We start from the raw sequence: 57,671 nt of genomic DNA on the forward strand, positions 1-57,671 counted from the left end.
GCCGCGGTGGGGGGGTTTTCGGGCGTGGTGTTAAAAAACCCCACCCGCGCCGCTTCACGCGGGCCAATGCTCGGCTCCCACATTTGAATGGCGTAAGACTTCAGGCCATTACCCCTTCAGCATCGGATACAACGAAACCACCAGCAGTACTGCCATTACCCCGTTAAACAACCGCAACCAGAACGGATCACGCAGCGCGTTACGCAGCAGGCTGCCAAACCCTGCCCAGACACCGACGCTTGGCAGGTTGATCAGCGCAAATACCGCCGAGATGATCACAACATTGGTGAAGTACCCCTGCAACGGTGTGTAGGTACTGATCGCGCCCACAGCCATGACCCAAGCCTTGGGATTAACCCACTGAAACAGGGCAGCCTGCATGAAGGTCTGTGGTTTGCTCTCTGCGCCCGAAGCATCCGAGGCCGGACCTGAAGTGGCGATCTTCCACGCCAGATACAACAAATAGGCAGCGCCGACGTAACGCAGGATGGTGTACAGCAGCGGATAAGTCTGAAAAGCAGCGCCCAGTCCAAGACCGACCGCCAGTACCAGGCTGAAAAACCCGCAACTGATCCCCAACATATGCGGCACAGTCCGGCTGAATCCGAAATTCACCCCCGAGGCCAGCAGCATCATGTTGTTAGGACCGGGCGTGATGGACGTGACAAAGGCGAACAACGCAAAAGCGAGCAGCAGGTCAAGGGAGAACGGCATGGAGCGATCCAGACATCTAAAGGGCAGGCCTTCACCCTATCGAATCGGCAACCAGAAACACACGAACAGTCAGACGAAAATACAACCGGTACAGTTTTGAACGAAAACAGTTTCGTCCATCACTGTACTTAAACCATCAACCTTGGCGATCCTGACTAGCCTGTACGTTCTCAGCGCTGATCTCGCCGCGATTATCGAAGTCGCGCACGGCTTGCATTTGCGGCTCGGCCAACAGTTTTGCTTTGGCGACCTGATACTCATCAAAGGAAAGACCACGGCGATTCAAATCTTCCAGGGCCAACTGATGAGTTTCCTCGGCAGTGTAAGGACGCAGTTCAACGGCGTGGTGAGTGGAGCAACCGGAGACAACTGCAACGGTCAACAACAGGGCAAAAGCGTAAATGCGGTTCATGAGAGCCTCCGGGATCGGGTTCATTTCGGGAATGAACAAAGGTTACGCCCGGCGGCGTTTACGCAGAAATCACTGCTCTTGATAGTCGGTATTGGGTGGGGAGAATCGTTGGAAATCCATTGCCTGCTGAACCGATATCGCGAGCAAGCTCGGCTCCTACAGGTTTAGCGCGATCCTGTAGGAGCCGAGCTTGCTCGCGATGAAGGCTGTGCGGCTAGCCCATCAAGCCCGCCACTTACCCCAATACTCCAGCGACGTCCGCCACAGGCAGATGCCGATGAAGTAAGCCGACATCGTGAACCACACCCCCATCACCACAGGCCCGTTGTGCGGATGATTGATGATCAGCAAGGCGCTGGTGATCAGCCATACGGTGGTCACCAGGATATTCAACGGCATGAAACGACGCACCCGGAAAGGATGCAGGAACTTCATGCGCGTCACGGTCAGCAATGCCAGACCGATAATCGTCAGGAAGGTCACCCACGGGGTCGGCTGAATGATGTACAGGCACAATGCGACCACATTCCACGCTGCCGGGAAGCCCTGAAAGTAATTGTCCTTGCTCTTCATCTCCAGATTGCAGAAACAGAAAAGCGATGAAATCAGAATGATCGCCGTGCTCAGCAGCAGCGTATAAGGCGGCAGCGGGATATAGCTGTAAATGAACAGCGCCGGGATAAACACGTAAGTGAGGTAATCAATCACCAGGTCCAGCACCGAACCGTCAAAACCCGGTAGCACCGACTGCACATTGAATTTGCGCGCCAGCGAGCCATCCACGCCGTCCACTGCCAGCGCCAGCCCCAGCCACAACAGGCAGGCCTTGGCCTGATTATCGAACAGGGCAATGGTCGCAAGGAATGCGATGACCACGCCGGTGGCGGTAAAACCGTGGGCACCCCAGGCTTTCAGCCAGGCCACTCGTTGAGTCGATATCACAGGAAAATGTCTCCAGAAGATGTAGCGGACCAGTGTAGGCGTGGCCAAGGGCTGTTTCTGTCTTTTATTACCAGCCGTGACAAACCGGGAACAGCGTATAGATTGCACTATCGACCGGCCATCAGGCGAGAAGGTTCACCCGTGCGCGGTGATTACTCCCGACCCGTTGCCGTTTGCATCATGCGCTGCCCCGCCCAAACGTACGATAAAAAAATATCCGAGGGCGACCGGCGCAGTAAAAATCCCCACTCTTTTGAGCATATCCATTACCATGCCGCCCGTCGGTTTCCAAACGGGATTAATAGGGAATCCGTGATGCCCCCGAGGCATCAACCGGAACTGCCCCCGCAACTGTAGGTGCTGAGCCCTGCTCCATCAATGCCACTGGGTCATCACCCGGGAAGGCCGGAGCGCGGCGATGAAGCGCCAGTCAGGAGACCTGCCGACATCAGGGCGTCACTGCATCGAATGCATGTGGCTCCTGGCAACTGACCCACCGGCGGGGTGTCCGGGGAGTACATCCGTCAGAACGGTGGCAGCGCCGTGACTGATCAACCCCTGCCGAACCATCAACAGCAGCGGTCGTGATGTGTATCCAGCCAGAACACCATCGTGCGGATAACCGTTCGAATGGAGATCGTTTTTCATGTCTTTACCTCGTTTTGCTGTAGTGCTCGCTGGCCTGGGTTTCTCTGCGCTGAGCCTGGCTGCCAGCCCCGCCCTCAGTACCCACTACCCGCTTACCCTCGACAACTGCGGCGTGCCGCTGACCTTCGCCAAGGCTCCCGGCAAAGCCGTGACCATTGGCCAGTCTGCGACCGAGATCCTCTACTCCCTTGGACTGGCCGACAAAGTGGTCGGGACCTCGCTGTGGTTCAACAATGTGCTGCCACAGTTCGAACAACAGAACGCAAAAATCCCGCGTCTGGCCGATAACGATCCAAGCTTCGAAGCCGTGATCAACAAGCGCCCTGAACTGGTTGCCGTCCAGTTTGAATGGATGGTCGGTCCACAGGGCGTGGTCGGTACTCGCCAGCAGTTCAGCGAAATGAAAATCCCGACCTACCTCATGCCATCAGACTGCGAAGGCAAGGACAACCTGGTCGGTGCCGATGGCACGCGTCTGCGCCCATTCTCGATCGACAGCCTGTACAAGACCGTCGACCAACTGGCACAGATCTTTGATGTCCAGGCTCGTGGCAACGAATTGAACACCGAACTGCAAGCACGTCTTGCCAAGGCTCAGGCCAGCGTCAAAGGCAAACACCTGAAAGACGCCTCGGCCGTCTTCTGGTTCTCCAGCGCAGACCTGAACGTCGATCCTTATGTCGCCGGACGCAAAGGCATCCCGGCATTCATGATGGACACCCTGGGCCTACGCAACATCGTGCAGTCCGATGAAGAATGGCCAACTGTAGGATGGGAAACCATCGCCAAGGCCAACCCGACCATTCTGGTTCTGGCACGGATGGACCGTCGCCGCTTCCCGGCTGATGACTTCCAGAAAAAACTGGAATTCCTCAAGTCCGACCCGGTCACTCGAAACATGGACGCCGTGAAGCACAACCGCATCGTGATTCTTGATGCCCAGGCCATGGAAGCGACCATTCGCACCTTCAACGGTATCGATGAACTGGCAGGCGCCATCGACAAGTTTGACCTGCACCCATGACAGCGCAGTTCGCCAGTCGCCTGTTACGCAAGATCTGCCTGCACGGCGCCTGGGTGCTCGTGGTGTTGATAGCGGCGATCATTGCCGGTATTGCCATTGGTGAAACACCGATCAGCCTGTCGCTGGTGTTTCAGGTACTGGCCAACAAACTGTGGGGCGCCGGTTTCGTACTGGACCCGATCGACGAAGGCATCGTCTGGAATTACCGGCTGACCCGCGCCCTGGTTGCCGCAGCGTGCGGTGCCGGGCTGGCGATCTCGGGTGTGGTCCTGCAGTCACTGTTGCGCAACCCGCTGGCCGATCCTTACCTGTTGGGCATTTCCGCAGGGGCCTCGACCGGCGCGGTGCTGGTGGCAATCATCGGTATCGGCGCAGGTGCCATTTCCTTGTCGGCGGGCGCATTTGTAGGCGCCATGGCGGCTTTTGCGCTGGTCGCCCTGCTCGCTCGCAGCACCGGCGCAGTCAGTGGCAGCGGGCAGATCATCCTGGCAGGCATCGCCGGTTCACAACTGTTCAACGCCCTGACCTCTTTTCTGATTACCAAGTCGGCCAACTCCGAGCAGGCGCGGGGCATCATGTTCTGGCTGCTGGGCAACCTCAGCGGTGTGCGCTGGCAATCGGTCACTCTGGCAGTGCCGGTGGTGTTGATCGGCCTGGCGGTCTGCCTGTGGCACCGTCGCTCGCTGGACGCCTTCATGTTCGGCAGTGACTCTGCGGCTGCGTTGGGCATCCCGGTGCGTCGGGTCCAGGTGATATTGATTGCCACCGTGGCACTGGTGACAGCAGTGATGGTGTCGCTGGTCGGTTCTATCGGTTTCGTCGGCTTAGTGGTGCCTCATGCAGCGCGCCTGCTGGTCGGTGTGCGCCACGGACGACTGATCCCGATCAGTGCGCTGGCCGGAGCGGTATTCCTGATTGCCGCCGACGTTCTGTCTCGCACGGCAATCAAGGGCCAGGTATTACCGGTCGGAGTGATTACTGCCCTGATCGGCGCGCCGGTCTTCGCCGTGATCCTGATAAAAGCCAAGGGGGGCCGATGAGCAATCCGAAGCAGCCGATCGCCGACATCGACCGCAACGTACTGTCCTGCAGCGGCCTCAACTGGTCGATCAAAGGGGTACCCATTGTCCGCGATGTCGCGTTGCAGCTACGACGTGGTGAAACCCTTGGATTGATCGGCCCCAACGGTTCAGGGAAGTCCAGCCTGTTGAAGCTGCTTTCAGGGATCCAGATCCCCGCCAGTGGCGAGATTCACCTTAACGGTGTTGCCCTTGCCGACATGAAGCGTCGCGATGTCGCGCAGATGATTGCGGTTGTCGAACAGCAAGCTGAAACGTCCGATGCGATCACCGTGCTGGATGCTGTAGAGCTGGGTCGTACGCCATGGCTTTCCGCGCTGGAGCCATGGTCAGCCACAGACAATGACATCGTTCAGCAGGCGCTGCGCGACGTGGACATGGCCGACAAGCCCAAGCGTGCCTGGCATAGCTTGTCGGGGGGCGAACGGCAACGCGTGCACATCGCCCGCGCGCTGGCCCAGCGTCCACAAATCCTGTTGCTGGATGAACCCACCAACCACCTGGATATTCAGCATCAACTGAGCATCCTGGGTCTGGTGAGGTCACTGCCGGTTACCACCCTGATTGCCTTGCACGACCTCAATCAAGCCCTGGCGTGTGATCGTCTGGCGGTCATGGACAAAGGCGAGCTGATCGCCATTGGCGTACCGTCCGAAGTGCTGACCTGCGAACTGTTGCGCGAGACCTTCGGCGTGGAGGCGCACTACCTCACAGACCCGTACGACGGCACGCAGATATTGCGCTTCAGGTCATAACCCTTGTGGGAGCAGAGCTTGCTCGCGATAAAGCCGGGCACAACTCACTTTAGATCGCGGTGCCCGTCCTGGCACCGTAAGGGATCTCGCACCGGCCTTGAACCTGGACCAACCCGAATTCCATATGCGTCGTCTGCCAGACCGGATCGCTTTCCACATCCACAACCCTGAAACCCTGCCGCTCCCAGAAGCCAATCGCACCCGGTAGAAACGGATGGGTGTGCAGGTAAAGCACGTCGATGCCCTGCTGTCGGGCGCACGCTTCAAGCGCCAGATAGATCGTGGTCGCCAACCCTGAACGGCGAAACTCCGGGATCACGAACAACCGGACGATTTCCACTACTGTGCGTTGCCCGTAATCCAGTTGAGGGAATCGACCGTCGTATGGCAAATAACCGATTGCCGCGACGATTTCCCCATCGCGGCGCGCGACCAGAAAACGGCCACCACCCTCCTCGCTGTACACTTCGGCAAACTGTGCAAGGTCCGCGGGGATTACTGTCGGGTCAAGCATCGGGAAGATCTGCGCGCGGGCACGCAGGACGAATTCCACCGCAGAGGGGATGTCTTCAGGTTGTACAGAAACAATGTCTACAGCGGACATGTTCAGCGCTCGGTCACCGAATGGACGACCATCCTAATACAGCCCGCAAACACAACGCCAAGGGCCTGTTCCAGACACAGCGCTGTCGCACAGCAAACATTGGATCTGTAGGAGTTCACCGAGGTTACGAGGCCAGCGATGGCGGTTTTTCTGACACTCCGCTATCTCTGGCCTCGTAACCTCGGTGAGCTCCTACAGGACAGGGTTCAATCTGGAAGACTGCGGCACGAGGCCTGTGCTACGGGCATTCGCTTATTACATCAGGAAGTACAGCAACAGGATGTTGACCAGCAGCAACGGCAGTGCAGTAGGAATCTGCGCCTTGATCACCGCGTACTTGTCCGGCAATTCAAGCAGCGCCGCCGGGACGATATTGAAGTTTGCCGCCATGGGCGTCATCAAGGTCCCGCAATAACCGGAGAACATGCCAATCGCGGCAATCACCGCCGGGTTACCGCCGTACATGCCGATCAGCACCGGAACACCAATGCCGCCGGTCATGACCGGGAACGCCGCGAAGCCGTTACCCATGACGATGGTGAACAAAGCCATACCCAACACATAAACCGACACAGCCACCAGCTTGAAGTCGAGGTTGATGTAGTTGGTTGCCAGGTGCGCCACCGCTTTGCCGACACCCGCGTCGTTGAACAGCAGCCCCAGCATCGCCAGCATTTGCGGCAAGACCAGCGCCCAGCCCAAGGCCTCGGTCAAACGACGGGACTCACGCATCGCTTGCACCGGCGTGTCACGTGTCAGCCAGCAAGCCAGCGCCAGAGCAATCAGACAGCCCAGCCCCAGTGAAACAAAGGTGCTGTTGGCCGGATCAAGCAGGGGTACGCCGCCAATCTTGATGTTCTTCAGGAACACCGCACCGATCACCGTCACCAGAGGAATCGCCAACGCGGGGATGAACAGCTTGCTGCCCAGACGCCCTGCACTGGCACGACGCTCTTTGTCCGGCAACTCGCCATGCTTGCCGAAACCGACGCCGCCAAAACCGGCGATGGCCGCCATGACCAGAACACCGATACCCACCAGCACCGGCGGCAGCCGCTCACCGACCAGAAACGCGATGGCGAACAACCCCCAGAACAGCCCGGTACTCCAGCGCTTGGGGTTGGTGCGATCGGTGAAGGTCAGCACCGAGGTAATCGCCAGAATGACACCGGCCAGCCAATACAGGTATTGAATGGAAATGATCATGACAAGCTCTCCTGCGAAGTAGCAGCCGGGGCGGATGGCGTCACAGGTTGCAACTCACGATTCAGGCGACGATCGAAACGGCTCAAATGGATCGAGTGAATGATGAAGGCACAGATCGCAGTCGGTATCCCCCACAACGCGATATGGATCGGCTCGACATCAACTCCGGAACCCAGCAGGAAGGTATGCATCAGGGCGATAGCACCAAACGCGACAAATATATCTTCGCCGAAAAACAGCCCCACGTTGTCAGTCGCTGCGCACAACGCCAACAGCTTGACCCGTAGCGCTTCAGGCAACTTGCCGAAACGCGCCTCGGCAGCGCCCTCAGCCATGGGCGCCAGCAACGGACGAACCATTTGCGGGTGCCCGCCCAGGCTGGTCAACCCGACCGCTGCTGCGGTTTCACGAATGAACAGATAGCCAATCAACAGCCGCCCCACCGTGGCACTTTTGAAGCGGGCAATGAAGTTCTGGGAATGCAGACGCAGGCCATGACGCTCCAGCAGGCCAATCACCGCCAACGGCAGCAAAATGATCAGCGGCAATGTACGAGTCTTGATGAACCCGGTGCCGATGGTTGCCAGGATCGTTTCCAGCGGCATGCTCGCAGCAAAACCGGTGGCGATAGCCGCCAGCGCGACGACCAGCATCGGATTGAAGCGCAGCACAAAGCCAATGATGATGACCAGCACGCCTAATAGCGGCCAGAGGTTGATAGCGGTTTGCATGATTGGAATCTCGTTATTGTGATGATGTAAAAAGGCTTGTTACGTTGAACGCGGCAACTCTGAACTGCCCCGGTATCCATGGCACCGCGCTGTCTCGCGGCAAACATTGGACCTGTAGGGGCTGGGTTCATCCATTTGCTCAGGCTGCTCTGAACGCAGCAATCAGGCCAACTTCGGCCCTACCAGAGCGGCATGGTGTAGCTGACGATCAGGCGGTTCTCATCCAGGTCGTTGCCGAAATTGGAACGAACGGTTGCGTTACGCCATTTGAGCCCCAGATTTTTCAAGGTACCACTCTGGAACACGTAACCCACGTCGGTGTTGCGCTCCCACTCCTTGCCCTCCCCACCCGCCGCACGCTCGACGTTGTCACCCGACACATAACGCGTCATGAACGTCAGGCCAGGCAAGCCCACACTTGCGAAGTCGTAGTCATAGCGGGCCTGCCACGAACGCTCGTCAATGTTGGCGAAATCGCCGACCTGGATGAAGTTGACCAGAAACGGATCGCTGCCAGAGATGTAAGGGAAAGGATCGTCGCCACTCATGCGCTGATAGCCGATACCGAACGCGTGAGCCTTGAGTTTATAGGTGAACATCGAACCCAACGCGCGGTTATCGATGTCGCGAAAGCTACCGTCTTCACTGCTTTTCGAATAACGCAGGTCAGTCTTCAAGCTCTGCCCTTCGCCCATCGGCAGGACATGCACCAGGCCGCCGTAATACTGCTTGTAGATGTTTTCAAGCTGACCATAGTGGGCACTGATCGCCAGTTGTGGCGTGACTTGATATTCACCACCACCAAAGTTGAAATCATTGCTCACGCCACCGATACGGTTGGCGGTCATCTCAGTGAAGTCCGTAGAGTTATTGGCCTTGATACGGTCGATATGGCCGCCGGTAAACTTGAAGTTATCCAGATCCTGCGATGTCACCATCGCACCCCGAAAAGTCTGCGGCAGCAAACGGCTGTCGTTGGAGGAAACCATGGGGCTGCGAAAAAACAGCGTGCCGGCCTTCAGTTCAGTCCTGGATATCTTCGCCTTGGCGGTCAGACCCAGCTTTGAATATTCATCCTGAGAACCACCTGATGACTGATCCGCAGGCAGCAAACCACTGCCCGCCGTACTATCACCGGAATCCAGTTTGTAGCCGACCATACCCAGCGCATCCAGACCGAAGCCCACGGTTCCCGGGGTATAGCCTGACTGCAGACGCACAATGAAACCCTGCGCCCACTCTTCTGCCTTGTCCCTGGCGCCGGTCTGCCGGAAATCCCGGTTGAAGTAGAAATTACGTGCCTCCAGCTCCCCTTTGCTGTCAGCAAAGAAATCAGCGTTAGCCCCGGCCCCAAACCCCAGGGTCGTACCGCCTAACAATATTGCGCACAGATATTTTTGATTGTTGTAGCTCATTGAAAACGATCTCCATGAGCGCACAGCGGTAATTGACCGACTGCTGGCAGAGCGCAGTTATTGGTTAGGTGCAGTGGGCGCAGTCCACTGCAATGAAGGTTTGACACAGCCCGGTGAAGAGCACCACGCTGGCGACCTTTCTCGTTCCGGGGCAATCTTTCGGCAGCCCGACCGCTCACGTCCAACGGGAAAAAACCGCTATACCCCATAAGAATTTCTTTATCGTCGCTGGCATATAACCTGCACTTTCAGGGCACTTTCCTGACACCCTGCACACGGTTTTCATGCAACGTGCAGCACTTGTCAGTCCTTACGCGCCTCAAGGAATCGACCCGGTGAACCTCAAATTTCTGGAAACCTTCGTCTGGGTAGCGCGCCTCAAAAGTTTCCGGCTGACAGCGGAAAAACTGTTCAGCACCCAGGCCTCTATCTCCAGCCGTATCGCGGCGCTGGAAGAGGAAATGGGGGTTCGCCTGTTCGTGCGGGATTCAAAGGGTGTGTCGCTGACGTCCGAAGGTTTGCGCGTACTGGAATACGCCGAGCACATCATGGACACCATGCAAAGCATGAAGGCAGCGATCAAAGACCCACGCCAGGTCCGTGGCCGGATCCGCATCGGCGCAATGGATACGGTCATACACACCTGGCTCAGCCCGTTGGTAACAAGGCTGATGAAGTGTTACCCGAATCTGGAAATCGAGCTGACCGCAGACACCGCCAGCAACCTCTGCGCTCAACTGGAAAAAGGCTACCAGGACATCATTTTCCAGACTGACGAGTTGCGCTTCGACACCGTGCGCAATGCCGTGCTGACCCGCTACCCCATGCATTGGGTCGTGCCCGTCGGCTCGGTTTATGACCGGCCCTACACCTGCCTGGATGATTTGTCTCAGGAGCGCATCGTGACGTTTTCGCGTAACTCACGGCCACACCAGGACATTCTCAACATGCTGCACAGCGCCAATATTGTCTCGCCACGAATCAACTGCGTGAACTCTGCGTCAGCCATCACCCGTCTGGTGCGCGACGGCTTCGGCATTGGTGCAATGCCCGCCGCGCTGGTCCGGGGTGAACTGGCTCAAGGCGTACTGACCCTGGTCAATGGCGTCCCGCTGCCGTCGATCATGGACATTGTCGCCAGTTGGCGTACCGGCGCAGGGATGGAGTTGGTCGAAGACATCGTCAGCCTGACCCGGGACGTGGTGGCCGAGTTCGATGCAGAACTGCCCAAAAGTTTTATGGCGGATGTGCCAGAGGCGAACTGATCACTTTTCGTCGTCTGTCACACCGCCTTCGCGAATGAATTCGCTCCCACAGGTCTCCCCATATCCGTGGCACCGCGCCGTCTCGCGGCAAACACAGCTCCTACAGAAAATGCATTTCAATCCGGTAGGTTGCATGTTGTTTGATGAGGGCGAACTCATTCGCGAAGCGCAGGCAACGCAGCTGTTCGCCCTCAAACCGCGCACATCTATATAGACGCGCCCCGTTAATGCCCATTATTCGCCACGGTGACGAGTGAAGGTCTCCAGCAACCAGGCACCGGCAGGCCCCAGGCTGCGCTGGCGTGACCAGATCACATCCACTGCCGAACTGCGCGGCCAGCCCGGAACGTCCAGTTCCTTGAGCTTGCCGCTGGCGTAACCGGACACCAGCCAGCGCGGCAACGCCGCCCAGCCAAACCCGAAAGCAGCCATGTCCATGAGCAGCAAGTAATTGGGGGCTGACCATGGGCGATGACCGCTGATGGGCAAATCATCGGTGGGCACGCTTTGATCCACCAATGTATTCAGGCGCAACGCCCGGTACCGCGCCAGATGCTGGTAATCGACCTTATCCTGCTGAGCCAGCGGGTGTTTGTGCGACACAAACAGGCCGAAATCTGCGCGCTCGGCGATAGTCGAGTAGCCGACTTCCGGGGGATAACTGGCCTGAGCCGACAGCAGCCCCAAACACGCGCGGCCTGACTGGATGAGGCTGATGGCATCGCCGTGCTCGGCAAATACACACTCCAGCTCCAGCTCGGGGAAACGTTGATCAAGCTCAGCCATACGGATTTCGAAATCTGCGAACTGGTTGGCGTCGGACAGCACCAGCGTCAGACGCGGCTCCACGCCCTCCGCCAGACGCCCGGCAGCGCGGCGCAGCTTATCGGAAGCGGCCAACACGTCCTCGATACGCCCGAGCATGGCCCTGCCCGCCTCGGTAAGAGCCGGATGCTTTGAAGAGCGGTCGAACAACTCCAGACCCAGGTCAATCTCCAGACGGGCAATAGCCTCGCTGATCGTCGACTGGCTTTTGCCCAAACGCCGCGCCGCTGCGCTGAAAGAACCCAGCGCGACAGTCTGGGCAAAAGCCTCAAGGGCTTCGGGGGAATAACTCATCTGAACCTCGTATCGGTTTTACCGATGGAATCGATTTTCACTTTAGCTCAGGGGCCGATGACAATGCACGTCGTCGAAAGCAAACACCTATGCCTTGTGGGAGCGACCGGGGTGGCGCTCCACCTTGCTCGCGATGAGCCCACCGTAGATCTCAGGCCTATCGCGTCCAGCCTTATCGCGAGCAAGCTCTGCTCCCACAGGGAATGCATTTCAAGTCGAAAACTGTCAGCTACCCAAAGGCCAACTCATGCCAACCAAATCCATCAAGGAACGCGCCTTACACGCGCTTCTGTTCGAAGTTATCGGCGTCTTGTTATTTGCCCCGCTGCTCGCGTGGGCAATGGGTCACTCGCTGGCGAAAATGGGCGCGATGACCGTCATGATTTCCACCGTGGCCATGCTCTGGAACATGCTGTTCAACGCCATGTTCGATGGCCTGCGCCGCAAATGGGGCTTCGAGCTGTCATTGGGGACCCGCATGTTGCATGCGTTGGGCTTCGAGAGCGGCCTGATTCTGGTGATCGTACCGCTGGCAGCGTGGTGGCTGTCGATCAGCCTGCTGGAAGCGTTCCTGCTGGATATCGGTCTACTGTTGCTGTTTTTGCCTTACACCCTGATCTTCAACTGGGCATACGACGCCCTTCGGGAACGTGTCATCCAGCGCCGCCAGCTTAATCGCCAACGGTTTTCGCCAGCTCGGCGATCAGAAAATCCCTGAAGGCGGACACGGCGGCCGGTAAATTTCGACCGGCCATGCTTTGCATTTCGATTCGCCGCGCCTGCATGCCCTCATCGAGAATCGGCAAACAGCGCAACTCTTTGCCCACCACCTGTTTGTGCAGGGTCATTTCGCTGGAAAGGCTGATGCCGCCTTCCTCACGAACAAAGCTGTACAGCGCGCCGATATAATTGCTGGTCAGCACTGGCTCGAACATCAGGCCTTGCACCCCGCAGCAGATATCGAAGAGTTGTCGCAGCGTCGTGTCAGGTCTTGGCAGTGCAATGGGGTACGGCTGCAGTTCGGCAAGGCTAACGGCCTCACGCCCGGCCAGCGGGTGGGAATTGGCAACCACGGCAAAAATCGCTCCGCTCATGACGTGCTCGACGCATATTTCCTTTTGCGGCGTGAGGCTGAACGTCAGCGCCAGATCAGCCTCCCCGGAGCGGACTTTCTCGGTGGCTTCAGCCGGTGCGCACACTTCAAGGGTGAAGTGAATCCCATGGTACTCGCGACGGAATGCAGCGATGCTGTGGGGCATGTAATCCAGCGCAAAGCCTTCCGAACAGGCGATGTGCACATGGCCGCGTTGCAAGCCGTGCAACTCGGTAATCTCCAGCACCACCTGCTCGGCTTCCAGTTGCGATTTGCGTGCATAAGCCGCCAGCCGCGTGCCTGCCTCACTGAGCACCATCCCCCGGGCGCGCCGCTCGAACAGCGTGGCGTCCAGAGCAAGTTCAAGCTTGGTTATCTGCCGACTCACTGCAGAGGCTGCGACATTCAGGCGCATGGAGGCCTCGCTGATGGAACCGCAGCGGGCCACTTCAAGGAAATAGCGCAGGGCTGTGGACTGCACGCCATACAACTGCATCAGTACCTCCATGTATTGCCTTTTCGGCAAAGCAAGTATCGAAAGATTGTGCTTGTGGCATTGGTAAACCATCGCCTACATTCGTGTCCACACCAAAAAGAACATTGCCTGATTTCCTTTCCGCATTTGCGAACAGCTGCCCTTTGATTCAACCACTCTCGCCAACGGAGACGACGGCATGGGCATCAAAGGTTTCGCTTTCAGTATTGCGCTGCTGGGCTCCATCAGCAGCTTCCCGGCCCACGCCGGTAAAGCCAACGACACACTGGTTTACGCTTCCGACAGCGAACCTGAAAACATCAGTCCTTATCACAACGACCTGCGCGAAGGCGTAATTCTCGGCCGCCTGATTTGGGACAACCTTGTGTACCGCGATCCCAAAAGCGGCGAATACAAACCCATGCTGGCCACCAGCTGGAAACAGGTCGACGACACCACTATCGATTTCGAACTGCGCAAAGGCGTCAAATTTCACAACGGCGACGCATTCACCGCCGACGACGTGGTGTTCACCCTCAACTACGTCGTGTCGCCCGAAGCCAAAGTCGTTACTGTGCAAAACGTCGACTGGATCAAGAGCGCCGAAAAAACCGGCGACTACAGCGTCCGCCTCCACCTGAAAAAACCTTTCCCGCCCGCCCTCGAATACCTGTCCAACGCCGTCCCGATGTTTCCGAAAAACTATTTCGAGAAAGTCGGCATGGCCGAATTCAGCCGCAAACCGATTGGCACCGGCCCGTACAAAGCCGTATCCGTGGTGGCCGGTGAAGGCGTGACCATGGACATCAACAAGGACTACTTCAAAGACAGCCCGCAAGGCCTGCCGCACATCGGCCACATCAAATTCCGGGTGATCCCGGATGCCGAGACTCGTCTTGCCGAATTGATGACCGGCGGTGTCGACTGGGTGTGGCGCGTGGCGCCGGATCAGTCGGTCAACCTCAAAGGCATGCCGAACCTGACCGTGACCAGCGGCGAGACCATGCGTATCGGCTTCCTGATTCTCGACGCTCGCGGTACCTCCAGCGAAAACTCGCCGATGAAGAACCTCAAGGTGCGTCAAGCGATCAACCACGCGATCAATCGTGACGGGCTGGCCTCGCAACTGGTGGGTGGTGAAGCCAAACCGTTGCAGGTGGCGTGCTACCCAGGGCAGTTCGGTTGCGATACCACGGCGGCGACGGTCTACAACTATGACCCGGCCAAAGCCAAAGCACTGCTCGCTGAAGCCGGTTACCCGAACGGTTTCGAGACAGAAATCTTCGCCTACCGCGACCGTGATTACGTCGAAGCCATCATCGGCAACCTGCGCGCAGTCGGCATTAACGCCAAGCTGCGTTACCTGAAATATGCCGCCCTGCGCGATCAGCAACGTGGCGGCAAAGTGCCGATGTCGTTCCAGGCCTGGGGCTCGTTCTCGATCCTCGATACCTCCGCTTCAGCCGGTACCTGGTTCAAAGGCAACCCGGACGACAACATCAAGGACCCGCAAGTCCAGGGCTGGCTGCAAACCGCCGACAACGCCCTGGACCCGCAAGTGCGCAAGGACAACTACCGCAAGGCGTTGCAGCGCATCAGCGAGCAGGCCTACTGGGCGCCGCTGTTCAACTACTCGATGAACTACGCCTACACCTCGGAACTTGAGTTCACGCCGTACCCGGACGAGTTGCCGCGCTTCGTGCTGTCCAGCTGGAAATAACCCGCAACCGCCGTTGCCGTGGCGCAGCCAATTTGCGCCATGGCACATCCCAACTTTTCAGCAAATGGACGAGGAAACTTGCCATGCTTGGGTTCCTTCTGCGTCGTCTGGGCATCGCCGTGTGCGTTGCGATTACCGTGTCGATCATCAGTTTTTCTCTTCTGCACCTGTCCGGTGACCTGGCCACTGCCATTGGCGGGCCGGAAGCCAGCAGCGAACAAATCGAACAGATCCGCGTGCAGTACGGTTTGGACAAACCGTTGCCAACCCAGTACTTCAACTGGCTGGGCGACTTGCTGCGGCTTGATCTGGGCGATTCTTTTTTCTTTCAGGAATCGGTCTACAACCTGATCGCCAGCCGTTTGCCGATCACCTTGAGTCTGGGTGCGATGGCGCTGGGCATTGCCTTGGTGGTTGCCATTCCGCTGGGTGTTCTCGCTGCAGTCAAACGTGACACCTGGATTGATCGACTGGCCTTGAGCATCGCCGTACTCGGCCAGGCGATGCCGAGCTTCTGGTTTGCGCTGATGCTGATCGTGGTGTTTGCCGTCACGCTGAAATGGCTACCGGTTTCAGGCAACTCGACGTTCCTGCACTTCGTGATGCCTGCCATTGCTCTGGGTTATTACGCAACGCCGGCCATCATGCGCCTGACTCGCGCAGGCATGCTGGATGTGCTCAATTCCGATTACATCCGCACGGCTCGCGCCAAAGGCTTGCGCCCGGCACGGGTGTTGTTCAAGCACGCGCTGCGCAATGCGCTGATTCCGGTGGTGGCGCTGGCCGCAGTGGAATTCGGTTTCATGCTTGGCGGTTCGGTGGTGATCGAAACCGTGTTCTCCCTGCAAGGCGTCGGGCAACTCGCCTGGGACGCCATCGCCCGCGACGACTTCCCCGTGGTGCAAGCCGTGGTCCTGCTGATCGCAGTGATCTACATCATCCTCACGCTGCTGGCTGACGTGCTCAACGCACTGCTCGACCCGCGCATTCGTGTGCGCTAAGGAGGCTTTGCCATGTCCATGAATTCACGCAGCTCCATCGGGCTCAACTGGATCTGTAGGAGCGAGCTTGCTCGCGATAGCGTCAGGTCAGGCAACAAATTTTCAGTTGATGAACCGCATCGCGAGCAAGCTCGCTCCTACAGGCCCAGTTACATTCAGATGCATTCCCGCGCTGACCGGAGGCTCCCATGAGCACACCTGCCGCCCCTCTCGCCATCAACGACTACCTGCCGCCCCCCAGCAGCCTAAGCCGGGTACTGGGCAAAAGCTTTCGCCATCGCGGTTTTGCCATTGGCATGGTCTTGCTGATGATCATCTTCATCGGCGCCCTGTTTGCGCCATGGCTGGCGCCTTACGACCCTTATGTCCAGGACGTGATGCTGCGCATGAAACCGCCAGTCTGGATGGCTAACGGCACATGGGAATACCCACTGGGTACCGACAAGCTGGGACGTGACTACCTGTCGCGTCTCCTCTACGGCGCGCGTATCTCGCTGTTCATCGGCGTTGCCGCCGCGTTGATTTCCGGTTTCATCGGCACGGTCATGGGTCTGCTCGCCGGTTACTACGGCGGCAAGGTCGACGCTTTTATCAGCTATCTGATTACTACGCGCCTGGCGATGCCAGTGGTGATGGTTGCACTGGCTTCGGCCTCGCTGATGGGCGGCTCATTGAAAGTCGTGATCGTGCTGCTGGGTTGCCTGTTGTGGGATCGATTTGCAGTCGTCGTCAGGGCGTCGGTGCAGCAGATTCGTGATGCCGAATACGTCGCCTCGGCCCAGGCACTGGGCTGCTCGACCCTGCGTATTCTGGCCAGCGAAATCCTGCCCAATCTGGTCGGCGCGCTGATTGTGGTCGCCACCCTGGAAATGGCCCACGCGATCCTGCTGGAGTCAGCGCTGTCGTTCCTCGGTGTCGGCGTGCAACCGCCCACCCCATCGTGGGGGCTGATGATCGCCGAAGGCAAACCCTACATGTTCTTTTCCCCGTGGGTCATCGCCATTCCCGGCGTCGCCCTGATGATTCTGGTGCTGGGCATCAACCTGGTGGGCGATGGTCTGCGCGACCTGATCCTGCCCGACGGCCGCAACTGATAGAGGAGCCACGAACATGGCACTACTCCACGTTGAAAATCTGCGCGTCGATATCCCCATGGGCAACAGCCCGACGCCGGATGACATGCTGCACGCCGTGCGCGGTCTGGATTTTGAAGTCGAGCGCGGCGAGATGCTGTGCATCGTCGGCGAGTCAGGTTGCGGCAAATCCCTGACCTCACTGGCGCTAATGGACCTGCTGCCGCGCAAGGCCAAACGCACCGCAGCCCGCCTGACTCTGGACGGCATCGACATGCTCGCCCAGAGCGAACGGCGCATGTGCGACCTGCGCGGCAACCGGCTGGCGATGATCTTTCAGGAGCCGATGACCTCGCTGAATCCGGCCTACAGCATTGGCGATCAGCTCAGCGAGGTACTGACCCAGCACCGCAAGGTGTCACGCAAAGACGCGCTGACCCGTGCTGCGCAGATGCTGGAAAAAGTTGGCATCAGCAACGCCACCGAACGCCTCGGTCAGTACCCGCACCAGCTCTCCGGCGGCCTGCGCCAGCGGGTAATCATCGCCATGGCCTTGATGTGCGAACCGGAACTGATCATCGCTGACGAGCCGACGACGGCGCTGGACGTGACGATTCAGGCGCAAATCCTGCGCCTGATCCGCGACATTCAGAAAGAGTTCGGCCTGGCGGTGATTTTCATCACCCACGACCTGGGTCTGGTGGCGCGGATCGCCGACCGGGTGGCCGTCATGTACGCCGGGGAAATCGTCGAAACCGCTCCCGCCCTGCAACTCTTCGAAAACCCGCAGCACCCTTACACCAAGGGCTTGCTGGCGAGTATTCCGATCCCCGGCAAGACCAAGCCCGGCGAAGCGCTGGGCTCGATTCCTGGCCTGGTGCCCAGTCTGGTCGGCGAGCAACAAGGCTGTGCGTTCCGTAACCGTTGCGGTCAGGCCATTGATGCCTGCGCGCAGAACATTCCCGAAATACTGCGCGACGGCCACATGGCGCGCTGCCTGTTTGCAGCGCCGGGGCCAGAGCCGATTCGGCAGATGGAGAGTGCACGGTCATGAAAAAAGACATCGCTCTTGAGCTGTGCGACATCCGTCGTGAGTTCCGCATGAACAAAGGCTTCTTCAAAGCCCCGGCCACCCTCAAGGCTGTCGATGGTGTATCGCTGCGCCTGATGCGCGGCGAAACCCTGGGCCTTGTCGGCGAATCCGGTTGCGGCAAAAGTACACTGGCGAAAATGCTGCTCGGCCTGCTGCCGCCAACCAGCGGCGATGTACTGGTCAATGGCAAACATCTGGCAGCCACCGATCGCAAGGAAATGTCCCGGCATATCCAGCCGATTTTTCAGGACCCGTACTCGTCGCTGAACCCACGCAAGACCCTGCGGGAAATCGTCACCCTGCCGCTGATCGTGCATGACATCGGCACCACTGCCGAGCGCCGCAAAAAGACCGAAGAAATGCTCGACGTAGTGGGCTTGCCCAAACGCGTGATCGACAGTTACCCGAGCCAACTGTCAGGCGGCCAACGCCAGCGCGTAGCGATTGCCCGGGCCTTGATCATGCGCCCGGACGTGCTGATCTGCGACGAACCCACCTCGGCGCTGGACGTTTCAGTGCAGGCGCAGATCCTCAACCTGCTGCAAGACCTCAAGCGCGAATTCGGCCTGACCTACCTGCTGATCAGCCACAACCTGGCGGTCATCGAACATTTGGCTGATCGCGTGGCGGTGATGTACCTCGGGCGTATCGTCGAAGAGCGCACCCGTGAATCCTTGTTCGCCGAACCCGGCCACCCCTACACCCGCGCTCTGCTGGACTCGGTGCTCACGCCCGATCCGCGTTTGGGCATTCCCGACATCGGCCTGCACGGTACTTTCCCTAACCCTGTGTCGCCGCCGTCCGGTTGCGCTTTTCATCCGCGCTGCCCGAGCTGTTTCGCGCCCTGCAAGACGGCCTACCCGGCCAATGATTCGATTATCGGCGGCAAAGTACGCTGCCACCTCCACGACAGTCCTGCCCAAACTTTGGAGCTCGTCCACTCATGAGTCGTTCACAGGCCATCAGCTACACCACCGAGCAGTTCGACAACGGCGCATTCCTGTCCCTGCTCGAACGCAGCGTCGCCCTGCACACTGAAAGCCAGATTCCGGATCAGCTGCCGGAGCTCTATCGCTACCTCAAGGAGTTCATCACGCCCCATGTCGAAGCGCTGGGCTTCAGCGTGCAGATCTACGACAACCCGCTGCCCAAGCGCGGCCCGCTGCTGATCGCCACCCGTATCGAAGACCCGGCACTGCCAACCGTGCTCAGTTATGGCCATGGTGACGTGGTCAACGGCTATGACGCACAGTGGCGTGAAGGCCTGTCGCCGTGGGAGGTCAAGGTCGATGGCGAGCGCTGGTACGGGCGCGGCACTGCCGATAACAAGGGTCAGCACTTGATCAACCTGACGGCACTGGAGCAGACACTCAAGGCACGCGACGGCAAGCTGGGTTTCAATGTCAAACTGCTGCTGGAAATGGGCGAAGAGGACGGCTCGCCGGGATTGCGTGCGTTCTGCGAAGCACACCCTGAAGAGCTCAAGGCGGACGTGTTCATCGCCTCGGACGGCCCGCGTCTGGCGGCTTCACGGCCGACGATTTTTCTCGGTTCGCGGGGCGTGTTCAACTTCGAACTGAGCGTCAACCTGCGCGAAGGCGCACACCACTCCGGCAACTGGGGCGGTCTGCTGTCCAACCCAGGCATCATCTTGGCCAACGCCATTGCCAGCATGGTCGATCAACAGGGCCGGGTAAAAATTCCCGCGCTGATGCCCAAGGAAGTACCCGAAGCCGTGCGGATGGCACTGGCTGATATCGAAGTCGGTGGCGGTCCTGGCGACCCGGAAATCGACCCGAACTGGGGCAATCCCGAATTGACCCTGAGCGAAAAAGTCTTCGGCTGGAACACCCTCGACGTCATTGCCTTCAAGACCGGCAACCCCGATGCGCCCGTGCATGCAATCCCCGGCAAGGCCAATGCCCACTGCCATATCCGCTTTGTAGTGGACAGCGACTACAACACCTTCATCCCGGCCGTTCGCGCGCATCTGGATGCTCACGGTTTCACTCAGGTGGAAGTCAAACAGGGCCGCATCGACATGATGAACGCCACCCGTCTTGACCCGCAAAGTCCATGGGTCGATTGGGCGCTGAACTCCCTGGCCGAAACCACCGGCAAAAAACCGGCTCTGCTGCCTAATCTGGGCGGCTCGCTGCCCAACGACGTCTTCGCTGACGTACTCGGCTTGCCGACGCTTTGGGTGCCGCATTCGTACCCCGCCTGCTCGCAACATGCGCCCAACGAGCATTTGCTCGCCCCCGTGGTGAAAGAGAGCCTGCAAATCATGGCCGGGCTGTTCTGGGACCTTGGCAACGACGCTTCGCGATTGACGCAAGAGCATCAACAGCGGGAGCAGGCCAAATGAGCGACGCTCGACAACAGGCGCTGGACTGGCTTGCGGGCCAGGGCGAAGCGATGGAGTCCCTGCTGCAACGCATCGTCGACACTGACTCCAACAGCTACGACAAAGTCGGTGTCGATGCCGTGGGCGCACTGCTCGCGGCCGAACTAGAAGCAGACGGCATCCTGCTGGAGCGCATGCCAGTGGAAGGGTTTGGTGATGTGATGCTCGCCGAAGTCTCCGGCGCAGCGGGCAAGCCGGTCTTGCTGCTGGGCCATCGCGACACGGTATTTCCCAAAGGCACCACCACAACCCGAGGTTACAGCCGGGACGCCACCCTTGCTTACGGACCCGGTGTGGCTGACATGAAAGGCGGTCTGGTCCTTAACTGCTTTGCCCTCAAGGCGCTGAAGCGCGCCGGGCAATTGCCCTACCCGGTTCAGGTGCTATACACCGGCGACGAGGAGATCGGTTCCGGCAGTGCTCGCGGCCATATCGAAAGCGCCGCGCGTGCGGCTCGTGCCGTGCTCAACACCGAACCCGGCAGGGCCAGCGGCAATGTAGTCAGTGCGCGTAAAGGCGGCGCCACGTTGATCATCGAAGTCACTGGCCGCGCCGCGCACTCAGGGGTCAACCATGCCGACGGCGCCAGCGCCATCGAGGCGCTTGCGCGCAAGATCGTCAAACTGCATGCCCTGACCGATTACCCGGCGGGCATCACCACCAACGTGGGTTTGATGTCCGGCGGCACCTCCAGCAACACCGTCGCGCCCAGTGCTTGGGCCAAACTCGACGTGCGCTTTATCGAGCTCAAACACTGGGATCAAATATTCGAAGCGATTCAGAGGATCGTCGCCGAGGAAGAATTGCCCGGTACCAGCGCTGTTCTAAAAGAAGCCACAACCTTCCTGCCCATGGAAGCGAAGCACAGCACCCGCTTGTTGGCGATGTATCAGAAGCAGGCGCAGACACTGGGTTTCAGTGTTGAAGGCGAGTTCACTGGTGGCTGTGCGGATTCGGGTTTCACCGCCAGCCTGGGGATCCCGACGTTGTGTGGCCTCGGCCCGGTGGGCGGCAAGGTCCACACCGATCGCGAATACCTGGAACTGGACACCCTGGTGCCCCGGGCCCAGGCATTAGTGGCGACCATTCTGGCTGTCGGTGAAGCTTACTGAGGTAATTGGTCTCTTCGAAACGCCGGGGATTGGCTATCCACACCGCCAGTCCCCAACGTTAAGGTTGGCGCCATCGCCCGATTGGGCATTCAACCTAAGAGAACGCCAACATGAACGAACGCATCCAATGGGCCACCGTTGCCCCTGAAGCCTACCGCGCCATGGCCGCCCTTGAGGCCGCCGTCGGCAAATCCGGACTGGAAAGCTCGCTGCTGGAACTGGTCCGGTTGCGCGCCTCGCAAATCAACGGCTGCGCCTTCTGCATCAACATGCACGCCAACGACGCCCGCCGCGCCGGGGAAAAAGAATCGCGCCTGCAAACCGTGAGCGTCTGGCGCGAAACCGCGTTCTTCACCCCTCGGGAAAAAGCCGCGCTGGCGTGGGTAGAAAGCATGACCCTGCTGCCCAATCAGCAAGCGTCGCAGGAACAGTACCTGGCCTTGCAAGAGCACTTCAGCGACAGCGAAGTGGTCAACCTCACCCTGGCGATTGCGACCATCAATGCCTGGAACCGCTTTGGTGTCGGGTTTGCGATGGTGCCTGCGTAACGCTCAAAAATCTTCAAGTGGAATGCTGCTTCTCTGTGGGAGCCGGGCTTGCCCGCGATGCAGACACCTCGGAGTGTCAGTTAAATCGAATCGCCCTTATCGCGGGCAAGCCCGGCTCCCACAGCAAACCGAGATTGCCTTCGGCTTCTACAGGGATTGTGCGCTGTTCATCCATCGATCAAATTTGCAGATGCTTCACATAAGGACTATTGGTTGGAGTACTGACCGGGCTTTGAGGAAACTCACCGGCGCTCTCACTACAGGCTCTTATCAACATGACGACAAACGTTTTAAAGCTGGCCGCCTTCAGCGATGGCGACCAAGGTGGAAACCCGGCAGGTGTGTGGCTCGGGGACTTTTTGCCGGATGAGGCGACGATGCAGCGGATTGCTGCGGAAGTAGGTTTTTCCGAAACAGTGTTTGCTGCGCCCACCGCCGAGGGGTTTCGGGTGCGGTATTTCTCGCCTGAAGCCGAGGTGCCGTTCTGCGGTCACGCGACGATCGCCCTGGGCGCGGCGCTGGCCGGTCAGTATGGCGATGGCGTGTTCAACCTGACGCTGAACCAGGCGCAGATCAGCGTCGAAGGTCATGCTCAGGGCGATTTGATTTCAGCAGCCCTGCAATCACCGCCTACTCACAGCGGACCCATTGATGACGCTTTGCTGCATGAAGCTTTGGAGCTGTTCGGCTACGCCCAACACGATCTGGACGCCCGTATTCCACCGGCATTGATCAACGGCGGCGCGCAGCATCTGGTGCTGGTGTTGAACAGTCGGGAAAAACTCCGGGCCATGGAGTATGACCAACAGGCCGGGCATGAGCTTATGACCCGTGCCGGATGGGTCACGATCTTGCTGGCGTATGCGGAAAACCTGCAACTGTTCCACACCCGCAATACATTTGCCTGGGGCGGCGTGTATGAAGACCCCGCCACTGGCGCGGCAACGGCGGCCTTCGCCGGTTACCTGCGCGATCTTGAATGGCCTCACGGCGGGCACATCGACATTGTGCAGGGCGAGGACATGGGCAGTCGCTCCCGGATTCGCGCTGAGATTACTGATCAGAAAGGCAGTTCAATCCGGGTTTCCGGCATGGCCCGCAAGCTATAAGTCAGACCTTGAGTCGTGTCCCGCCGATTGCAACACCGACCAGCATCACGGCGACAACCATGAATGCCAGTTCCAGGCTGCTGGAGTGGGCGATAAACCCAATGGCAGCGGGCCCGATCAAAATGCCGGCGTAACCTAACGTGGTCAACGCCGGGACGGCGACGTTTTCCGGCATGCTCTTTTGTCGCCCGAGCGCGCTGTAGCAAACCGGCACGATGTTGGAACAGCCCGCTCCCACCAATGCGTAGCCGAGCAATGCGGCTTGCCATGACGGAATCAGGGTTGCCAGCGCCAGCCCTGTCGCGGCACAAAGACCACCCAAAATCACCACCTGCCTTGGGCCGACACGTCGCACCACCGCATCGCCGAACAAGCGGCCTGCGGTCATGGTCAGGGCGAACACTGCATAGCCCAACCCCGCGTAAGAGGTTTCCACGCCGCGTAACTCACTGAGGAACACTGCACTCCAATCCAGCATTGCCCCCTCGGACAGGAACACCGTGAAGCACAGCAGGCCGAGAAACAGCACCACGCCTCTCGGGATGGCAAACGGCGGGCCATCGGTTTCGCTGCCGTAATTCAGGAAGTGCGGTGCGGCCTTGAGCAAAGCGATCAATAAAACCGCTACAACGGCAAACATCGCGACCAACGGCGACGCGCCGATGCTCAACAACCCTGCGACACCCGCAGCCCCGGCGATGCCGCCCAGACTGAACAAGCCATGGAAACCGGACATCATGGTTTTGCCACTGGCGCGCTCGACGATGATCGCCTGAATATTCACCGCACAATCCAGTGCGCCCATCGCCGCGCCGAAGACAAACAGCACGGCAACCAGCGACGGCAAATGCGAAACCGTGGCCAACAGCGGCAGGCACAGACAAATGATTGCCGAGGAAATCAGCAACACACGGCGACAACCGATACGCGCTGCCAATGCACCGGCAAGAGGCATAGCCACAATCGAGCCGACACCCAGACACAGCAGCAACAAGCCCAATGTGCCCTCATCCAGCCCAACCCGGGCCTTGGCATACGGCACCAGTGGTGCCCAGGCGGCGATGGCAAAACCGGCAATGAAAAACGCCACGCGAGTGGAAAATTGTTCCAGTCGTCCCGGCACAACCGGCGCCGGGGTGCTGATGGAAGTCATGCAGGCTCCTTGAAAACGGCGGACCAAAAGGTCCGGTAATGGAGGGCAGACTAACAAAGGTTGGGGGTTAACCAAATGGGTACGGAGGAATGGGCATCTTAGGTTGGCGCATTTCCACTGAGGGAGCTGCCCCGGTGTCCCTGACACCACGCTGTCGCGCAGCAAACACGGGACCTGTAGGAGTGAGCTTGCTCGCGATTCGATCTGTTGGTCGATGAATATATTGCTTGTGCTGAAGCTATCGCGAGCAAGCTCACTCCTACAGAAAATGCATTCCAAATCAGTTAGTTATTTCTTGTTTGATAGGCGCTGGGCTTGCCCGCGATAAGACTGGACGCAGTTCACCTGACACTGAGGTGTTCTTATCGTCGGAATGCCGCCCAGACCAAGCCCAGCTCCCACAGGGAAATGACGGCAAGCTCATTGAAAAATCCCCAGTGGGTAATGCGCTCGCTCCAATAGGTTTGCGCAGCTAAACTACGCACCATTTTGAACCGGGCCGCCCTGCAACCGCCCGCAACGTAAAGAGGCTGCTGTGTATAAAGGTGTGCTGCTGTCGGTTCTGGCTTCGGTGCTGTTTGGGGTGATGTACTTCTACACATCGCTGCTCAAGCCGCTGGGCGGGGAAGAAATCTTCGGCTGGCGGATGCTGCTGACGGTGCCGTGCGTGACGGTCTTTCTGCTGTTCAGTGGCGATTGGCACCTGGTCAGAAAAATCACTGGACGTATCCGCCATCAACCCACACTGCTGATCGGTATCGCCGCATGTTCGCTGTTGCTGGGCGCGCAATTGCTGGTGTTCATGTGGGCACCGCTGCATGGCCGCAGCCTGCAGGTTTCCATGGGCTATTTCCTGCTGCCACTGACGATGGTTGTCACCGGGCGCATCGTCTATGGCGAGCGCCTGTCGCGGCTGCAGAAGGTCGCGGCCTTCTGCGCCATGGTCGGTGTCGCCAACGAGTTGCTTAACCACGGCAGTTTCGCCTGGGAAACCCTGCTGGTCGCGGTGGGTTATCCGCTGTATTTCGTCCTGCGCCGAAAACTGGTCACCGATAACCTCGGCGGTTTGTGGTTCGACATGGCCTTCATGCTACCGATCAGCGTCTGGTTCATCGTCAACGGCGACGCGTCAGTGGGTGAGCAATTTCCGATGCTGTATGTGCTGATTCCAGTGCTTGGCCTGATCAGCGCCTCGGCACTGGTCAGCTACATCGTTGCCAGCCGCCTGCTGCCATTCAGCCTGTTTGGCTTGCTCAGCTACGTCGAGCCGGTATTGCTGGTGGGCGTCGCGCTGCTGCTGGGCGAAAGCATCAAGCGCGATGAATGGATGACCTACTTGCCCATCTGGCTGGCGGTGCTGGTGCTGATCTTCGAAGGTTGCAAGCACGTGCTGGCGCAGCGACGCACCTGATTACTGGATGAAACGCTCCAGTTGCATTTCCTGCAAACGGCTCAAGGTGCGACGGAAGGCGAACGACAGATAGCCCTGGGTGTACAGCTCGTGCATCGGCACCGCCGCATCGACATATAAAGGCACGCGGCGGTCATAACATTCGTCCACCAGCGCAATGAAGCGTCGAACCCCGTCATCGTGGGGCGACAATTGCGGCAACTCACGATCCCCAGCCACCACCTGTTCGACTGCATCTTCGGTACCACGGGCGATTTTCGCTTCGCGCTGAGGCGCACTGAGGGCCGGAACTTCGCTGAGCAGTAGCGTCGAGAACCGGTCGCACAGTTCGATAAAGTCCATGGCGGCCAAAGGCTGGTCACACAGGTCGCCATAGCTGCACCACAACACTGAGTCGCTGTGCTGAATACTGTTGATGCTGCGATGCCCTACAGGCACCGCGCCACTGGACACTGTTTCATCACCCTTGAGCGTCTCGAATACAGCAGCCAGCGCGCTGCTCTGCCCCGGTGCGGTGACGAAATACCGCTGATGCAGCAGTCCCGGATGCAAGCGGTGGTCTTCGCCGCCATCGACCGTGACCACTTGCATGTGGCGCTCAATGGCGGCAATAGCAGGCAGGAATCGCTCACGATTGTGGCCATGGCTGTACAACTGTGCGGGCGGCTGGTTAGAGGTGCAGACCAGCACCACGCCCGCATCGAACATGGCTTGCAGCAAACCGCCAAGGATTACCGCGTCGCCAATATCAGTGACGAACAACTCGTCGAAACACATCACCCGAACATCACGCCCCAGCTCCTGGGCCACGACTTTGAGCGGATTGGAGGTGCCGATCAGTTCGAACATACGCTTGTGCACCCAGCGCATGAAGTGATGAAAATGCTGACGCCGGGCCGGAACGTTGAGGCTTTCGAAAAAGCGGTCCATCAGCCAGGTCTTGCCCCGCCCGACTGGCCCCCATAGATAAACGCCCTGCGCCGCTTTCGGGTTGTCGTTCAGCGCCAGGAAACACGCCTGCAATTGCTGGACGGCATGCAGTTGCGCAGCGTCCGGCTGGAAACCCAACTGCTCGACAGCTCGTTCATAGGCCTGCAAGGGTGAAACGGCATTCATGAGTAGCGCATCGCTCGGCTAAGTGAGGGGGTGCAAAGCATATACGAGCAAGTGAACTGATTGCGATCTGTTGGCTGACATGAAATCTTGTGGGAGCAGAGCTTGCTCGCGATAAGGCTGGACGCGGTTCACTTTAGATCGCATCCAGCCTTATCGCGAGCAAGCTCTGCTCCCACAGAATCTATGCAAAGCCGGTCCTACGTGTAGCACCCACCAGCCACATTCAGTAACATCCCCTCTTTTTGCTTTCCCGGCATTGCCCCCTTTCAGGTACCCCATGAAACCAGCCCGTATACGCGCCGATGTCCTGGCCGGACTCACCACATCCTTTGCTCTGGTACCCGAGTGCATCGCCTTTGCTTTGGTTGCCCACCTCAACCCGCTGATGGGCCTTTATGGCGCGTTCATCATCTGCACCCTGACCGCCTTGTTCGGCGGGCGGCCGGGAATGATTTCCGGTGCGGCGGGTTCCATGGCAGTGGTGATTGTCGCGCTGGTGGTGCAGCACGGTGTGCAGTACCTGCTGGCGACGGTGTTGCTGGGCGGCTTGATCATGATCCTGTTCGGCGTGCTGCGGCTGGGCAAGCTGGTGCGCATGGTGCCGTATTCGGTGATGCTCGGGTTCGTCAACGGCCTGGCGATTGTGATTGCCATGGCTCAGCTCGAACATTTCAGGGTGGGTGACGCCTGGCTCACGGGCCAACCGCTGTACCTGATGATTGGCCTGGTGGCGCTGACCATGGCGATCGTTTACCTGCTGCCGCGCCTGACCAAAGCAATACCGCCCGCGCTGATCGCGATTCTGGGGGTTGGTCTGCTGGTCTATCTGCTTGATCTGCCGACCCACACGCTGGGCGACATGGCGCACATTGCCGGAGGCCTGCCAAGCCTGGCATTGCCGGAAGTGCCATGGGATCTGGAGACCCTGCGGATCATCGCGCCTTACGCGATTCTGATGGCGCTGGTGGGTCTGCTGGAAACCCTGCTGACTCTGAACCTGACCGATGAAATCACCGAGAGCCGCGGCTTCCCGGACCGTGAGTGCGTGGCGCTGGGTGTAGCCAACATGGCCTCTGGCGTGTGCGGCGGTATGGGCGGTTGCGCAATGATTGGCCAGACCGTGATCAACCTAAGCTCCGGTGGCCGGGGTCGTTTGTCCGGCGTGGTCGCGGGTTTGATGATTCTGATGTTTGTGCTGTTTCTGTCGCCGCTGATTGAAGAAATCCCGCTGGCCGCGCTGGTCGGTGTGATGTTCGTAGTGGCTCAACAAACCTTTGCCTGGGCGTCGTTGCGGGTACTTCACAAAGTGCCGGTCAACGATGTGCTGGCGATCATTGCCGTAACCATCGTGACGGTGCTGACCGATCTGGCCACTGCGGTGATGTTCGGTATCGTTATCGCAGCGCTGAACTTTGCCTGGCAGCAAGCGCGTGAGTTGTACGCGGACACGCACCTGGAGGCTGACGGCAGCAAGGTTTACACGCTGCACGGCACGTTGTTTTTTGCGTCCACGACGCGCTTTCTCAACCAGTTCAACCCAGCTGAAGACCCTGCTCAAGTCACCCTCGATTGCCAACACCTGAGCTTCGTCGATTACTCGGCGGTATCAGCATTGCAGACCTTGCGCGAGCGCTATACCAAGGCGGGCAAACATCTGCGGGTGGTGCACCTGTCGAACCGTTGCAAGCAATTGCTCAAGCGGACCGATGTGCAGCATGGGTGATGAACAGGTAGGACCGAATTCATTCGGGAAGGCGGCACTCCAGACGATACATAGCCTGCGTATGTACCGGCCCCTTCGCGAACAAGTTCGCTCCTACCGGAGACCTGAGCAAGACGCAGAACCCGGTAGGACCGAATTCATTCGGGAAGGCGGCACTCCAGACGATACACAGCCTGTGGATGTACCGGCCCCTTCGCGAACAAGTTCGCTCCTACCGGAGACCTGAGCAAGACGCAGAACCCGGTAGGACCGAATTTATTCGGGTTAGCCTTTCCGCTAAACATCAATATCCAGCAACGCCGCGCCCAGCGCCTTGCCGTGGGCATCCAGTGCCAGCGAGCGGGTGACGCCGCCACGCAGGATGCCGGGCAGGACGAAGTTCAGGGCCTGAACGTTGGGCAATTCATATCGGCGCACAGGCCCGGCATTCGGGTCCAGCAGCTCGGCGAAATACGCGGCGACACGCTGCGCGGTTAACACTTCACACAAGCGTGAATAGTCTTCTGCGCGATAGGCAATCACCGAGATGTTCGAGGTGTCGCCTTTGTCGCCGGTTCGGGAATGGGCCAGTTCGCGCAGTTTTACAGGGCGGCTCATGATGCATCCTCCAGATGTACAACAGCTGTCACCGCAGAACGCGGAACAAACAACGACGCGACCGCCACAACCTGACGCAAACCTTTGGTGGCCCCACCTCCGCCATAAGGACCATTGGTGTAAAGGGTTTCGACTTCATTGCCGATGCGTATGGCCTGAGCCTTGTCGGCGCAACGTGCCGCCACGCGCAGGCGCACTTCCCAAGGCTCAGCCGCAGTGCGTGAACCCAGCTCGTCGCCGTGCAGCGAGTCCACTCCTATCAGTTCGGCGCGAATGTCGTCATAGCTGACGCCCGTCAGTTTCAGACGCTCAAGCACTACATCACGGGCCAGCCTTGCGCGCGCCAAAGCCCCCGGCCCGCCATAGGAAATCTGCCCTTCGCCAATCCAGCCGTCGAGGAAACCCACTGACACCTTCAACGTTTCAGGACGCGCACGTCCATGAGCACCGCTGACCCTCACCCGATCCAAACCTGCGACTTCGAAAGCAACCGCAGAGAAGTCGGCGCAGACATCAGGCGTCAGGTATGCCGCAGGATCATGCACCTCATAAATAAGCTGCTCTGTGCAGGTCGCGGTATCGATACGTCCACCCGAGCCTGCTACCTTGCTGATGACGGCCGAACCAGAGGCATCTACTTCCGCCAGGGGAAAGCCCAGACGCGCCAGATCCGGCACGTCCTTGTAGCCAGGATCAGCGAAGTACCCGCCGCTGATCTGCCCCGCGCATTCAAGCAAATGACCAATAGCAGTGCCACGCCCCAGCAGCGACCAGTCATCTGCCGCCCAGCCAAACTCAAATAGCTGAGGAGCGAGGAATAACGACGGGTCAGCAACCCGCCCCGTGATCACCACATCGGCACCGGCCCGCAACGCTTCGAAAATCCCTTCGGCCCCCATGTAAGCGTTGGCAGAAATCAGCCGCTCGCCCAGAGAGCCAAGCGTTGCCCCGTTGTCCAGCAACTGATGCGGATCGGCCTGCAACGCAGACAGCACGTCATCCCCCGTCACAGCCGCGACTTTCAGGCCATGCAAACCGAGTTCGGCAGCAATCCGCCGCACCTCGCGTGCCGCCGCCAACGGATTGGCCGCGCCCATATTCGTGATCACTCTTAAACGCCGTGCAGAACCGCCCCCCACGAACGGCAACACACGACGCATGCGCTCACTGAGCAGCGGGTCATAACCCGTTTCAGGATCGGCCAACCGGACCTGTTGCGCCAAAGCGATGGTGCGCTCGGCCAGACATTCGAAGACCAGGTAATCCAGATCGCCGTGTTCGGCCAGTTCAACAGCAGGCTCGATACGGTCGCCGGAATAACCGGCGCCGGAGCCAATGCGTAAGGTTTTCATGGTGGTAGTCCTCTCAAACAAAGGGTAATTGTTTGAACTGAAATGAATTTTTCTGTAGGAGCTGCCGAAGGCTGCGAAGCATTCATCCAGACACACCGCCATCGCAGCCTTCGGCAGCTCCTACAAGTTCAGTGTTTGCTGTTTGGCAGTCAGAACACACCCAGCAGCAGCGCCGTCAGGGTCATCAACACTGAGGCGGCAAACAGGAAAGGAATGGTGAAACGCTGGTGATCGGCCAGTTCGATCTTGCACAGCCCCACCAGCAGGAAGGTCGCCGGAGTCAGCGGGCTGACCGGGAAGCCAGTGGTGTGTACGCCCAGCAGCGAGGCCTGAGCCACTTGCAACGGATCGACGCCCAGCGCCTTGCCGACTTCAGCAATCACCGGCATGACACCGAAGTAGAACGAGTCCGGATCAAACAGCATGCTGAGCGGCATGGAAATAAAGCCCACCACCATCGGAATCAGCTTGCCGTGGCCTGCGGGAATCTGCGCCACGGCCACTTCGGCCATGGCCTTGAGCATGCCGGTGCCTTGCATGATGCCGGTAAATACACCGGCCGCCAGGAGGATGCTGGCCATGGTCAGGGCCGTCTTCGCATGCGCATCGATGCGAGCGCGCTGAGCGTCGACATTCGGGTAGTTGATGCACAGCGCCACGACGGTGCCGAGCATGAACATCACCACCGGATCAACCAGGCCGGAAATCATCACGCCCATGACCGCGATGGTCAAAATCAGGTTGAGCCAGAACAGACGCGGCCGACGCAGCACCTCTTCGTGGTCGGCCAGCACCCGCTTTGGCACGACGTCCACATTGGCGCCAGCGCCCAGGCCAAGGCGTTTTTCTTCACGACGACCGAGCATAAAGGCACAGAAAAACACGAAGGCCAGACCGACCAGTTGCACCGGAATCAGCGGCTGGAACAAATCCGCAACCGGTACATGCAACGCTGCCGAGGAGCGCAACACCGGGCCGGTCCACGGTAGAAAGTTGACCCCGGCGGCCATGGCCGTCACGCAGGCCAGAATGCGTTTATCCATGCCGAGCCGCGTATACAGCGGCAGCATCGCCGGGATGGTCACCAGAAAAGTCACCGCTCCCGAGCCGTCCAGATGGACCAGCAGCGCCAACAATGCGGTGCCCATCACAATGCGTGTCGGACGGGTACCGACGGTGCGCAGGATGCGGTCGATGATCGGGTCGAGCATGCCCGCGTCGGTCATCACCCCGAAGAACAGAATCGCGAACACGAACATGCCTACCACAGGGGCGACGTTCTTGATGCCGGTAATGATGAAGCCGCTGGTTTGCAGGCCGAAACCACCGATCAGGGCGGCAATGATCGGTAAGGCAATCAGTGCAACGAGGGGTGAGAGGCGTTTGCTCATGACGGCAGCGAGCAGACAGAGAATGGTAATGACACCGAGAGTGGCGAGCATAGGTACTTCCTGTTCGTCATCCTTCCCGCTGGCGCGGCGGATGAGCTGTTGTTGTTTTCAACGAGTATTGAAAACACAGGTAAGCTTTGTAAATTGAAATGTTCGGCATGCTGCATTCGGAAAAACAAAACCATACGAATAAAAACAGGCACACGACCATGAAGAACTCGATTCAGCACATACGCGCCTTTCTCGCCGTCGCCCACAGCGGCAGCTTTGCCAAGGCTGCCGTGGAGTTGAGCCTGAGCCCGTCGGCCCTCACCGTGCAGATTCAGCAACTCGAAGACTGGCTCGGCGTGTCATTACTGGAGCGCAGTCCGCGCCACGTAAGCCTGACAGCCGCTGGCCAAAGCAACCTGATGCCGATGGAAAAACTGCTGCTGGACCTCGACAACATCGTCAGCGGTTCCCGGGATTTGGCGGCGTTAAGGCGCGGCGTATTGACCATCGCCGCCCTGCCCTCCATGTGCTCCAGCACCTTGCCGCCCGTACTGCGCCTGTTTCGGGAACAATTCCCCGGCGTCGAAGTACGCTTGCGCGATGTCGTGGCGCAACGCATCGACGCGCTGGTACGCGAGGGCGAGGTGGATTTCGGTCTGGGGGTACGCGCACGCATGGCGCACGGTCTGGAGTTCGAAGTGGTGCTGACCGACCGTTTGTGCCTGTTCGTGCCCGCCGGTCATCCGCTGTCCATGAAGACATCGATCAAACTGGGTGAGCTTGCCGATCAGCCGATTATTTTGACCGGCAGGGACAGCAGCGTACGTGAGCGGGTCGAGCAGTTATTTGCAGATGAACAACTGACGCTGATACCGGGGCTGGAAGCCAATTACATGTCCACAGTGCTGGCACTGGTTCGCCAGGGCCTGGGTATGACGCTGCTGCCGGAGTCGGCTGACGAGGGCCGGGATGATATGGTTTGCGTACCGGTGGACCATCCCGGCGTCAGCCGTGACATCGGTTTGATCACCCGAAGCGGTCAGAGTCTGAGCCCGCCGGCGCGGCAGTTTATTGAGCTTTTGGGAAATACCTTGCGGCAGAACGTTTATTGAGGACGCGGCGTCCAAACGAATATTTTCCGCGCTCTGAATGGAATCCAAGGAATATCTTGATGCGTCTGATGACTCAATCGTTGCTGTTCGCGTGCAGCCTTTCTTTCACTTGTCTGGCAAGCGCTGTTCAGGCAAAACCAGATACTGATGCGGCAAACTTTGATGACTCCGTGCGTAAAGCGGCCGCGCAAGTCATGCAGCAATACAACATTCCCGGCATGAGCATCGCCGTCACGTCCAATGGGCAACAGCGTTTCTACAATTATGGCGTTGCATCCAAAGACACCGGCCAGGCAGTGAGCAGCGACACGTTGTTCGAGCTCGGTTCTATCAGCAAGACCTTCACCGCAACCCTGGCCAGTTACGCGCAGGCGACGGGCAAGCTGTCGCTCCAGGATCATCCGGGCCAATACCTGCCGCAACTCAAAGGCAGCGCTTTCGACCAGGTCAGCCTGATCAGCCTCGCCACGCACACGGCGGGCGGTTTTCCTTTGCAGGTGCCGGATGAAGTTCAGAACACCGAACAACTGATGAGTTACCTGAAAGCCTGGAAACCGGAGTACCCGGCAGGCAGCAAACGCACCTACGCCAACCCGAGCATCGGCATGCTGGGGATGATCACCGCCAAGGCAATGAACACTCCGTTCGAGCAAGCAATGGAGCAGCAACTGTTTCCAAAGCTCGGACTGACCAACAGCTATCTGAATGTGCCTGCCGACAAGATGAGTTTGTACGCACAGGGCTACAACAAACAGGACGCGCCGGTCCGCTTGCAAAGCGGCGTGCTGGGCAATGAGGCCTATGGGATGAGATCCAGCAGCAAGGATTTACTGCATTTCGTTGAGCTGAACATCAACCCTGGCAAGGCAGACAGTGCATTAGCCAAGGCAATTGCTGATACGCATGTGGGTTATTTCAAAGTGGGGGAAATGACCCAGGACCTGATCTGGGAGCAATACCCTTATCCGGTCACTGTCGAGACGCTGCAGGAGGGCAACTCGTACAAAATGGCTTTCGAAACCCAGCCTGCCAGCCCGATCAATCCAGCGCTCGAACCGCAGCAAAATGTCTGGATCAACAAGACCGGATCTACCACTGGCTATGGCGGCTATGTGGCATTTGTTCCGGAGAAGAAGATCGGCATCGTGATTCTGGCCAACAAAAACTACCCGAATGAAGCGCGGGTGAAGTTGGCGCACGAGATTTTACAAATCCTGAATTGATGAACATTTTCTGTAGGAGCTGCCGAAGGCTGCGAAGAGATTTACCTGACACACCGCATCGCAGCCTTCGGCAGCTCCTACAGATTCTCCCCGCCTGAACCCCACCTGAACAAACAGCTCAAATACGAACCAGCACAAAAAAACAACTATGCGCATTCAATAATGAGTATCATTATGTTACGCATTGTTTCAGGCGGAGCGCTCTTTTGCCGCCTTTGAGACAGACCAGCCTAACGCATTAACCCTGGTGAAACATGCTCGTTCCTTTTTTGATCATGCTGCGCGAAGGGATTGAAGCCGCGCTTATCGTTGGCATCATCGCCAGTTACCTGAAGCAGACCGGCCGTGGCGAGTGGATGCCCGCCGTGTGGATCGGTGTCTTCCTGGCCGTGGCTCTGGCGCTGTTTGTCGGGGGTGGCCTGGAATTGGTCAGTGCCGAATTCCCGCAAAAACAACAGGAATTGTTCGAAGGCATCGTCGGTCTTCTAGCCGTCGCGATCCTCAGTTCCATGGTGTTCTGGATGCGCAAAGTAGCGCGCTCCATCAAGCATGCCTTGCACGAATCTCTCGATGCCGCTCTGGCTGGCTCGAAAAATCAAACCTATGCATTGATTGCCATGGTGTTCTTCGCCGTGGCCCGCGAAGGGCTGGAAACTGTGTTCTTCCTGCTGGCGGTTTTTCAGCAGAGTGAAGGCGCCAGCGCGCCACTGGGTGCCCTGCTCGGCCTGATCCTCGCGGTTGCCGTGGGCTTCGCCATCTACAGCGGCAGCATGCGTTTGAACCTGAGCCTGTTCTTCCGCTGGACCGGGCTGTTCATCCTCGTGGTGGCGGCAGGCATCCTGGCCAACTCGGTACAGGCACTGCATGAAGCCGGTGTCTGGAACCATCTGCAAACCGTGGTCTTCGACATCAGCGCTACGTTGCCGATGGATGGCCCAACTGGCTCGGTACTGGCGGGCATGTTCGGTTATCAGGATGCGCCGACCGTCAGCACCCTGAGTGCTTACCTGATTTATCTGGTCTTCGCACTGGCGCTGTTTTTCATGCCCCATGCTCGGGTGGTGAGTTTGCCCACCCGACCGGCGCATTCGCACCCCTCTTCCGCGACAAACGAATAAGGCAACCCATGTCGAATCGTCCTACAGGGCTTTCAGATAAAGCCAAGCCACCTCGCGCCTTGAAATTAGCTGTCGCAGGCTCCGTGGTGCTCATGATTGCTGCAGGCGTGCTGTTTTATTACGCATCGCAGGCTGCGATGAAAAAGCGCGCCGCCAATGACAATGCAGAAACCGTGGTCACCATTCATGCCCATGCCTGCGAGCCGAATGCGCTCACCGTACCGGCTGGCAAGAACGCCTTCCGTATCGTCAACCGCTCCGAGCGGGCCGTTGAATGGGAAATCCTCGATGGCGTTCTGGTGATTGAAGAGCGGGAAAACATTGCGCCAGGCTTGAGCCAGGTCATCAACGCCAACCTGCAACCCGGCGACTACGCGATTACTTGCGGCCTGTTGAGCAACCCGCGTGGCACGCTGCACGTGACACCGACCGCCGAGTCAGAAGCCAATGCCAAGGCGCGCCCCTCGATGGTGGCCTTTATCGGCCCGTTGTCGGAGTACCGGGTTTATCTGAGCATGCAGGGTTCAGCGTTGATCAAGGCGGTGAATACCTTGCAGGAGGCCATTGCAGCGGGCGACTTGAGCGCAGCCCAGGCCGCCTATCTTCCAGCGCGTGCTGCTTATCAGCGGATTGCCCCGGCAGCCCAACGCCTGGCTGAACTGGACAACGTAATCAACGCCCGCGCCGACTATTACGAAAAACGTGAGCAGGACTCCGGTTTCAGCGGCTTCCATCGTATCGAGTACGGCCTGTTCGACAAGCACAGCGTTGATGGACTGCTGCCAGTCGCGCAGCGTTTGCAAGCCGATGTCACCACACTGAAGCAGCAGTTGCTGGCGCAGAGCATGGCCCCGGAACAACTCGCCAGCGTGATTGCCCGCAACATGCGCAGCCTCGCCGAAATCCGCAGCAACGGCGAAGAAGAACGCTACAGCCACAGCGACCTGAACGGCTTCGTTGCCAACCTTGAAGGCACTCGCAAAGTCATCGACCTGCTGCGCCCGATGCTGGCCAAAAGTGCCAAGCCTCTTCTGGAGCAGATCGATGCAGCCGCCGCGGCACTGGACACTGAGTTGAACGGCCTGAGCACCGACAGCGGCCTGCGCCCTTACGATCAGGTGGATGCCGTGCAACGCAAGTTGATTGCCGACAAAGCCAAGGCGCTGGCGGATGCGCTGGACGGGATAGACGAAGCGCTGGGGCTTTCGGGGCTTTGATAAAACCGTTCCGCGGGGGTTTTCGATTTCTGTTGGAGCGAGGCTTGCCCGCGAATAACGATAACGCGGTGTGTCTGGCAGCCCCGTGCCAACTGCTTCGCGGGCAAGCCTCGCTCCAACAAGTAAATCGAGACCGATCTCCCTGCGACCAAATAACTGATTTCGAGAAAGACAATTAGCCATGAACGACTCAGACAACAGCAACGCTCCGCAATCCGTACAACGCCGTCGAGTGCTGCTCGGCCTCGGTGCTGCTGGGGCGGCATTGGCGGGCAGCAGCCTGAGCGGCAACGTATTGGCCGCGGCTCCGGCCCAGGTCACCGAAGCACCGAACAGCGAGAAAACCGCTGACCACAATGAATTCCATGGCATCCACCAGACCGGCATCGTAAACCCGCGTCCGGCCTCCGGCATGCTGGTGGCCTTTGATGTGCTGGCCGCTGACCGTGAAGACCTGGAACGTCTGTTTCGCACGCTGAACGAGCGCATCACATTCTTGATGACCGGCGGAACGGTACCGCAGGTCGATCCGAAGTTGCCGCCAGTAGACTCCGGCATCCTCGGCCCTGTGGTCACTCCGGATAACCTGACCATCACCGTGTCGGTGGGCGACTCGCTGTTCGACGAGCGATTTGGTCTGGAAAGCGTCAAGCCCAAGCGTCTGAGCCGCATGGTGGGTTTCCCCAACGACGCGCTGGAAGCAGACAGCTGCCACGGCGACTTGAGTATTCAGTTCTGCGCCAACAGCGCCGACAGCAACATCCACGCCCTGCGTGACATCGTGAAAAACCTGCCAGATCTGCTGCTGGTGCGCTGGAAACAGGAAGGCACCGTGCCACCGCAAGCGCCGAAGAAACCCGGCCAGCCTCCGGAAAGCGCACGCAATTTCCTTGGCTTCCGCGACGGTTCGGCCAACCCGGATTCCAACAACCAGAAGACCATGAACGAACTGGTCTGGGTGCAACCGGGCAGCGACGAGCCGGGCTGGGCAGCGAACGGCAGCTACCAGGCGGTGCGGATAATCCGCAACTTCGTTGAACGCTGGGACCGCACACCGCTGCAGGAACAGGAAGCGATTTTCGGCCGGGTCAAAACCACCGGCGCGCCCATGGACGGCAAGGTTGAAACCGACGTACCGGACTATGTTGCCGACCCTCACGGCAAGAAAACCAAACTGGATTCGCACATCCGTCTGGCCAACCCGCGAACCGCTGAAAGCCAGCGCAACCTGATCCTGCGTCGGCCGTTCAACTACTCCAACGGCGTCAACAAGAACGGTCAGCTCGACATGGGCCTGCTGTTCATCTGCTACCAGTCCGATCTCGAAAAAGGCTTCATCACCGTGCAGACCCGCCTCAATGGCGAGCCTCTGGAGGAGTACCTCAAGCCGGTTGGCGGCGGGTACTTCTTCACCCTGCCCGGTGTGATCAATGACCAGGACTTCATCGGTCGTTCACTGCTTCAGGCTTCGGCCAGGTCCGAGACCAAAACCGCGTAATCGCTCCCCCTTAAAAGCCACCTCAACAGGAAGAGTCCCATGAAGAAGTTGCCTTTTGCTTTGCTGCTCACCGCAGGTCTGCTGCAGACCCCGGTCTTCGCCGCCACCGCGCCGCTGGACCTGGTAGGGCCGGTTTCGGATTACAAGATCTACGTCACCGAACAAATTGGTGAACTGGTCAGCCACACTCAGAAATTCACCGATGCAGTGAAGAAAGGCGACCTGGCTACAGCCAAAAAGCTGTACGCGCCCACCCGCGTGTTTTACGAAGAAATCGAGCCAATGGCTGAACTGTTCAGCGATCTTGATGCGTCCATCGACTCACGTGTCGATGACCACGAAGCTGGCGTGAATGCCGAGGACTTCACCGGCTTCCACCGCCTGGAATATGCACTGTTTTCGCAGAACACCACCAAGGATCAGGGGCCGATCGCTGACAAGCTGATGGCCGACGTGAAGGATCTGGAAACCCGCGTCGCCGGTCTGACCTTCCCGCCTGAAAAGGTAGTGGGCGGTGCTGCTGCGCTGCTGGAAGAAGTCGCTGCGACCAAGATCTCCGGTGAAGAAGACCGCTACAGCCACACCGACCTGTATGACTTCCAGGGCAACATCGACGGCGCGAAGAAAATCGTCGACCTGTTCCGTCCGCAAATCGAGAAGTCCGACAAGGTGTTCGCTGCCAAGGTCGACAAGAACTTCGCGACCGTGGACAAGATCCTGGCCAAGTACAAGACCAAAGATGGCGGTTTCGAAACGTACGACAAAGTGAAAGAGAACGACCGCAAAGCGCTGGTTGGCCCGGTTAACACCCTGGCTGAAGACCTGTCGACCCTGCGTGGCAAGCTGGGCTTGAATTGATTTAACCCGATCCTGTGGGATTGGGGTGGAATTGATCTGACCCGATCCTGTGGGAGCTGGGCTTGCCCGCGATACATGAGACGCGGTTTGAAGACACACCGCGTTATCGTTTATCGCGGGCAAGCCCAGCTCCCACAGGGGTGTTGCATTCCCCTGTGAGATATCTGCCAAGCCTTATTCACGCCTTCTTGTCGTGATTGATGATCAGCTTGTAAAACGTTGCAGCCCCGCCTTCGGTGGCATATCCAGTGTTGTCCTGGGTATACACACCCGCCTTGAAGTACAGCAGCTTGTCTTTCCAGCCTGCATCCAGCTTGGCACTCCACACATAATCAGCGGCATTGACTGACAGATTGCCTGCCGGAGTCAGATGGATGCTGTAGCTGAAGCGTTCGTTCAAAGGCACGCCTGAAGCAATGTTGATCACTTCGATTTCAGAGTCCGGACCACGACGAAACTTGGCAACGATATTGCCAGTCTGCAGTTTTTCCTTGAACTGGTACTCCACCTTGAGCAACGGCTCGGTGCTCTGGAAAGCGTGAATCTGGCCTATAACGATTTTGCCGGTAGAAGGCACTTGATTGACCGTGAGTGCAGCACGCAGGAAGTTGTCCGCCTGGGAATAGGTCCAGTTGTAAACTTTGCCGTCCGCTGTCGTCTCTCGCAGTTCCGTCCTTGGAAATTTAGCGTTCTCGGTTTTGGACCCCGTCACTGGTGCCCAGAAGAACAAAGTATTGCCCGAACGAAAATAACCATCCTGATAACCCTGAACCAGCTTGGGGGTATCGATAATGACGGATGGAGTGCCTACAGGAATGGAAAGGTTCCAGGTGGCGAGGTCGATCATTGCATGCTCACAAGGTGCGACAAGCGCACCGACAAAGGTCTCTAAACCGGGCGTTGTGGCTACCCGATGGCTTCGTCTGGCATATCGGCTGAATCGATTTTTTTCTGAACGGTGCACGGCACTGGATTGGCGTCAATAAAACAACACAAACCTCCTAAAGCCACTATTTCGGCATCATTCCTCGCGCCTCTGACCGGACCCTTGGCTGACCTGGAGAGGCCATCAAATCTACAAACCTCAAAATGTGAACCACGTCAGTTTTTTGGACGAGCGTCCATGAAACGAGCTTTAAGAGGCAAAAAACCCTCGCTGATAGCCGACGAACGGTATGAAAATAATTACTTCTCCGGGCACTTTTCTTAAATACCCGTGTCTTTATCGTCCTCTTTACCCTTCCTCCGGCTCTTGAAATCCCCACTGCCACTCGGCAATTCAGGCTTGACTGTAAGACTTTGTTACAGGATTATAGTTAGCAAGCTAATTATATTGTCACGAACAATGTCCTCGCTAACTAATTCCACCGGTTCCGTTATGTCCCTTGATTCCCTGCAGATGAGCATCAGCAGCGGCATGGTCGCCTCATCCCGCCAATGGCGCCGTATCTGCCACAACACCTTGGTGCGTTACGGCGTTTCCGAAGCCTGCGCTGCTCCACTGTTGATGATTCTGCGTCTTGGTGATGGCGTGAATCAGGTCACCGTTGCACACGCCGCAGGTATGGAAAGCCCTACCCTCGTCCGCCTGCTGGACCAGCTCTGCAACGCCGACATCGTTTGCCGCACCGAAGACCCGTCGGATCGTCGGGCGAAATCCCTGAGCCTCACCGAAAATGGTCGCGTCGTGGCGCTGGCCATCGAGGACGAATTGCTGCGCTTGCGTCGCGAGGTGCTCAAAGGCGTGGCCAAGGAAGACCTCGAAGCGACCCTGCGGGTCTTCAAGGCGTTCAGCGACGCCGCCAATCAAGACAGCACGGGGTCGCTTTGAAAGATTTCTTCGCCGGCGTGCCCCCCGCACGAGACTGGTTTTACGGTGTACGCACCTTCGGCGCGTCCATGCTGGCGTTGTACATCGCCCTGCTCATGGAAATGCCGCGGCCGTACTGGGCAATGGCAACGGTCTATATCGTTTCCAGCCCATTCGTAGGCCCGACCAGCTCCAAAGCGTTGTACCGTGCGCTGGGTACTTTGACGGGCGCTGCGGCTTCGGTCTTTATCGTGCCGATGTTCGTGCAGACACCGTTTCTGCTGGCCGTCGTGATTGCTCTGTGGACAGGTACCTTGCTGTTTCTGTCGTTGCATCTGCGCACCGCCAATAGCTATGCGCTGATGCTGGCGGGTTACACCATGCCGCTGATTTCATTCCCGGTGGTGGACAACCCGCAAGCGGTGTTCGAGATCGCCGTGTCCCGTACTGAAGAAATCTTCCTCGGCATCATCTGCGCGGCTGTTGTCGGCAGCATGTTCTGGCCACGTCGGCTGGCGCCGGTCATGCAAGGCGCGGCGGATAAATGGTTTACCGATGCCTCGGCCTACAGCGATCGCTTCCTGGCGCGCAACACGAGTACTGAAGAAGTCGGCGCGCTGCGAAGCTCGATGGTCGGCACCTTTAATACCCTTGAGCTGATGATCGGCCAACTTCCTCATGAAGGCGCAAGCAAACAAACAGTGCGCAACGCCAAAGAGCTGCGCGGCCGCATGATCCACCTGCTGCCGGTGATCGATGCGCTGGATGACGCTTTATGGGCATTGGAGCGGCGCACGCCAGAACTGGTCGCCAATCTCGCGCCGCTGTTGATCGAGACGCGCGCCTGGCTGGAAAACACCGCCAGCGGCCTGCAGACAAAACAATGGGAAGCCTTGCATCAGGAGCTTGAGCGCTTGCAACCGACTGAAGCGCAGCTCGACGACCGCCGCCAGTTGCTGCTGTCCAACGCTCTGTATCGGCTGGGTGAGTTCATTGACTTGTGGCAGGACTGCCGCACCTTGCAACACGCGATCAAGACTGACGATCAGACGCCATGGCGCGCCGTCTACCGGCATTGGCGGCTGGCGCGCATCACGCCGTTTCTGGATCGCGGGCTGATGCTCTATTCGGTGATGACCTCGGTATTGGCGATCATCGTGGCCTCGGTGCTGTGGATTCTGCTCGGCTGGACAGACGGTGCAGCCGCCGTGGCACTGGCCGCCGTGTCCTGCAGCTTCTTCGCAGCGATGGACGATCCGGCTCCACAGATTTACCGGTTCTTCTTCTGGACCATGCTGTCCGTGCTCTTCGCCAGTCTTTACCTGTTTGTGGTCCTGCCCAACCTGCATGATTTTCCGATGCTGGTACTCGCCTTCGCAGTGCCGTTTATCTGCGTCGGCACCCTGACCGTTCAGCCGCGTTTTTATCTCGGCACCTTGCTGACCATCGTCAACACGTCGTCCTTTGTCAGCATCCAGAGCGCCTATGACGCGGACTTTCTGAACTTCATCAACTCGAATCTGGCGGGTCCGGTAGGTCTGCTGTTTGCCTTTATATGGACCCTGATCATGCGTCCGTTTGGCGTGGAGCTGGCGGTCAAACGCCTGACCCGCTTCAGTTGGCGCGACATTGTGGCCCTGAGCGAACCGGCCTCGCTGGCGGAACACCGTGCCATGGGCGCGCAGATGCTTGATCGTCTGATGCAGCAACTGCCGCGTCTGACTATCACAGCTCAGGACACCGGTATTGCCCTGCGTGACCTCCGTGTGGCGCTGAATCTGCTCGACATGCTGGCCTGGTTACCCAGGGCGCATGCGGCACAACAGTTAGTCTTGCGTCAGGTCGTGGAAGAAGTCGGCAGCCACTTCAAGGCCTGCCTGAAAGCGAACGAACGTCTGCCCGCGCCCAAAGGCATGTTGATGACCATGGACCGCGCCCGCCGTGCGCTGAGTGTTGAGTCACTGGGGCTGGATCCGGCCCGCCAGCATTTGTTACACGCCCTGAGCGGCCTGCGCCTGGCATTGTTACCCGGCGTGGAAATCGTCAACGCGGCGACCGAAACCGAAGAACTTGCGCCCCACGGCCTTGACGGAGCGTCCCTATGATTGGCGATCTGGACATCAGCGGGGTCTTCGTGCCCACGTTTCTCGCGCTGATGGGCATTACCTATTTACTGTTTCTCGGGGTCCACGCGGTGTTATCGCGTACCCATTTCTACCGTCTGGTCTGGCACCGGGCATTGTTCAACGTAGGTCTATACGCTTTGTTGCTCGGCGCCGTGGATACTCTCAGTCGATACCTGATGAAATGAAAAAACCTCTGCTTACTTTGGGCCGCGTGGTCCTGACTCTGCTGGTTGTGACCTTTGCTGCCATCGTCGTGTGGCGCATGGTCATGTATTACATGTACGCGCCCTGGACCCGCGACGGTCACATCCGCGCCGACATCGTCCAGATCGCGCCGGACGTGTCCGGGCTGATCGAGAAAGTCGAAGTCGGGGATAACCAGTTGGTCAGCAAAGGCCAGGTGCTGTTCACCATCGACCAGGACCGCTTCCGCCTCGCGTTACGCCAGGCCAAGGCGACGGTTGCCGAGCGTCAGGAAACCTGGGAACAGGCCCGCCGCGAGAACAAGCGAAACCGTGGCCTCGGTAATCTGGTGGCCCGTGAGCAACTGGAAGAAAGCCAGTCCCGGGAAGCTCGCGCGCTGTCGGCGTTACAGGAATCACAAGTCGCGGTGGATGCCGCGCAGTTGAACCTGGATCGCTCAGTGATTCGCAGCCCCGTGGACGGCTACCTCAACGACCGGGCACCGCGCTCCCACGAGTTCGTCACCGCTGGCCGACCTGTCCTGTCAGTGGTGGATAACGCGTCCTTCCACATTGATGGCTACTTCGAAGAAACCAAGCTCGACGGCATTCATATTGGCCAGAGCGTGGACATCCGGGTAGTCGGCGATAACGCCCGTCTGCGTGGTCACGTGGTAAGCATCGTCGCCGGTATCGAAGACCGTGACCGCACCAGTGGCTCCAACCTGCTGCCCAACGTTAACCCGGCGTTCAGTTGGGTACGCCTGGCCCAGCGCATTCCAGTGCGCATCGCCTTCGACGAAGTACCGGACAACTTCCGCATGATCGCCGGGCGGACGGCGACGGTGTCGATCATCGAAGACAGCCAGGAGATTCACACAGAGGAGCCTGGCAAATGACACACCTCACGCGCCTGACGGCAACGGTCGGGCTTGGCTTGCTGCTGTCGGCGTGTCAGATGGTTGGCCCCGACTACAAACTGCCCAAAGACGCCGCGATCAATCGCGCGGACCTGCAGGGCGAGTTGGCAGGGGAATCGGTCAACACGATTTCTGCGCCCGTGCCTGCTGACTGGTGGCGTCTGTATCAGGACCCACGTCTGGATCAACTGGTGCAGCAGGCCATGGCCTCCAACACCGACCTGCGCATCGCTGCCGCGAACCTGCAACGTGCTCGTTATCAGACCTCCGAAGCCGAGGCTGCGGGCGGTTTTACCACCAGCGCCAAAGCCGGTGCTCAGCGCCTTCAAGAGTCCGGCGAAGCGTTTTTGCTGTCCGAGAAAGTCCCGGTGGGCAACGTGGGTGATGTAGGTATCACCACTTCGTATCAGTTTGATTTGTTCGGCACGCTGCAACGAGGCATCGAAGCGGCCAGCGCCAATGTCGACGCTGCGCAGGCTGCGGCCGACACCGCACGTATTACCCTGGTGGCTGACGTGGTTCGCGCCTACACCCAGGTCTGCGCCGCCAACGAAGAACATGACATCGCCATGGAGTCGCTGAACCTTCAACAGCAGAGCGTCAGCCTGACCCAGCGTCTGCGTGACGCCGGGCGTGGTGATGAAACTCAGGTAACGCGCTCGCAAACCCAGTTCAAATCCTTGAGCGCTGAACTGCCGCGTTACGAAGCCTTGCGTCAGACCGGTCTCTATCGTTTGTCGATGCTGCTGGCCAAACCGCTGGATCAACTACCGGCGGGCGTGAGCACCTGTAATGAATTGCCGCATATCGCGCAGGTCATGCCGGTGGGTGATGGCGCAGCACTGCTCAAGCGTCGTCCGGATGTACGTCAGGCAGAACGGCGTCTGGCGGCATCGACCGCTGAAATCGGTGTGGCGACGGGTGAGTTGTACCCGGACATCAGCATTGGTGCGACGGTCGGCACTGTGGGTCTGTTGGAAAACCTGGGCAAGCCGGTCGCCAATCGATGGGGCTTTGGTCCGTTGATTAACTGGACAGTACCGTCGAACGGCGCTCGTGCGCGGATTCATGAGGCTGAGGCGTCAAGCCAGGCGGCATTGGCGCGCTTTGATGGTGTGGTGCTGAATGCTATCCGGGAAACCCAGACGGGTCTGGCGCAATATACGGCCCTGTTACAACGCCGCGATGCGCTGACTGATGCCGCGCAATCTGCGGAGCAGGCAGCGGATCAGACGCATCGTTTCTTCAAGGCGGGGCGTGCTTCGTTTCTGGCAGATTTGCAGGCGACCCGGACTTATACCGATGTGCGTGCGCAGTTGGCGACGGCCAATACGCAGGTGGCGATGGGGCAGATTGATCTGTTTCTGGCGTTGGGTGGGGGTTGGGAGAGTAGCGGAGCCAAGCCTTGAGCGTTTTTGCGTAGCTGTCGCGGCTTGTGTGCATATCCGTTACTGCGGTGATGGCGGATATTGGTTGCGCTTTTACAGCGCGTCACTTTCGAAGATCCGGAAGCCGGCCCAGGCGAAAGTAACGCGCTGTAAAAGCGCAACCAATGTCAGCCGTTACCCCACCAACGGATATGTACTCAAACCACCTAACGCGCGAAAGCGCAAAAACCTACCCCTGATCCCGACTTTTGCGAAACGCCCACCGCCCCGCAATCAACGTAAACGTCGCAACCAGCGCCACCAACACCCAAAAACCCTCAGGATCGCTCGCCAACGGAATACCGCCAACGTTCATCCCGAAGAAACCCGCAACGATGTTGATCGGCAGCGCCAGCACCGTCACTACCGTTAACGTAAACAACGTGCGGCTGCTCTGCTCGTTAAGGTTCGCGGCGATCTCCTCCTGCAGTAACTTGATCCGCTCCCCCAAAGCCACCAAGTCACTGATCACCAGCGCCGACTCCTCAGTGGACTGACGCAACTCCTGCACATCCGCCTCCAGCAACCAGTCCGGCGGACGATGCAGCAGGCGCATCAGCGAACCAGGTTCCAGCGCCAACAGACGTTGCAAGCGCACCAACACCCGGCGCATGGCACCCAGTTCCGAGCGGTTGTTGCTCAGCCGCTGGGAAAGCAACTGATCTTCGATCTTGTCGACACTCAAGCTGGTCTTGCGCAAAAACTGCGTCAGCACTTCGCCCTGATCCCGTAGTAGATGCACCAACAGCTCAAGGGGCGAACGAAACCGCTCGCCACGCTTGACCGAAGAACGCAGCTTGTCCACCGAACGCAAAGGATGCAGCCGGGCTGTGATCAGCAGGTTGTGGTGAGTGCAGACCCACAACGTGGAAATGTCAGTCGACAACATGTTGAAGTCGAAGACCACGTCGTTGACCACCGCCAGCAGCGCGGAATCCACATGTTCGATACGGGTCGAGCGGGAGCCTTCGTGCAGGGCTTCGAAGAACTCGTCCGGCAGGCGCAGATGGGTTTTCATCCAGCGCTCACAAGCCGCATGGGCCAGATTCAGATGCAGCCAGATGAACTCTTCACTGTCCTGGCTGGAATCCAGGCAGTGCAGTGCAGCAGCAGAACCGATTTCCCTGCCGCTTTCTCCAGGCTTGAAACTGAAACCGTAAAGCAGGCCGAACAGATCTGAATCCTGGTGGTTCTGCACGATGCTTTGGTTCATGAATGCTCGCTGGCCGTGATGCGCCGGGTCCATGGCAAAGGGACGAAGTGCGCATCATGACAAGCGGTTGTTGCAGATTTGTTGCAATTTATTGCAAGAATAGCTGAATGGGTAAGAGGCGGTTCCACTGTCTGAGCATTCTCCGATTCCCTGTGGGAGCGGTGCTTGCCCGCGATAAAGGCGACGCGGTTTGAAGGATAAACCGCGGCGTTCTTATCGCGGGCAAGCACCGCTCCCACATAAGATCGCATCCCTTCAGTGATTCATATTGATCAGTCCGTCAAACCATCGCCAACGGCATCTTGCGGGTCGGTACCGGCCAGGCTCTGTCCAGGTCCGCGAGGTCTTGTGCGGTCAGGACCAACTCAGCCGCCGCGGCGTTGAGTTCGATGTGCTTGGGAGTGACCGCCTTGGGGATCGCGATCATGTTGCTCTGACGCAATACCCACGCGAGGCTGATCTGCGCCGCCGTCGCATTGTGACGCAAAGCGATCTCGTGCAACGCCGGATGATGCAGGAGGTTACCCGCCTGACCCTGACCAATCGGGCAGTACGCCATGATGGGCAGGTTGTTGGCATGCGCCCAAGGCAGCAGATCAAACTCGATGGCGCGATCTTCCGGGTTGTACAGCACCTGATTGGTCGCGCAGGCAGGATTGCCCAGCTCCAGCATGTCGGGCACGTCGAAGTTCGAGACGCCCCAACGGCCGATCTTGCCTTCTTCACGCAGACGCTCGAACGCCTCGACGGTTTCTTCCAGAGGATAAGAACCCGGCCAGTGCAGCAGGTATAGATCGATGTAGTCGGTCTTCATCCGCTTGAGGCTGCGTTCGCAGGCCGCCGGGATGCCTTGTCGGCTGGCGTTATGCGGATAAACCTTGCTCACCACGAAGACTTTATCGCGCTGCCCGGCAATGGCCTCGCCGACGATTTGTTCGGCGGTACCGTCAGCGTACATTTCTGCGGTATCGATCAGGTTCATCCCCAGTTCGATGCCTTGACACAGGGCGCGAATCTCGGCCGAACGCAGGTCCTGTCGCTCCCCCATATGCCAGGTACCCTGGCCGATAACCGGAACCTGTTTATCCGCTAATTCGAGAGTACGCATGGGAAGGCCCGCCAGTGAGTTAAATGATGAGGAATGAGGCAGTGAATCGAAGGAAGGGTTCAGTGCGATGAGCAAAAAACGGGGCTGAGGCTCGGCAGGTCCATGCATTCTTTAAATGAAACGCGATCTCCCGTGGGAGCCGGGCTTGCCCGCGATACATGAGACGCGATGTGAAGACAAACCGCGTTATCGTTTATCGCGGGCAAGCCCGGCTCCCACAGGGGACCGCATTCCAAATCAAGACAGCTGTTGGTGCATGCCGATCATCCGAAAACATTGACTAAGCCCAAGTTCATTGACTTGTGTAGCATCTCGGTAACATTTTGTAATGAACATGGGCAAATCCATTCTTCAACAGGATCAAGCACCATGGCAACCAGCACGTTAGCCCCGGACTCCTTCGAACACGCCAGCGCCTCAAAACCCCAACTGCACCGCAAACCCAGCACCCTGACGATGGTGATTTTCTTCGCCATTCTTGCCACGGGTTTGCTGTTCACCGCCTATAGCCTCAAGCAAGACGTGGACGACATGGGTACCGTGGTGACCACCTGGACGCCGTTTCTATTATTGGGCGTGGCGTTGCTGATCGCTTTGGGGTTCGAGTTCGTCAACGGTTTCCACGACACCGCCAACGCCGTCGCTACGGTGATTTACACCCACTCTTTGCCGCCAGGTTTTGCTGTGGCCTGGTCGGGACTCTTCAACTTTCTTGGCGTGCTGTTTTCCAGCGGTGCAGTGGCGTTCGGCATCATCGCCTTGCTGCCGGTTGAACTGATCCTGCAGGTCGGCTCCGGCGCAGGGTTTGCGATGATCTTCGCGTTGCTGATCGCCGCGATTATCTGGAACCTTGGCACCTGGTGGCTGGGCCTGCCCGCCTCGTCTTCTCACACGCTGATTGGCTCGATCATCGGCGTCGGCATTGCCAATGCCTTGATGCACGGTCGCGATGGCACCAGCGGCGTGGATTGGTCACAAGCGACCAAAATTGGTTACTCGCTACTGCTTTCACCCTTGGTGGGCTTCGGTTGTGCCGCGTTATTACTGCTGGCGATGCGCGCATTCATCAAGAACCGCGCACTCTATAAAGCGCCAGAAGGCAACTCGCCACCGCCATGGTGGATTCGCGGCATGCTGATCGTGACCTGCACCGGCGTCTCCTTCGCTCACGGCTCGAACGACGGGCAAAAAGGCATGGGTTTGATCATGCTGATTCTGGTCGGCACCTTGCCGATGGCTTACGCGTTGAACCGCACAATGCCCGCCGATCAGTCCATTCAATTTGCCGCCGTCGCCGAAGTCACTCAACAGGCACTGACCCGCAACGCACCACTGCCCGCCCCGGCTGATCCACGCCAGACACTGTCGCAGTATCTGGTCAGCAAACAGGAAACCCCGGAGCTGATTCCGGCCCTGGCGGTGATGGCGGGCAAGATCGGTATTCAGGTCAAAGGTTATGGCTCGCTGTCCAAAGTCCCCGCCGAAGCGGTCGCTAACGTGCGTAACGACATGTACCTGACCTCGGAAACCATCCGCCTGATGGAGAAAAACAAGGTCGGCAATTTCGACGCTGACACTCAGGACAAACTCAAACTGTTCAAGGATCAGATCGACAGCGCCACGCGGTTTATTCCAACCTGGGTCAAGATCGCGGTTGCCATCGCGCTGGGTCTGGGCACGCTGGTAGGCTGGCGACGGATCGTGGTGACGGTCGGCGAAAAGATCGGCAAGACCCACATGACCTATGCCCAGGGCGCCTCTGCAGAAGTCGTGGCGATGATGACCATCGGCGCAGCCGACATGTATGGCCTGCCGGTTTCGACCACGCATGTACTGTCATCCGGTGTGGCCGGTTCCATGGTCGCCAACGGCTCGGGCCTGCAACTACGGACACTGCGCAATCTGGCCATGGCCTGGGTATTGACCCTGCCAGCGGCGATCCTGCTGTCGGGATCGCTGTACTGGGTGTTCATTCAAATTTTCTGATGGCCACCCACAGGCAATAAGTGCTCTTTGAGGAAATCGATCAAGGCCCGCAGCTTCGGCGATGCATGCTGACTGGCGGGCCAGATCGCCGGGTTTTAACGGCACTGCTGATCAGCGCCAGCGCACGTCGCGCTGGCTTTCCGGTAGGTAAACACCGCTAGGCGTGCAGGGTAAACAGCGCCACCTCAGGCTCGGTGCTAACCCAATGCTGACTCACCGACCACCCCGCACTGGCAGCCAGCGCGGTAAACGACTCAACGGTGAACTTGTGCGAGTTCTCGGTATGCAGCCGTTCGCCGACGCCGAAATGGAAGGTGTGCCCCGCCACCGAGGCCACTTGCTCCACTCGGCTGACCAGGTGCATTTCCATGCGCAGGTCCTGATCGTTCCACAGCGCCAGATGCTCGAAATCATCAACGTTGAAAGTGCCGTCCAGTTCGCGGTTGATTCGGGTCAGCAGGTTTTTATTGAAGCGAGCGGTCACGCCTTGAGCATCGTCATAAGCCGCGACTAGCGTCTGCGGGTCCTTGACCAGATCGACCCCGACAATGAAATGTGCGTTTTCGCCCAACAGACTGTGGGCCGCACGGAGAAATTTAACCGCCTGCTCAGGGGTGAAATTGCCAATGGTCGAACCTGGGAAAAAACCCACGCGCGGCAAACCGTCAGCTGCCCTGGGCAATTTCAAGGCCCGGGTAAAATCATCAACCTGCGGCGCCACCGTCAAATGCGGGTACTTGTTGCTGAGCTGATGCGCGGCTCGATTCAACGCATTGGCGCTGATGTCGATGGGCACGTACACGCCGATCTGCGGCGCAGCGTCCAGCAGTAAACAGGTCTTGTCACTGGCACCGCTGCCAAACTCGACCAGCGCAGCGCCCTGAGGAATCAGCCCGGCCATTTGGCTTGCCACGTCGGTCAGAAGGCGAGTCTCCGCGCGAGTCGGATAGTATTCTGCGGTCTCGCAGATGGCTTCGAACAGTTGCGAGCCTGAGGCGTCGTAGAAGTATTTCGGTGACAGGTTTTTCACCGGTGATGACAGCCCGGCTATGACGTCACGGGCGAACTCGCTGTCATGGGGATTAACCACACCGGGTTGGCGACTGTCCCGCGCCAGACGCAAGCCGGAAACCACCCAGCGTTTTTCCGGATGAAAGAAGTTACGGTACGTCGCTCGCGAATGGCTGGGCGACGTCACGCTGGCCCCGCCGCGCAAGACCATCTGATTGATCATGAACTTGCCGTTGTACTCACCGACCGCGCTGGCAGCAGGGCGAAAGCCGGGATAGGCGCTGTACGCACTTTGCGTCCATTGCCAGGCTACATCGTCCACTTGCTCAAGCAGCCCTGCCAACGCCGCCGCTTCCCATTCAGCCTCGGTGGGCAATCGCGCATCGGCCCAATGCGCAAAGGCCGCTGCTTCGTAATAGCTGATGTGCGTGACTGGCGCATTCGGATCAAGGGGCTCAAGACCGCGCAGCGTCATGCAACGCCATCCGTGATCGTCGTCGTGTTGCCAGTACATGGGCGCGTCCCAGCCGTTTTCCTGAACGATGGTCCAGCCCTCGGACAACCACAGCCCTGCCTGACTGTACCCCCCCGCGTCCATGAACTTCAGCCATTCGCCGTTGGTGACCAGTCGATCGCTGATTTCAAAGGACTGCAAATAAGTGGTGTGCCGCGGACCTTCGTTGTCAAAAGCAAAGTCGCTGCCTTGATGACCAATCTCGGTCAGCCCGCCTTTCAAAGGCTTATACCGGCCACGTCTCCCGGCGCTGTCTTTGAGCCATTGAGGGTCGTAAGCCGGTTTGAGGGAAGAGGTGCTGAACAGATGAAGGATGTCCATCAGCAGCAACTCCTGATGCTGCTCTTCATGAGCAAGACCCAGTTCGATCAGGCTGTTTAGCGCCGAAGGCAGCGGTTGTTGCAACAGGCTGCTCATATGGCGATCGACGTGTTCGCGATAAGCCATTACCTGATCAACCCCGGGGCGTGTCATCAAACCACGTTGCGGGCGGGGATGACGCGGGCCAACGGCTTCGTAATAAGAGTTGAAGAGGTAGCCGAAGGCTGGGTCGAAAGGCTCGTAGCCGGGAATGTTTTCGCTGAGCAGGAAGGTCTCGAAAAACCACGTGGTGTGTGCGATGTGCCATTTGGCCGGGCTGGCGTCCGGCATGGACTGGACTACCATGTCTTCGGCGCTCAGAGGGGCGGCAAGATTACGGGTTCGGCTGCGTACGTTCTGATAACGCTTGAGCAGTTCGTTGGCCGCTGGAATCTGGCGAGGCTCGCGTGAGGGGCTGATCATCAGTGTGAATCTCCGGCGTGGCCGCAACCTGTTTGTTCAGGGAGTGCGGCGTCGAGCATTTCATTTATGAGCAACCGGTAAAAACGGACATGGGTCCACTGGCCACCTGCATCTGCCCAAAAGCGTCCTGTCAGCCCTGCGGCAACTCACTCACGAACGTCACCCGATCCGGGTAGAACGCCACGTGATTCCTGAGCTGCGCCACGGCTCGATAAGGCTGTTCATAGCTCCAGACTGCGTTCGGGATACGCAGCCCATGGATATCGAGACTGAAATAATGGGCATCGCCTTTGTACGGGCAGTGGGTTTGATGTTCGGTTCTAACGTAATGTTCAATCCGTATATCCGAACGGGGTATGTATATAACGGGCGGGTATTTGGCTTCTTCGAGCACTAGCGCGTGATCGCTGCGGGCGAGCAGCGTGTCTCTGAAGAACACGCTAACCAAGCCTTTGCAGGGCGTGATAAGGATGGGGTGATCGTAGTCGGGGGTTTTCATGTTCGCCGCCTGTTATCCAATAGCAGACTGCCTGCCGGAATTGAGTGCCTGCAGGGACTGCCTCTGTGCCCATGGCACCGCACGTCTCACGGCAAGCATCGGACCTGTAGAAGCTGCCGAAGGCTGCGAAAGCGATGCCCCCGTCAGTCGCTGCACTCGGCAACTCTCGCATTGGCGTTTCTTGAGCCAGTTGCCATCAGTGTAGCCAGCCTTGGCCAGTCAGCATTTAACGCGTTCGTATGTCTTGACTGAGCGGCGCAACCACGTATTTTCTGCGGCTTGAACGCCTGCATACGGAACGTTTTCGACGACCCTGCATCCGAACACTCTATGCTGTGCACACAGATTTCCGAGGTTTTGCAATGAATGATCTATCCCGCCTGCTGGAGGCTTTGGCACTCGCTCATACCGACGGGCAGGACGCAGTCATCGCGACGGTGGTCAAGGTCGAGGGGTCGGCTTATCGACGCCCCGGTGCACGAATGGTGATCCCCCAGCTCGGCGGCGCCACCGGCACCGTCAGCGGCGGCTGCCTGGAAAGCGATGTGAGCAAGAAGGCCTGGTGGCTGACGGCTTCAGGCAAGCCGGTAATACGCACCTACAGCACCGGCGAAGATGACGATGACCTCGAAGATGCGGAGCTTAGTTTTGGGCTGGGCTGCAATGGCACGGTGCATATTCTCTTCGAACGGGCCAGTGCACAGACGCCTTCACTGGCAATCAAGGTACTGAAGCAGGTACAAGCCAGCGGCCGACCGGCGGCGCTGGCCACGGTCATAGGCTCCGAAAGCGAACAGCAGACAGCGCTGGGCGAGCGGGTTGCACTGGACGCCGACGGTACGCTTGAGCAGCAGATGCACGATCGGCTATTGGCCCAGACCATTGCCGCTGATCTGCAGACAGTGATGGATGCTGAAAAATCAGCGATTCGCAGTTATGAAGGCCATTCAGGTCCGATTCAAGTCCTGCTCGAATACGTCCCGGCACCTCGCCGTCTAGTCATTTTCGGTGCGGGTCATGATGCGGTGCCGCTGGTCAACATGGCGCACTTGCAGGGTTGGCACACGACGGTGATCGATGCGCGCACACACTTCGCACGCCCCGAACGTTTTTCCGATGCGGATCAAGTCAGCGCCCTGCCCTTGCAGCCTTTCGCCGGAATGCAAGCACTGATCGACGACGCTGCGGTGGTGGTGATGACCCACAGTTACACTCAGGATCGCCACTGGCTGGGGCAGGTGCTCGCCCTGCAGCCACGTTACATCGGCCAACTGGGGCCGCGTAGCAGAACCGAGCGTTTGCTGGACGAGATGAGCAGCGAGACTCGTCAACTGCCCGCTTTCACAACGCTGCACTACCCGGTAGGCCTGGATCTGGGTGGCGATACACCGGCAAGTGTTGCGTTGTCGATTCTGGCGGAGATCAATGCGGTGCTTAACCGTCGCAGTGGCGGGATGCTCAAGCATCGCGAAGCGAGTATTCATGCGGCCGATGTGATGATGGCGGGCGAGACAGGACTGCTGAAGAGTGGGTCTTAGGGCGAGTAGACATACTGCTACAACAGCTCCTACAGACTGCATTCAGATCCCGCTATGACGTGCTGCACCCGATAACAAGCGCAGACTTGCCACAAGGCAGTACCCACGCATGAGCAGTAAATACATTCAGCGCGACTGGGCTCCGCACGAACGGCCAACCATGCCAGGTTCGCCGTCCACGCCGCTGCACTCCACCCAAAAGCGCTGGGCATTCGCGCTGGTCGGAGTCATCGTAGCGCTGACCGGCGGCCTGGGTAATGCGTTGGTGGTCGCCAATCTGCCCTATCTACAAGGCTCGCTGGGCGCAACGACGGCAGAAGTCGCCTGGCTTCCCGCAGCCTATGTGATGACCAACGTCTCCATGAACCTGGTGCTGGTGAAATTTCGTCAGCAGTTTGGCTTACGGACTTTTACTGAACTGTTCCTGGTGCTTTATGCGCTGGTGACTTTTGCACACTTGTTCGTCAACGACCTGAATTCGGCCATCGCGGTGCGTGCCGCCCATGGCATGGTCGGTGCGGCACTGTCGACCCTTGGGCTGTATTACATGATTCAGGCCTTCCCGCAAAAGTGGCGCCTGAAAGCGTTGGTGCTGGGGTTGGGTACAGCACAACTGGCGATTCCCATGGCCCGGTTGGTGTCCGAGGATCTGCTGCAGATTGCCGAGTGGCGAGGGCTTTATTTGTTCGAGCTGGGCATGGCGCTGCTATCGCTGGGTTGCGTGCTGATGCTCAAACTGCCACCGGGAGACCGCTTCAAGGCGTTCGAAAAGCTCGACTTCCTGACCTTCGGACTGCTTTCCACAGGCTTTGCCCTGCTCTGCGCCGTACTATCGCTGGGACGTATCGAATGGTGGCTGGAAAAACCCTGGATCGGCCTGGCATCAGCGGCGTCGATCGGGCTGATCTGCGCTGGCTTGGCCATCGAGCATAACCGCACTAATCCACTGTTGATCACGCGCTGGCTGGGCAGCGGATCCATCCTGCGTCTGGGGCTCGCGGTAATTCTGTTTCGAGTGGTCCTCTCGGAACAATCCATCGGCGCAGTAGGCTTCCTGCAAACCCTGAACATGGGCTCCGAGCAACTGCATTCGCTGTATGCCGTGATGTTGCTGGGCAGCGTCGCCGGGCTGGCGGTCAGTGCGTGGACCATCAACCCGCAGCACCTGATAAAACCGTTGCTGATTTCCCTTGCGATGATCGCCATCGGCGCCTGGATGGACAGCGGCTCGACCAATGTAACCCGGCAATCGAACATGTACCTGAGCCAGTTTCTGCTGGCCTTCGGCGGTACGTTCTTTCTAGGCCCGACGCTGGTGCTGGGCATCAGCAGCGTGATCGCCAACCCACGCAACATGGTCAGTTTTTCAGTCCTGTTTGGTATTACCCAGAATCTTGGCGGGCTGATTGGCTCGGCAGTGTTCGGCACGTTCCAGATCGTGCGGGAAAAATTTCATTCAAGCGTTTTAGTCGAGCACCTGACGTTGATAAATCCCCAGGTTCAGGCCCGTTTGCAGAGTTCCAGCGCCAGCTACGCCTCTGCCATCGCCGACCCATCGTCACGGACTAACCAAGGGATACGCGCCATCGCCACTACGGCCACCCGGGAAGCCAATATTCTGGCTTACAACGACGTATTCATGTTGATTGCACTGATCGCAGTCCTGACCATGGTCTGGATTTCCATTCGTGTGACCTGGCTGAAGATGACCACCAGACCGCTGATGGCGAGCACGCCGAAAGCAGCAACATCCACTCCCGTAACCTCCAGCGGCGCCCAACCTTCATGAATGAACCGACCACGCCTCCCGCCTCGTCAACCGCCGGGCCTAATCCGCCCCCTGAACAACCCGCGTCCTCCGGGCCGCCCCCGGCGCCAGCCGCCGCCCCTGCCAGTAGCGAGCCGCGCTCGTCCCGGACGCGCATCATCTCTTCGATTATTTTTGCCAGCGTGGCGCTGGTCGGCATTCTGATTGTGCTCTACGCGTGGCAACTACCTCCGTTCAGCAGCCCTGTAGAAAGTACGGAAAATGCGCTGGTAAGAGGCCAGACGACGATTATTGGCCCGCAGTTGAGTGGCTACGTGTATGAAGTGCCTGTGCAGGACTTCCAGTTCGTCAAAGCGGGTGATCTGCTGGTGCGCCTGGACGACCGCATTTACCGCCAGCACCTCGACCAGTCACTGGCGCAACTGGGCATCCAGAAAGCCTCACTGGCCAACAATCTGCAACAACGACGCAGTGCTGAAGCGACCATCGCCCAGCGCAAGGCCGCGCTGGAAAATACGATCGCCCAAGGGCGCAAAGCATCTGCAGACCTGCGTCGCAACCAGGCGCTGGTCACCGATGGATCTGTTTCGAAAAGCGAACTGGACGTCAGCCGCGCCGCCGATGCCCAGGCTACTGCCGCCGTCGCCGAAGCGCGCGCGGCACTGGATATCGCCAAAGAAGACTTGCAAACCGTGATCATCAACCGTGGCTCACTGGAGGCGTCGGTGGCCAACGCCGAAGCCGCCATCGAGTTGGCCCGCATTGACCTGAGCAACACTCGAATTCTGGCTCCACGTGACGGCCAGTTAGGGCAGATTGGCGTGCGTCTGGGTGCGTACGTCAATTCCGGCGCGCAGTTGATGGCTCTGGTACCGGACCGGCTTTGGGTCGTCGCCAACATGAAAGAAACGCAGATGGTCAATGTGCGCCTCGGCCAGCCGGTCACCTTTACCGTTGACGCGCTGGGCCATGAAAAAATGCACGGCCGCGTGCAGCGTATTTCGCCTGCTACCGGCTCGGAGTTCAGCCTGCTGCCTGCTGATAACGCCACGGGTAACTTTGTGAAGATTTCTCAGCGGATTCCGGTGCGGATCATTGTCGAACCCGGCCAGCCGTTGGCGAAGCGTTTGCGACCGGGGATGTCGGTGGTGGTCAGCATTGATACCAGTCAGGACGGTGAGGTGCCAGCGGATCCGGGTGGTGAGTGAGGGGACTCATCTTGTGTACATATCCGTTTCTGGGGTAATGACTGATATTGGTTGCGCTTTTACAGCGCGTCACTTTTGAAAGGAGCCCAAAAGGCTTTTGCCCCACCACTTGGTCCCTCGCCTAGGCTCGGGATGCCCGCCCGCAGATCTGAAACCGTGGGCCGCCGCAACGGGCCATCCATGGCCCAATGCGGCTAACCCGGCGTCCTGCCGGGTTACCCACGGTTTCAAATCTGCTTTCGGCCAGCGTGGTTTAACGGGGCGCCCAAAATC

Annotated in this window: 51 protein-coding genes and 1 riboswitch; of the genes, 31 read left to right on the forward strand and 20 right to left on the reverse strand. The window is 58.7% G+C overall.

The genetic code is table 11. From position 1 onward, the window contains the following. Window positions 1–108: 108 nt before the first annotated feature. The 4 genes from ACYASS_RS07590 to ACYASS_RS07605 form a co-directional block, all read right to left on the reverse strand. Window positions 109–714, reverse strand: coding sequence for a LysE family translocator (locus ACYASS_RS07590; protein WP_463585673.1), 606 nt, complete (start codon window positions 712–714; stop codon window positions 109–111). Window positions 715–850: 136 nt separating this feature from the next. Further along, window positions 851–1,126, reverse strand: coding sequence for a hypothetical protein (locus ACYASS_RS07595; protein WP_243248559.1), 276 nt, complete (start codon window positions 1,124–1,126; stop codon window positions 851–853). Between the two features lie 222 nt (window positions 1,127–1,348). Further along, window positions 1,349–2,068 (reverse strand): phosphatidylcholine synthase, encoded by a 720-nt coding sequence (gene pcsA / locus ACYASS_RS07600; protein ID WP_463585674.1) that lies wholly within the window; start codon window positions 2,066–2,068, stop codon window positions 1,349–1,351. A 265-nt stretch (window positions 2,069–2,333) separates the two neighbouring features. Beyond that, window positions 2,334–2,529, forward strand: a riboswitch (cobalamin riboswitch). Beyond that, window positions 2,525–2,716, reverse strand: coding sequence for a hypothetical protein (locus ACYASS_RS07605; protein ID WP_463585675.1), 192 nt, complete (start codon window positions 2,714–2,716; stop codon window positions 2,525–2,527). Its footprint overlaps the riboswitch before it by 5 nt. On the opposite strand from ACYASS_RS07605, the gene ACYASS_RS07610 reads away from it, so the two are divergent. The 3 genes from ACYASS_RS07610 to ACYASS_RS07620 are packed head-to-tail and all read left to right on the forward strand — an operon-like array spanning window position 2,715 to window position 5,574. Then, complete coding sequence (locus ACYASS_RS07610; protein ID WP_463585676.1) at window positions 2,715–3,740, forward strand: ABC transporter substrate-binding protein; 1,026 nt, start codon at window positions 2,715–2,717, stop codon at window positions 3,738–3,740. The genes ACYASS_RS07605 and ACYASS_RS07610 overlap by 2 nt on opposite strands. Next, the gene (locus tag ACYASS_RS07615) at window positions 3,737–4,780 is read left to right on the forward strand and encodes a FecCD family ABC transporter permease (RefSeq protein WP_463585677.1); all 1,044 of its coding nucleotides are present in this window, start codon (window positions 3,737–3,739) and stop codon (window positions 4,778–4,780) included. The genes ACYASS_RS07610 and ACYASS_RS07615 overlap by 4 nt, the downstream gene beginning before the upstream one ends. Continuing rightward, complete coding sequence (locus tag ACYASS_RS07620; protein ID WP_463585678.1) at window positions 4,777–5,574, forward strand: ABC transporter ATP-binding protein; 798 nt, start codon at window positions 4,777–4,779, stop codon at window positions 5,572–5,574. Before ACYASS_RS07615 ends, ACYASS_RS07620 begins: the two co-directional genes overlap by 4 nt. Before the next feature lie 49 nt (window positions 5,575–5,623). On the opposite strand, the gene ACYASS_RS07625 is transcribed toward ACYASS_RS07620, so the two are convergent. The 4 genes from ACYASS_RS07625 to ACYASS_RS07640 all read right to left on the reverse strand — a co-directional run bounded on the left by ACYASS_RS07625 (window position 5,624) and on the right by ACYASS_RS07640 (window position 9,530). Further along, window positions 5,624–6,178, reverse strand: a complete 555-nt coding sequence (locus tag ACYASS_RS07625) for a GNAT family N-acetyltransferase (RefSeq protein ID WP_463585679.1) — start codon at window positions 6,176–6,178, stop codon at window positions 5,624–5,626. 255 nt (window positions 6,179–6,433) lie between these two features. Beyond that, window positions 6,434–7,384 carry a DUF979 domain-containing protein gene (locus tag ACYASS_RS07630; protein WP_122663781.1) on the reverse strand — a complete coding sequence of 317 codons (951 nt, stop codon included), beginning with the start codon at window positions 7,382–7,384 and terminating at the stop codon, window positions 6,434–6,436. Further along, window positions 7,381–8,115, reverse strand: coding sequence for a DUF969 domain-containing protein (locus ACYASS_RS07635; protein ID WP_122663782.1), 735 nt, complete (start codon window positions 8,113–8,115; stop codon window positions 7,381–7,383). The genes ACYASS_RS07630 and ACYASS_RS07635 overlap by 4 nt, the downstream gene beginning before the upstream one ends. Window positions 8,116–8,294: 179 nt before the next feature. Continuing rightward, window positions 8,295–9,530, reverse strand: coding sequence for an OprD family porin (locus ACYASS_RS07640; RefSeq protein ID WP_463585680.1), 1,236 nt, complete (start codon window positions 9,528–9,530; stop codon window positions 8,295–8,297). Window positions 9,531–9,865: 335 nt separating this feature from the next. Here ACYASS_RS07640 and ACYASS_RS07645 point away from each other — a divergent pair, with 335 nt between their 5' ends. Continuing rightward, window positions 9,866–10,795: a LysR family transcriptional regulator gene (locus tag ACYASS_RS07645; protein ID WP_463585681.1), complete on the forward strand. Its 930-nt coding sequence runs from the start codon at window positions 9,866–9,868 to the stop codon at window positions 10,793–10,795. A gap of 234 nt (window positions 10,796–11,029) precedes the next feature. On the opposite strand, the gene ACYASS_RS07650 is transcribed toward ACYASS_RS07645, so the two are convergent. Next, complete coding sequence (locus tag ACYASS_RS07650; RefSeq protein WP_463585682.1) at window positions 11,030–11,914, reverse strand: LysR family transcriptional regulator; 885 nt, start codon at window positions 11,912–11,914, stop codon at window positions 11,030–11,032. Between the two features lie 247 nt (window positions 11,915–12,161). Here ACYASS_RS07650 and ACYASS_RS07655 point away from each other — a divergent pair, with 247 nt between their 5' ends. Further along, window positions 12,162–12,632, forward strand: a complete 471-nt coding sequence (locus tag ACYASS_RS07655; RefSeq protein WP_463585683.1) for a multidrug/biocide efflux PACE transporter — start codon at window positions 12,162–12,164, stop codon at window positions 12,630–12,632. Here ACYASS_RS07655 and ACYASS_RS07660 read toward each other — a convergent pair. Continuing rightward, window positions 12,586–13,503, reverse strand: coding sequence for a LysR substrate-binding domain-containing protein (locus tag ACYASS_RS07660; protein WP_463585684.1), 918 nt, complete (start codon window positions 13,501–13,503; stop codon window positions 12,586–12,588). The two genes, ACYASS_RS07655 and ACYASS_RS07660, sit on opposite strands and share 47 nt — an antisense overlap. 178 nt (window positions 13,504–13,681) lie before the next feature. On the opposite strand from ACYASS_RS07660, the gene ACYASS_RS07665 reads away from it, so the two are divergent. The 9 genes from ACYASS_RS07665 to ACYASS_RS07705 all read left to right on the forward strand — a co-directional run bounded on the left by ACYASS_RS07665 (window position 13,682) and on the right by ACYASS_RS07705 (window position 23,545). Next, window positions 13,682–15,202, forward strand: a complete 1,521-nt coding sequence (locus tag ACYASS_RS07665) for an ABC transporter substrate-binding protein (RefSeq protein WP_243248568.1) — start codon at window positions 13,682–13,684, stop codon at window positions 15,200–15,202. Between the two features lie 83 nt (window positions 15,203–15,285). Then, a complete protein-coding gene (locus tag ACYASS_RS07670; protein WP_027902510.1) occupies window positions 15,286–16,203 on the forward strand; it encodes an ABC transporter permease in 918 nt (305 codons plus the stop codon). Window positions 16,204–16,391: 188 nt separating this feature from the next. Continuing rightward, window positions 16,392–17,297 (forward strand): ABC transporter permease, encoded by a 906-nt coding sequence (locus ACYASS_RS07675; RefSeq protein ID WP_099267225.1) that lies wholly within the window; start codon window positions 16,392–16,394, stop codon window positions 17,295–17,297. A 16-nt stretch (window positions 17,298–17,313) separates the two neighbouring features. After that, a complete protein-coding gene (locus tag ACYASS_RS07680) occupies window positions 17,314–18,330 on the forward strand; it encodes an ABC transporter ATP-binding protein (RefSeq protein ID WP_463585685.1) in 1,017 nt (338 codons plus the stop codon). Further along, the gene (locus ACYASS_RS07685) at window positions 18,327–19,316 is read left to right on the forward strand and encodes an ABC transporter ATP-binding protein (RefSeq protein WP_463585686.1); all 990 of its coding nucleotides are present in this window, start codon (window positions 18,327–18,329) and stop codon (window positions 19,314–19,316) included. Before ACYASS_RS07680 ends, ACYASS_RS07685 begins: the two co-directional genes overlap by 4 nt. Further along, window positions 19,313–20,737 carry a M20 family metallopeptidase gene (locus ACYASS_RS07690; RefSeq protein WP_463585687.1) on the forward strand — a complete coding sequence of 475 codons (1,425 nt, stop codon included), beginning with the start codon at window positions 19,313–19,315 and terminating at the stop codon, window positions 20,735–20,737. The genes ACYASS_RS07685 and ACYASS_RS07690 overlap by 4 nt, the downstream gene beginning before the upstream one ends. Next, complete coding sequence (locus ACYASS_RS07695; RefSeq protein WP_463585688.1) at window positions 20,734–21,888, forward strand: M20 family metallopeptidase; 1,155 nt, start codon at window positions 20,734–20,736, stop codon at window positions 21,886–21,888. The genes ACYASS_RS07690 and ACYASS_RS07695 overlap by 4 nt, the downstream gene beginning before the upstream one ends. Window positions 21,889–21,998: 110 nt before the next feature. Beyond that, window positions 21,999–22,436 (forward strand): carboxymuconolactone decarboxylase family protein, encoded by a 438-nt coding sequence (locus ACYASS_RS07700; RefSeq protein ID WP_463585689.1) that lies wholly within the window; start codon window positions 21,999–22,001, stop codon window positions 22,434–22,436. 275 nt (window positions 22,437–22,711) lie between these two features. Then, on the forward strand, window positions 22,712–23,545 hold the full coding sequence (locus tag ACYASS_RS07705) for a PhzF family phenazine biosynthesis protein (protein WP_463585690.1): 834 nt from the start codon (window positions 22,712–22,714) through the stop codon (window positions 23,543–23,545). Window position 23,546: 1 nt separating this feature from the next. Here the strand turns inward: ACYASS_RS07705 and ACYASS_RS07710 are convergent, their stop codons facing one another. Next, window positions 23,547–24,698 carry an MFS transporter gene (locus tag ACYASS_RS07710; protein WP_463585691.1) on the reverse strand — a complete coding sequence of 384 codons (1,152 nt, stop codon included), beginning with the start codon at window positions 24,696–24,698 and terminating at the stop codon, window positions 23,547–23,549. Window positions 24,699–25,233: 535 nt separating this feature from the next. Between ACYASS_RS07710 and rarD the strand changes: the two genes are divergently transcribed. Then, window positions 25,234–26,109 carry an EamA family transporter RarD gene (gene rarD / locus ACYASS_RS07715; RefSeq protein WP_463585692.1) on the forward strand — a complete coding sequence of 292 codons (876 nt, stop codon included), beginning with the start codon at window positions 25,234–25,236 and terminating at the stop codon, window positions 26,107–26,109. Here the strand turns inward: rarD and zapE are convergent, their stop codons facing one another. Beyond that, the gene (zapE, locus tag ACYASS_RS07720) at window positions 26,110–27,225 is read right to left on the reverse strand and encodes a cell division protein ZapE (RefSeq protein ID WP_463585693.1); all 1,116 of its coding nucleotides are present in this window, start codon (window positions 27,223–27,225) and stop codon (window positions 26,110–26,112) included. A 277-nt stretch (window positions 27,226–27,502) separates the two neighbouring features. Here zapE and ACYASS_RS07725 point away from each other — a divergent pair, with 277 nt between their 5' ends. Continuing rightward, window positions 27,503–28,948 carry a SulP family inorganic anion transporter gene (locus ACYASS_RS07725; protein WP_463585694.1) on the forward strand — a complete coding sequence of 482 codons (1,446 nt, stop codon included), beginning with the start codon at window positions 27,503–27,505 and terminating at the stop codon, window positions 28,946–28,948. A gap of 276 nt (window positions 28,949–29,224) precedes the next feature. On the opposite strand, the gene ACYASS_RS07730 is transcribed toward ACYASS_RS07725, so the two are convergent. From ACYASS_RS07730 to ACYASS_RS07740, 3 genes are all read right to left on the reverse strand, one after another. Beyond that, the gene (locus ACYASS_RS07730) at window positions 29,225–29,545 is read right to left on the reverse strand and encodes an AtuA-related protein (protein WP_463585695.1); all 321 of its coding nucleotides are present in this window, start codon (window positions 29,543–29,545) and stop codon (window positions 29,225–29,227) included. Further along, a complete protein-coding gene (locus ACYASS_RS07735) occupies window positions 29,542–30,897 on the reverse strand; it encodes an acyclic terpene utilization AtuA family protein (protein WP_463585696.1) in 1,356 nt (451 codons plus the stop codon). The genes ACYASS_RS07730 and ACYASS_RS07735 overlap by 4 nt, the downstream gene beginning before the upstream one ends. A gap of 149 nt (window positions 30,898–31,046) precedes the next feature. Further along, entirely contained in the window at window positions 31,047–32,339 is a 1,293-nt protein-coding gene (locus ACYASS_RS07740; RefSeq protein ID WP_243248582.1) for a CitMHS family transporter, read from the reverse strand. A 158-nt stretch (window positions 32,340–32,497) separates the two neighbouring features. On the opposite strand from ACYASS_RS07740, the gene ACYASS_RS07745 reads away from it, so the two are divergent. The 6 genes from ACYASS_RS07745 to efeO (ACYASS_RS07770) all read left to right on the forward strand — a co-directional run bounded on the left by ACYASS_RS07745 (window position 32,498) and on the right by efeO (ACYASS_RS07770) (window position 39,305). Further along, entirely contained in the window at window positions 32,498–33,391 is an 894-nt protein-coding gene (locus tag ACYASS_RS07745; protein ID WP_463585697.1) for a LysR family transcriptional regulator, read from the forward strand. Window positions 33,392–33,450: 59 nt separating this feature from the next. Next, window positions 33,451–34,614 (forward strand): class C beta-lactamase, encoded by a 1,164-nt coding sequence (gene ampC / locus ACYASS_RS07750; RefSeq protein ID WP_463585698.1) that lies wholly within the window; start codon window positions 33,451–33,453, stop codon window positions 34,612–34,614. A 254-nt stretch (window positions 34,615–34,868) separates the two neighbouring features. After that, window positions 34,869–35,732, forward strand: coding sequence for an iron uptake transporter permease EfeU (gene efeU / locus ACYASS_RS07755; protein ID WP_463585699.1), 864 nt, complete (start codon window positions 34,869–34,871; stop codon window positions 35,730–35,732). Window positions 35,733–35,740: 8 nt separating this feature from the next. Next, complete coding sequence (gene efeO, locus ACYASS_RS07760; protein ID WP_463585700.1) at window positions 35,741–36,949, forward strand: iron uptake system protein EfeO; 1,209 nt, start codon at window positions 35,741–35,743, stop codon at window positions 36,947–36,949. 181 nt (window positions 36,950–37,130) lie between these two features. Beyond that, entirely contained in the window at window positions 37,131–38,447 is a 1,317-nt protein-coding gene (gene efeB, locus ACYASS_RS07765; RefSeq protein ID WP_463585701.1) for an iron uptake transporter deferrochelatase/peroxidase subunit, read from the forward strand. 39 nt (window positions 38,448–38,486) lie between these two features. Further along, the gene (efeO, locus tag ACYASS_RS07770; protein ID WP_122663806.1) at window positions 38,487–39,305 is read left to right on the forward strand and encodes an iron uptake system protein EfeO; all 819 of its coding nucleotides are present in this window, start codon (window positions 38,487–38,489) and stop codon (window positions 39,303–39,305) included. A 178-nt stretch (window positions 39,306–39,483) separates the two neighbouring features. Here the strand turns inward: efeO (ACYASS_RS07770) and ACYASS_RS07775 are convergent, their stop codons facing one another. After that, complete coding sequence (locus ACYASS_RS07775; RefSeq protein ID WP_243248587.1) at window positions 39,484–40,152, reverse strand: polysaccharide lyase family 7 protein; 669 nt, start codon at window positions 40,150–40,152, stop codon at window positions 39,484–39,486. A 531-nt stretch (window positions 40,153–40,683) separates the two neighbouring features. Here ACYASS_RS07775 and ACYASS_RS07780 point away from each other — a divergent pair. Genes ACYASS_RS07780 through ACYASS_RS07800 form a run of 5 tightly spaced genes read left to right on the forward strand, consistent with a single transcriptional unit; the run spans window position 40,684 to window position 45,752 of the window. After that, entirely contained in the window at window positions 40,684–41,136 is a 453-nt protein-coding gene (locus ACYASS_RS07780) for a MarR family winged helix-turn-helix transcriptional regulator (RefSeq protein ID WP_463585702.1), read from the forward strand. Then, the gene (locus ACYASS_RS07785; protein ID WP_463585703.1) at window positions 41,133–43,220 is read left to right on the forward strand and encodes an FUSC family protein; all 2,088 of its coding nucleotides are present in this window, start codon (window positions 41,133–41,135) and stop codon (window positions 43,218–43,220) included. Before ACYASS_RS07780 ends, ACYASS_RS07785 begins: the two co-directional genes overlap by 4 nt. Beyond that, a complete protein-coding gene (locus ACYASS_RS07790; protein ID WP_027902485.1) occupies window positions 43,217–43,426 on the forward strand; it encodes a DUF1656 domain-containing protein in 210 nt (69 codons plus the stop codon). The genes ACYASS_RS07785 and ACYASS_RS07790 overlap by 4 nt, the downstream gene beginning before the upstream one ends. Beyond that, the gene (locus ACYASS_RS07795; RefSeq protein ID WP_463585704.1) at window positions 43,423–44,322 is read left to right on the forward strand and encodes an efflux RND transporter periplasmic adaptor subunit; all 900 of its coding nucleotides are present in this window, start codon (window positions 43,423–43,425) and stop codon (window positions 44,320–44,322) included. Before ACYASS_RS07790 ends, ACYASS_RS07795 begins: the two co-directional genes overlap by 4 nt. Then, a complete protein-coding gene (locus ACYASS_RS07800) occupies window positions 44,319–45,752 on the forward strand; it encodes an efflux transporter outer membrane subunit (RefSeq protein ID WP_463585705.1) in 1,434 nt (477 codons plus the stop codon). Before ACYASS_RS07795 ends, ACYASS_RS07800 begins: the two co-directional genes overlap by 4 nt. 208 nt (window positions 45,753–45,960) lie before the next feature. Here the strand turns inward: ACYASS_RS07800 and ACYASS_RS07805 are convergent, their stop codons facing one another. Together ACYASS_RS07805 and ACYASS_RS07810 are read right to left on the reverse strand one after the other, a co-directional pair. Next, entirely contained in the window at window positions 45,961–46,983 is a 1,023-nt protein-coding gene (locus ACYASS_RS07805) for a transporter (protein ID WP_463585706.1), read from the reverse strand. A gap of 280 nt (window positions 46,984–47,263) precedes the next feature. Continuing rightward, a complete protein-coding gene (locus ACYASS_RS07810) occupies window positions 47,264–48,091 on the reverse strand; it encodes an aldo/keto reductase (protein WP_463585707.1) in 828 nt (275 codons plus the stop codon). Between the two features lie 369 nt (window positions 48,092–48,460). On the opposite strand from ACYASS_RS07810, the gene ACYASS_RS07815 reads away from it, so the two are divergent. Further along, entirely contained in the window at window positions 48,461–50,077 is a 1,617-nt protein-coding gene (locus tag ACYASS_RS07815) for an inorganic phosphate transporter (RefSeq protein WP_243249115.1), read from the forward strand. Window positions 50,078–50,234: 157 nt separating this feature from the next. On the opposite strand, the gene egtB is transcribed toward ACYASS_RS07815, so the two are convergent. Then, window positions 50,235–52,385: an ergothioneine biosynthesis protein EgtB gene (gene egtB, locus ACYASS_RS07820; protein WP_463585708.1), complete on the reverse strand. Its 2,151-nt coding sequence runs from the start codon at window positions 52,383–52,385 to the stop codon at window positions 50,235–50,237. 130 nt (window positions 52,386–52,515) lie between these two features. Next, entirely contained in the window at window positions 52,516–52,884 is a 369-nt protein-coding gene (locus ACYASS_RS07825) for a DUF427 domain-containing protein (RefSeq protein WP_463585709.1), read from the reverse strand. 362 nt (window positions 52,885–53,246) lie between these two features. On the opposite strand from ACYASS_RS07825, the gene ACYASS_RS07830 reads away from it, so the two are divergent. The 3 genes from ACYASS_RS07830 (at window position 53,247) to ACYASS_RS07840 (ending at window position 57,398) form a co-directional block, all read left to right on the forward strand. After that, on the forward strand, window positions 53,247–54,422 hold the full coding sequence (locus ACYASS_RS07830; protein WP_463585710.1) for an XdhC family protein: 1,176 nt from the start codon (window positions 53,247–53,249) through the stop codon (window positions 54,420–54,422). A gap of 109 nt (window positions 54,423–54,531) precedes the next feature. Next, window positions 54,532–56,211, forward strand: a complete 1,680-nt coding sequence (locus ACYASS_RS07835) for an MFS transporter (protein ID WP_463585711.1) — start codon at window positions 54,532–54,534, stop codon at window positions 56,209–56,211. Beyond that, window positions 56,208–57,398, forward strand: a complete 1,191-nt coding sequence (locus ACYASS_RS07840; protein ID WP_463585712.1) for an HlyD family secretion protein — start codon at window positions 56,208–56,210, stop codon at window positions 57,396–57,398. Before ACYASS_RS07835 ends, ACYASS_RS07840 begins: the two co-directional genes overlap by 4 nt. Window positions 57,399–57,671 lie beyond the last annotated feature (273 nt).

This window comes from Pseudomonas sp. HP_14 (assembly GCF_055283875.1).

Coding starts and splice junctions, on each gene's coding strand:
- ACYASS_RS07730 (WP_463585695.1), bottom strand. CDS start 29,545: ATGAGCCGCCCTGTAAAACTGCGCGAACTGGCCCATTCCCGAACCGGC.
- ACYASS_RS07625 (WP_463585679.1), bottom strand. CDS start 6,178: ATGTCCGCTGTAGACATTGTTTCTGTACAACCTGAAGACATCCCCTCT.
- ACYASS_RS07620 (WP_463585678.1), top strand. CDS start 4,777: ATGAGCAATCCGAAGCAGCCGATCGCCGACATCGACCGCAACGTACTG.
- ACYASS_RS07615 (WP_463585677.1), top strand. CDS start 3,737: ATGACAGCGCAGTTCGCCAGTCGCCTGTTACGCAAGATCTGCCTGCAC.
- ACYASS_RS07595 (WP_243248559.1), bottom strand. CDS start 1,126: ATGAACCGCATTTACGCTTTTGCCCTGTTGTTGACCGTTGCAGTTGTC.
- ACYASS_RS07640 (WP_463585680.1), bottom strand. CDS start 9,530: ATGAGCTACAACAATCAAAAATATCTGTGCGCAATATTGTTAGGCGGT.
- ACYASS_RS07610 (WP_463585676.1), top strand. CDS start 2,715: ATGTCTTTACCTCGTTTTGCTGTAGTGCTCGCTGGCCTGGGTTTCTCT.
- ACYASS_RS07835 (WP_463585711.1), top strand. CDS start 54,532: ATGAGCAGTAAATACATTCAGCGCGACTGGGCTCCGCACGAACGGCCA.
- efeO (WP_463585700.1), top strand. CDS start 35,741: ATGTCGAATCGTCCTACAGGGCTTTCAGATAAAGCCAAGCCACCTCGC.
- ACYASS_RS07735 (WP_463585696.1), bottom strand. CDS start 30,897: ATGAAAACCTTACGCATTGGCTCCGGCGCCGGTTATTCCGGCGACCGT.
- ACYASS_RS07740 (WP_243248582.1), bottom strand. CDS start 32,339: ATGCTCGCCACTCTCGGTGTCATTACCATTCTCTGTCTGCTCGCTGCC.
- ACYASS_RS07790 (WP_027902485.1), top strand. CDS start 43,217: ATGATTGGCGATCTGGACATCAGCGGGGTCTTCGTGCCCACGTTTCTC.
- ACYASS_RS07830 (WP_463585710.1), top strand. CDS start 53,247: ATGAATGATCTATCCCGCCTGCTGGAGGCTTTGGCACTCGCTCATACC.
- ACYASS_RS07665 (WP_243248568.1), top strand. CDS start 13,682: ATGGGCATCAAAGGTTTCGCTTTCAGTATTGCGCTGCTGGGCTCCATC.
- ACYASS_RS07725 (WP_463585694.1), top strand. CDS start 27,503: ATGAAACCAGCCCGTATACGCGCCGATGTCCTGGCCGGACTCACCACA.
- ACYASS_RS07660 (WP_463585684.1), bottom strand. CDS start 13,503: ATGCAGTTGTATGGCGTGCAGTCCACAGCCCTGCGCTATTTCCTTGAA.
- ACYASS_RS07810 (WP_463585707.1), bottom strand. CDS start 48,091: ATGCGTACTCTCGAATTAGCGGATAAACAGGTTCCGGTTATCGGCCAG.
- ampC (WP_463585698.1), top strand. CDS start 33,451: ATGCGTCTGATGACTCAATCGTTGCTGTTCGCGTGCAGCCTTTCTTTC.
- ACYASS_RS07815 (WP_243249115.1), top strand. CDS start 48,461: ATGGCAACCAGCACGTTAGCCCCGGACTCCTTCGAACACGCCAGCGCC.
- ACYASS_RS07800 (WP_463585705.1), top strand. CDS start 44,319: ATGACACACCTCACGCGCCTGACGGCAACGGTCGGGCTTGGCTTGCTG.
- efeB (WP_463585701.1), top strand. CDS start 37,131: ATGAACGACTCAGACAACAGCAACGCTCCGCAATCCGTACAACGCCGT.
- ACYASS_RS07695 (WP_463585688.1), top strand. CDS start 20,734: ATGAGCGACGCTCGACAACAGGCGCTGGACTGGCTTGCGGGCCAGGGC.
- ACYASS_RS07705 (WP_463585690.1), top strand. CDS start 22,712: ATGACGACAAACGTTTTAAAGCTGGCCGCCTTCAGCGATGGCGACCAA.
- ACYASS_RS07805 (WP_463585706.1), bottom strand. CDS start 46,983: ATGAACCAAAGCATCGTGCAGAACCACCAGGATTCAGATCTGTTCGGC.
- ACYASS_RS07795 (WP_463585704.1), top strand. CDS start 43,423: ATGAAAAAACCTCTGCTTACTTTGGGCCGCGTGGTCCTGACTCTGCTG.
- ACYASS_RS07745 (WP_463585697.1), top strand. CDS start 32,498: ATGAAGAACTCGATTCAGCACATACGCGCCTTTCTCGCCGTCGCCCAC.
- zapE (WP_463585693.1), bottom strand. CDS start 27,225: ATGAATGCCGTTTCACCCTTGCAGGCCTATGAACGAGCTGTCGAGCAG.
- ACYASS_RS07650 (WP_463585682.1), bottom strand. CDS start 11,914: ATGAGTTATTCCCCCGAAGCCCTTGAGGCTTTTGCCCAGACTGTCGCG.
- ACYASS_RS07590 (WP_463585673.1), bottom strand. CDS start 714: ATGCCGTTCTCCCTTGACCTGCTGCTCGCTTTTGCGTTGTTCGCCTTT.
- efeU (WP_463585699.1), top strand. CDS start 34,869: ATGCTCGTTCCTTTTTTGATCATGCTGCGCGAAGGGATTGAAGCCGCG.
- ACYASS_RS07655 (WP_463585683.1), top strand. CDS start 12,162: ATGCCAACCAAATCCATCAAGGAACGCGCCTTACACGCGCTTCTGTTC.
- ACYASS_RS07635 (WP_122663782.1), bottom strand. CDS start 8,115: ATGCAAACCGCTATCAACCTCTGGCCGCTATTAGGCGTGCTGGTCATC.
- efeO (WP_122663806.1), top strand. CDS start 38,487: ATGAAGAAGTTGCCTTTTGCTTTGCTGCTCACCGCAGGTCTGCTGCAG.
- ACYASS_RS07775 (WP_243248587.1), bottom strand. CDS start 40,152: ATGATCGACCTCGCCACCTGGAACCTTTCCATTCCTGTAGGCACTCCA.
- ACYASS_RS07700 (WP_463585689.1), top strand. CDS start 21,999: ATGAACGAACGCATCCAATGGGCCACCGTTGCCCCTGAAGCCTACCGC.
- ACYASS_RS07780 (WP_463585702.1), top strand. CDS start 40,684: ATGTCCCTTGATTCCCTGCAGATGAGCATCAGCAGCGGCATGGTCGCC.
- ACYASS_RS07670 (WP_027902510.1), top strand. CDS start 15,286: ATGCTTGGGTTCCTTCTGCGTCGTCTGGGCATCGCCGTGTGCGTTGCG.
- ACYASS_RS07825 (WP_463585709.1), bottom strand. CDS start 52,884: ATGAAAACCCCCGACTACGATCACCCCATCCTTATCACGCCCTGCAAA.
- ACYASS_RS07690 (WP_463585687.1), top strand. CDS start 19,313: ATGAGTCGTTCACAGGCCATCAGCTACACCACCGAGCAGTTCGACAAC.
- ACYASS_RS07630 (WP_122663781.1), bottom strand. CDS start 7,384: ATGATCATTTCCATTCAATACCTGTATTGGCTGGCCGGTGTCATTCTG.
- ACYASS_RS07710 (WP_463585691.1), bottom strand. CDS start 24,698: ATGACTTCCATCAGCACCCCGGCGCCGGTTGTGCCGGGACGACTGGAA.
- ACYASS_RS07685 (WP_463585686.1), top strand. CDS start 18,327: ATGAAAAAAGACATCGCTCTTGAGCTGTGCGACATCCGTCGTGAGTTC.
- ACYASS_RS07840 (WP_463585712.1), top strand. CDS start 56,208: ATGAATGAACCGACCACGCCTCCCGCCTCGTCAACCGCCGGGCCTAAT.
- ACYASS_RS07680 (WP_463585685.1), top strand. CDS start 17,314: ATGGCACTACTCCACGTTGAAAATCTGCGCGTCGATATCCCCATGGGC.
- ACYASS_RS07675 (WP_099267225.1), top strand. CDS start 16,392: ATGAGCACACCTGCCGCCCCTCTCGCCATCAACGACTACCTGCCGCCC.
- ACYASS_RS07605 (WP_463585675.1), bottom strand. CDS start 2,716: ATGAAAAACGATCTCCATTCGAACGGTTATCCGCACGATGGTGTTCTG.
- egtB (WP_463585708.1), bottom strand. CDS start 52,385: ATGATCAGCCCCTCACGCGAGCCTCGCCAGATTCCAGCGGCCAACGAA.